We start from the raw sequence: 56946 nt of genomic DNA on the forward strand, positions 1-56946 counted from the left end.
CGACTCGCGGGAGCCCGGGGCGCGACTCGCGGGAGCCCGGGGCGCGACTCGCGGAGATCTGCCGCGCCTACAGGGTCAGCAGCATGCGGACGTTGCCGAGGGTGTTGGGCTTGACGTGGGCGAGGTCGAGGAACTCCGCGACCCCGGCGTCGTAGGAGCGCAGCATCGCGTTGAACACCTCCTGCGACACCGGCGTGCCGTCGATCTCGGCGAAGCCGTGCCGGCCGAAGAAGTGCCGCTCGAAGGTGAGCACGAACAGCCGCTTGAGCCCGAGCTCACGGGCCCCGTCGATCAGCGCCGAGACGAGCGCGTGCCCCGCCCCGCGCCCCAGCACCTTGGGGTGCACCGCGACCGTGCGGATCTCGCCGAGGTCCTCCCACAGCACGTGCAACGCCCCGCACCCGACGACCTCGCCGTCGATCTCCGCGACCAGGAACTCCTGCACCGACTCGTAGAGCGTCACGATCTCCTTGGCGAGCAGCACCTTGCCCGCGTAGTTGTCCACGAGGGACTTGATCGTCGTCACGTCGGCGGTGCGCGCCCGCCGGACGGCCACCGCTGCCATGGCGGTGGAGCGTAGATCATGCGAGCTGCCGTCTACCCTGTGACTCGTGAGTTCCCGTGACGCCGCGCCCCGCCGGGCCGCCCTGCTGACCCTGGGCTGCGCCCGCAACGAGGTCGACTCCGAGGAGCTCGCCGGCCGGCTGGCCGGTAGCGGCTGGGAGCTGGCCGAGGCCGACGAGGCGGATGTGATCGTCGTGAACACGTGCGGCTTCGTCGAGCAGGCCAAGAAGGACTCGATCGACACGCTGCTCTCGGCGTCGGACGTGGCGAAGGGCCGCGGCGCCAAGGTGGTCGCGGTCGGCTGCATGGCCGAGCGGTACGGCAAGGAGCTGGCCGACAGCCTCCCCGAGGCCGACGCCGTGCTCGGCTTCGACGCCTACCCGGACCTCGCGGAGCGCCTGGGCGACGTGGTCGCCGGGCACGCCCCGGCGCCGCACATCCCGGTCGACCGCCGCACCCTGCTCCCGATCTCGCCGGTGCAGCGCCCGGAGGCGAGCACCGACATCGCGATCCCCGGCCACGCGTGGGTCCCCGACCTCGCGCGCCGCCGGCTCAGCACCGGCCCGGTCGCGAACCTCAAGCTGGCGTCGGGCTGCGACCGGCGCTGCGCGTTCTGTGCGATCCCGTCCTTTCGCGGCTCGTTCGTCTCGCGTCATCCGGACGAGGTGCTCGCGGAGGCCGCATGGCTCGCCCGGGACGGGGTACGGGAGCTCGTGCTGGTGAGCGAGAACTCGACGTCGTACGGGAAGGACCTGCCAGGCGGCACGCGGGCCCTGGTGGACCTGCTGCCGCGGCTCGCGGCGATCCCCGGGATCGAGCGGGTGCGGGTCAGCTACCTGCAGCCCGCCGAGACCCGCCCCGACCTGCTGCAGGTCGTCGGGACCACGGACGGCGTCGCGCCCTACTTCGACCTGTCCTTCCAGCACGCGTCGAACCCGGTCCTGCGCCGGATGCGCCGCTTCGGCTCCCGGACGGACTTCCTCGACCTCTGCGAGCGCATCCGCGCCCTCGCGCCCGAGGCGGGCATCCGCAGCAACGTGATCGTCGGGTTCCCGGGGGAGACCGAGGAGGACCTCGCCGAGCTGGAGGCGTTCCTGACGGGCGCCCGGCTCGACGCCGTGGGCGTCTTCGGGTACTCGGACGAGGAGGGCACCGAGGCCGCCGGCTACGAGGGCAAGCTCGACCCGGCGGAGGTCGCCGCGCGCGTCGAGCGGATCTCCGCGCTGGTCGACGAGCTGATGACCCAGCGGGCCGAGGAGCGGATCGGCACCGAGGTCGTCGTGCTGGTGGAGACGGCCGAGTCGGAGACCGAGGACGCCACCGGGCGCGCCGCGCACCAGGCCCCCGAGGTCGACGGCGAGTGCGTGTTCGTCTCCGGCGAGCTCGACGGCGAGCCCCTCGAACCCGGCGCGTTCGTGCGGGCCGAGGTGATCGACTCCGAGGGCGCGGACCTGGTCGTCGAGGCCCGCGAGGTCGTGGTCCCGGCCGCCGCCGGCCTCGTGGCCGTGGGAACGGCGGGATGAGCGCCGGGGGAGCGCGATGAGCGCGGTCCCGGCCGAGGAGCCCGTCGCCTCGCCGGAGAACGCGGTCCCGCTGCTGAACATCGCGAACGTCCTGACCGGCGTCCGGCTCCTGCTCGTCCCCTTCTTCCTGCTCGCCCTGCTGCACCTCGACGGCACGGACCTGGGCTGGCGACTCGTCGCGGCCCTGCTGTTCGCCGTCGCCGCGATCACCGACCGGTTCGACGGCGAGATCGCGCGCAAGCGGGGGCTGGTCACGTCGTTCGGCAAGATCGCCGACCCCATCGCCGACAAGGCGCTGATGGGCGCGGCCCTGGTCGGGCTGTCGGTGCTGGGCCTGCTGCCCTGCTGGGTCACGATCGTGATCATGGGTCGTGAGATCGGCGTGACGCTGCTGCGGTTCTGGGTGATCCGGCACGGGGTGATCCCGGCGAGCAAGGGCGGGAAGCTCAAGACGCTGGTCCAGACGTTCGCGATCGGGCTCTACGTGTTGCCGCTGACGCTGCTCCTGCCCGCGGCGACGGGGGCCATCGAGGTCGTGCGCTGGACGCTGATGGCCGTGGCGATCGTGCTCACCGTGGTGACCGGTCTGGACTACGTGGTGCGGGCGGTCCGGCTGCGCGCCGCGGCCCGTGCCGCGCTGCGCCGTGCCTGACCGCTGCGCCGTGCCTGGCCGCTGCGCCGTGCCTGGCCGCTGCGCCGTGCCCGATCACGCCTGAGCGTGGCTGTTCGCCCACGGCGGACGTGTCCGGCGCCGCGCTGCGGCGACGCGGGCGCTCCCGACTCGGTACGGTGGGAGCACCCCGTCCCCCGGACGGGGTGGCTCGGGTCGACGAGGAGGGTGGGCGCATGGCTCTGCTGCTGCGTGAGGCGATCGGTGGCAGCCTTCGGCGTGCCCGCACCCTGCGGAAGCGCACCCTGCGTGACGTCTCCCGCGCCGCTCGCGTCAGCCTCGGCTACCTCTCGGAGGTCGAGCGCGGCCGCAAGGAGCCCTCGAGCGAGCTGCTCGCCTCGATCTGCGAGGCGCTCGACGTCGCCCTGCCGGACCTGCTCGCCGAGGTCATCAGCGAGATGACGCGGGACGAGCAGCTGGAGTTCGTCGGGCGCAACGACACCCTGGTCCCGATCGGGCAGCGGCACACCGACCTGCGCCTGGCGCCGGTGCGCACCGGCGCCCCGCTCGGCGGTCGTCCGGGCACCCCGGTCGCGTCGGCGGCCTGAGTCCCGCCGGGTTCCCGGCTCACTGAGATCCGGCTGTGGGCGGACCCGTCCGCGCCCGTCCGGTTCGTCCGTTCCTCCCGCACCGGCGCCCCGGCGCCCGGTAGCCTGGGCCCCGGGTCGCCCCGAGGGCGGCCTCGGGACGATCCCCGATATCGTCCGCACGCGGTGGCACCCGAGGCCGTGGCGATGCCACGATGGGCGCAAGAGCACCGCTCGGCGGTCGCGGGGGGACACACACGGGCCGCTCGGTGAAGGCGGTACCCGGTTCGCACTCGGAGGTAGGCGGAGCAGATGGCCAACGGTTTCACGAAGGCCTGGAAGTACCTGATGGCCCTGTTCTCGTCGAAGGTCGACGAGTACGCGGACCCGAAGGTGCAGATCCAGCAGGCCATCGAGGACGCACAGCGCCAGCACCAGGCGCTCTCGCAGCAGGCGGCGGCCGTCATCGGCAACCAGCGCCAGCTGGAGATGAAGCTCAACCGGCAGCTGGGGGAGATCGAGAAGCTGCAGGCGTCAGCGCGCCAGGCGCTGGTCCTCGCGGACCAGGCGCGGGCCCAGGGCGACGAGCAGAAGGCGCAGCAGTACGAGCAGGCCGCGCAGGCCACGGCCACCCAGCTGGTCACGGCCGAGCAGTCCGTCGAGGACCTCAAGACGCTGCACGACCAGTCGATCGGCGCCGCCGCCCAGGCCAAGCAGGCCGTGGAGCGCAACTCGATGATGCTGCAGCAGAAGATCGCCGAGCGCACGAAGCTGCTCAGCCAGCTCGAGCAGGCGAAGATGCAGGAGCAGGCCGCGGCCTCCCTGCGGCAGATGACCGAGCTCTCGGCGCCGGGCAACACGCCGTCGCTCGAGGAGGTCCGGGACAAGATCGAGCGCCGCTACGCCAACGCGATCGGCTCGGCCGAGCTGGCGCAGAACTCGGTCCAGGGCCGGATGCTCGAGGTCCAGCAGGCGACCGTCGACATGGCGGGCGCCAACCGGCTCGAGCAGATCCGCGCCTCGATGCACGGCACCCCGATCTCCGGGTCGGAGGAGAAGCCGACCCAGCAGATCCCGGCCGCGCCGCAGAGCACCCCGCAGGGGCAGCAGCAGCCCGGCACCGCCTGAGCCACCCGCTCCGGACGCCGCCCGCCTCCCCGAGGCCGGCGGCGTCCGCCGTTCTCAGCGCCGTTCTCAGCGCCGCTCTCAGCGGCGCGGCGGGCGACGGGTGCGGACCGGGCGCGGGGCCGGACCGGGCTGGCAGCGCGGGCACCAGTAGGCGACGCGGGCGTAGACGCCGTCGCCCTGCTCGGCGACCCGGATCCGGGTGCCGCAGCGGCGGCAGGGCCGGCCCCCGCGCTCGAAGACCCAGTGGGCCTCGGCGGGCAGCAACGACCCCGTGGTGGTCTGCTCGGGCCGGTCGGCGTTGGCCAGCAGGAGCTTGCGGGCGAGCGCGACGACGGCGGGCAGGTCCGGGGTGTCCCGCACGAGCGTCCACGGCGAGAGGCCGAGCAGGAAGCAGATCTCGGTCTTGTAGAGGTTGCCGACCCCGGCCATCACCCGCTGCTCCAGCAGCGCCAGGCCCAGCTCGTGGTGGGCGCGCGCGGTGAGCCGGCGGAGCGCCTCGGCCTCGTGCTCCGGGCCCCACGCCGGGTCGAGCAGGTCGGGCCCGAGGTGCCCGACGAGCCGCGACTCCTCCTCGGTACGCAGCAGCTCCAGGTCGTGCAGGGCGAACCCGACGGCCACGCGCTCCGGCACCTCGAGCACCGCGCGGGCCTCGTACCCGGGGCGCCGCCACCGCATCCCGGGACGGTACAGGTGCCACGCGCCGTCCATGCGGAAGTGGCTGTGCAGGCTCCGCCCGTCGTCGAACCGCGTGAAGAGGTGCTTGCCCACCGACGCGACGCCGACGACCCCGATCCCGGCCAGGTCGACGCCCGCGAGCCGCGGGTGCCGGATCTCCCCGCGCAGCAGCGTCTGCCCGGTGAGCGCCGCGTTCAGGCGTCTGCCGGCCAGGTGGACGGTGTCGCCCTCGGGCACCCCTCGACGCTACCGCCGCCCGGCGGCGGCCGCGCCCCGGTCGTCCGCCGTGCCACCACGGTGCCGTGACCGGGAGAGCGATCGAGCGCAGCGGGGTGCTGCTGCTCGCGCTGCTCCTCACCGGCTGGGCCCTCGTGGCGGCGGAGCCGAGCGTGCTGCTCGGTGTCGTCGGCGCCGCGCTCTGGGCGATCGGGCTGGCGCGGCATGCGTCGGCCGTCCTGCGGGCGACCTCGGCCCGCGGGCCCGCGGCGGTCCGCCGGCACGGGCACTGCCGGGCCTCCCGCGCGCGGGTCCTCCGCCAGCTCGACCCGGACGCCCCGGGTCGCACACGCGCACGCGCACTGTCGGGTCTCCTCCCGGCGGTGTAGTCACCCCACTCCGCCGCCGGGCTCCCCGGCGTCCCGAGAACCCGACTCCCTCCCGGCCCCGGGAGGTGGAGGTGTGCACGTGCTCGACTTCCTGTACTACCCCGTGTCCGCCGTCATGTGGTTCTGGCACCAGGCGTTCGGCCTGGTGCTGGGCCCGAGCAGCGGCGTGGCGTGGGCCCTGTCCGTGGTGTTCCTGGCGCTGACCCTGCGCGCGCTGATGATCAAGCCGGTGCTGAGCCAGATGCGCTCGGCCCAGCGGATGCGCCGGATCGCCCCGCAGCTCGCCGAGCTCAAGAAGCGGCACGGCACGGCACGCCGGTCGCTGCGGCAGCAGCAGCCGGCGAGCGACCCGCAGACCGCGCAGGTCGCCGAGTTCATGAAGCTCACGCCGTGGCTGTTCCCGCTGGGGGCGATCGTGGGCGGCCTGTTCTTCCCGTTCCCGATCGCGATCCTCGTCTACTGGCTGACCAGCAACGCGTGGACGCTCGGGCAGCAGCACGTGATCGGCCGGGTCGTGGCGCGGGAACAGCCGCCGGCAGCCGTACCCACACCTGCACCGACGCCCGCCCGTGCACCACGCCCGGGTCAGAAGCCGATCCGCAAACCCGGGGCGACGGCGGCCCGGGTCCGGCCGGGCGCCTAGGGTCGACGGGGTGAGCACGTTCCGAAAGGCCCGCCTGGCGGCCGCGGTCGCCGTGGCGCTCGCGGCGCTGGCCGGGTGCGGCGAGTCGACGACCCACGCCGCGAGCTCCGGCGGCAACGGCGCGCCCAGCGCGACCCTCCCCGCGCTGCGGACCAAGCTCGCGTCGATCTCCCTCGACGAGTGCGCCACGCAGCCGGCCGCGCAGATCTACCCCGACTGCGCGCGGTTCGTCCGCGAGGTGCAGAACGTGGTGCCCGCCGCGCGGGCCGAGGCGGGCCAGGTCGCCGCGCCCCAGGCCCTGACGAAGGCGGCCGACGACGTCGACGGGGCGGTCAACCGGTTCACTCAGGACCAGTGCATCCCCGTCGGCGCCCCGCCCGGCCCGGCCGCGGCCTGCGGGCCGGACCTGGCGTCGATGCAGGAGGGCCTGCGGGCGCTCGTCGCCGCGGTCGGGCAGTGATCCGTCCGGTTCGTCCGGGACGAAATCGCCCGATCGGGACGTTCGCGTACCGCTGCCGGGTGGTCGTGCTCACGTCGTCACAATGTTGCGCGGTCTACGGCGGAGGACGGTGGGGATGAAGGTGACGCGACGGTGGGGTGCCACCGCGCTGGGGGTCGCGACCGTGGTCCTGCTCGGTCTCGGGGTCTTCGTGGGCAGCCACCCCAGTGCCGCGGCGGGCGCCTTCGGCGCGACCGGGCTCGCCCCGGTGGCCGGGCTCCCGACGATCGATGCCGCGCCCGCACCCGTCGTCCACATCACGCCCGAGCAGGGCACCGCGCTGAACCCGACGCAGCCGATCACCGTGACCGTCGCCGACGGCACCGCGCAGGCCGTGCACGTCACGAACGCCTCGACGGGCAAGGCCGTCGACGGCACCCTCGCGCCCGACGGGCACACCTGGACCTCCACCGGCGACCTCGCGTACTCGGCGACGTACTCCGTCGGCGTCGACACGCTGGACCGCGACCAGGCACCCGGGCACACCGACGGCACGGTCGCGACCATCGACCCGAAGGCCCAGGCCTACCCGTCGTTCATCCCGGCCCCGAACTCGGTGCCGACGGTCGGCGTCGGGCAGCCCATCGTCGTGCGCTTCGACCACGCGATCACCGACCGCGCCGCCGCCGAGAAGCAGCTCTCCGTGACCTCCAGCCCGGCGCAGGCCGGCAGCTGGTACTGGATCTCGAACACCGAGGTGCACTACCGCCCGCAGCAGTACTGGAAGCCGGGCACCACCCTGACGGTCAAGGCCGACCTCTACGGCGTGGACCTCGGCGCCGGTACCTACGGCTCGACCGACCGCACCATGACGGTCAAGGTGCACGACGCCTGGGTCGCCAAGGCCGACGGCGCCACCGAGCAGATGCAGATCTTCGACAACGGCCAGCTGGTCAAGACCATGAACATCAGCCTGGGCTCGCCGGGCTTCCCGTCGCACACCGGCCCGCACGTCATCTCGGACAAGCAGCCGTCGATCGTCATGGACTCCTGCACCTACGGCGTGTGCCAGGGCCAGCCCGGCTACTACAAGGAGAAGGTCGACCTCGACGAGCGGATCTCCAACGACGGCGAGTTCGTGCACTCCGCGCCGTGGTCCGTCGGGCAGCAGGGCAACTCGAACGTGTCGCACGGCTGCGTGAACCTCGCGCCCGCCGACGCCCAGTGGTTCTTCGACCACTTCGGCATCGGGGACGTCGTGGAGATCACCAACTCGGGCGGCCCGGCCCTGCCGGTCTACGACACCTACGGCGACTGGGAGCTGAGCTGGGCGGACTGGAAGGCCGGCTCCGCCCTGTAGCCCGCGCCGGTCCGCTCCTCGATCCGGAAGTCCCGCAGGTCGGGCTCGCGGGTCATCCGCCAGTAGTCGACGATCCGCCACGGCAGCGCGGAGACCACGCGCCCGGCGGCGTTGCGGTACCAGTTCCGCATGCCGGGGTGGGTCCAGATCATGGCCTCGTGCGCCTCGTCGTGGCGGCGCACGTAGTCCGCCTCCACCTCGGGGTGCACCTCGACCGCGCCGACGCCCCGCTCGGCCATCGCGACCAGCAGGTCCACGATGTAGCGCACCTGGCACTCGGCGATGGTGATGTAGCTGCCGCCGTGGCCGAGCACGGTGCCCGGTCCGCAGGTCAGGAACAGGTTCGGGAAGTCCGGCACGGTGATGCCGAGGTGGGCGTGGGCGTCCTCCGGGCCCCAGACCTCGTCGATCCGCCGGCCGGAACGCCCCCGGACCTCGATCGGCCACAGCACCCGGTGCGTGTGGAAGCCGGTCGCGAGGACGACCACGTCGGCCTCGACCTCGGCCCCGTCGGACCCGCGCACCCCGGTCTCGGTCACCTCGGTCACGGCTTCGGTGAGCAGGGTGACGTTCTCCCGGCGCAGGGCCGCGAACCAGCCGTTGTCCAGCAGCATCCGCTTGCCGAAGGGCGGGTAGTCCGGCAGCGCCTTGGCGACCAGGTCGGGCCGGCCCGCGAGCTGGGCCTCCAGGTAGCGGGTGAAGACGCGCCGGTGGCCGTCGTTGAGGGCGTTGACCGCACGCTCCGGGTGCTCCCACGCCGGGTCCTTCTGCAGGCCGGGGTGCACGCGGTCGTTGGTGTTCCAGGCCAGCCGGGTGCGGTACCAGAGCCGGTAGAAGGGCACGTGCTCCACCAGGTACCGGGCGCCCTCGGGGACGGGGGAGAAGTAGACCTCGTTGGGGGCGACCCACTGCGGCGAGCGCTGGAAGACCGTCAGGTGCGCCACCTGCCCGGCGACGGCGGGGACGACCTGCATCGCGCTCGCGCCCGTGCCGATCACCACGACCCGCTTGCCGGTCAGGTCGAGGTCGGCGGGCCATTCGGCGGTGTGGAAGAGCGGGCCGCGGAAGCGGTCGAGACCGGGGATCGGCGGGACCTTGGGCCGGTTGAGCTGCCCCGTCGCGGTGATCACGACCTCCGCCGTGAGCTCCTCGCCGGCGGCCGTCCGGACCGTCCAGTACCCGTCCGCCCAGGTCGCGGCCACGACCTCGGTGCCGAAGCGGATCCGCTCGCGCAGGCCGTGCCGGTCCGCGACGGCACCCAGGTACTCCCACACCTCGTCCCGCTTGCCGAAGTGGGTGGTCCAGTCCCGCGGCGCGAAGGAGTACGAGTACAGGTGGCTCGGGGTGTCGACGCCGGCGCCCGGGTAGGCGTTCTCCAGCCAGGTGCCGCCGACGTCGGCGTTCTTCTCCAGCACGACGTGCTCGATCCCGGCCTCGGCCAGCCGGATCGACGCGAGCATCCCGGACACGCCCGCGCCGATCACGATCGCCCGCGGGGCGCCGGGCGGGGCGCGCCGCACCTCGACCGGGGCGAAGCCCATGTCCTCGGCGGTCATCTCGGCGTACTCGAGCGGCACGACCTCGCCGACGGCCGCGCTCATGATCTCCGCCAACACCTCGCCGGTCGGGGCCGGGACGGCGACCGGTGCGCCGTCGGCCCAGGCGCACACGGCGTCGGCCGCGGCGGCCCGGATCTCGGCCCGGATCTCCGGCGGGAAGCCGCCCGGGTCGTTGTCCTCCATCCCGCGGCTGCGGGTGGGGCGGTACGGGTCGGCGAGCCAGCGCCGGTCGCCGGTCAGCTGGTACAGCACCGCGACCAGCGACGGAAGGTTCGCCTGCTCCAGCGCCGCGACCAGCGCGGCACGGTCGATCGGCGCGCGCTCCGGCGCGAACGGCACGAACCCCATCAGCGACCTCCCCGTCGTCATGAGCCGAACGCGAGCCTAACCGCGGTTAGGCAAACAGGGAAGGCGCCCCAGCATCTGAGCACTTGACGAGTGTCGTGTGTCGCCGCATGCTCCTCCCCAACACCTAACCATGGACAGGGAGGCAGCGATGGAGCTGACCGAGGCGATGCGGACCACCGGCACCTGCCGGTACTTCACCCCGGACCCGGTGCCGGACGAGGTGCTGCACCGCGCGTTCGACGCCGCCCGCTTCGGCCCGCAGGGTGGCAACCGGCAGCCGCTGCGATGGGTCGTGGTCCGCGACGCGGACCGCAAGCGCGCCCTCGCCGACCTCTACCTGCCGCCGTGGAAGGCCTACCTGGCCGGCGTCGGGATCGGCGACGTCCGCGTGGGGGCCGTGCCGAAGGCGGTCGCCGACGCCGACCACTTCGCCGAGCACCTCGCCGAGGCGCCCGCGATCGTCGTCGTCTGCGCCGAGCTCGACGGGCTGCACCCCACCGACCACGAGCTCGGCCGGTTGTCCGTGGTCGGCGGGGCGTCGATCTACCCGACCATGCAGAACTTCTGCCTCGCGCTGCGCGACCAGGGCGTCGGGTCCGCCGTGACCACGCTGCTCTGCCACGCCGAGCCCGAGGTGCGCAAGCTGCTCGAGATCCCGGACGGGATCATCACGGCCGCGCACGTCGCGATCGGCTACCCGGCCAAGGGCTTCCCGCACCGGCTCAGCCGCCAGCCGGTCGAGGACACCGTCTTCGCCGACACCTTCGGCTCCCCGCTCTTCGCATGACCCTCGCCGACCAGTACACCCGCCCGCTGGCCCGCGCCACGATCGGTGACCAGCTGCGGCGGCACGCACGCACCCGGCCCGCGGCGGTCGCCGTCGTCGGGTACACGGCGGACGGGACCCGCTCGGAGACCACCTACGCCGAGCTGGACCGGCGGGCGAACCGGTATGCCCATCTGCTGCGCGGGCTCGGGGTCGGCCGCGGCGACGTCGTCGCGTCGATGGCGCCCAACTCGGTCGACGTCGTGGCCGCCTACTACGGCGCGCTCAAGCTCGGCGCGGCGTTCACCGGCATCAACCCGCTGCACCGCTCCGCGGAGGTCGCACACCAGCTCGGGCACGCCGAGCCCCGGGTCGTGCTGGCCGCGCCGGCGTTCGCCGCGCTGGTCGGGGACGTGCTGCCGGCCGGGACGGCTCTGGTCGAGTACGGCGCGGAGCTGCCGGCGGCGGACACCGAGCCGGAGGCCGAGGTCGACGAGCACGACGTCGCGATGCTCGTCTACACCTCCGGCACCGAGGCCACGCCGAAGGGCGTGCTGGTCCCGCACCGCAACTACCTGATCTCCACGGCGCCCGCGTGGAGCTGGGGCCTGCGCACCGGGCCGGACGACACCTGGCTGTTCGTGATGCCGTTCCACACGATCGCCGGGCTCGGCTCGATGACCACGCTGACGCTCATGGGCGCCACGCTGGTGCTGCCCGCGACCACCGACCCCGCCCGCTCGCTGGAGATCATCGCCCGCGAACGGGTCACGGTGATCGCGCAGACCCCCACGTTCTACCTGGCCCTGGCCGGGCAGGCGGGCTTCGGTGCCGACGCCGTCGGGTCAGTCCGGCGGTGCATGACCTACGGCGGCCAGGTCGCCCCGCACGGGATCTCGGCGTGGGCGGCGGCCGCGCCCGGCGTCGTCTGGGGCACCTACTGGGGGCAGTCCGAGCTGTCCCAGCTCGGCACCGTCGGCTGGTTCCGCACGCTCGACGACGTCCCGGACCAGGACCCCACCTGGATCGGCACCCCGGTCTCGCACCTGGAGGTCCGGGTCGTCGACGCCGAGGGCCGCGACGCCGAGATCGGCGAGCTGCTGTGCCGCACGCCGTCGGTCATGCTCGGCTATCACCGCGACCCGACGCGGACCGCCGAGGTCATGGTCGACGGCTGGGTGCACACCGGCGACATGGTCCGCATCGACGCCGCCGGCAACCTCTTCTTCCGCGACCGGCTCAAGGACGTGATCAAGTCGGGCGGCATGAACGTCTCGTCGCAGGAGGTCGAGCGGGTGCTGCACGAGCACCCCGGGGTGCTGCGGGCGGCGGTCGTCGGGAGGCCGGACGAGTACTGGTCCGAGGCGGTCACGGCGTTCCTGGTCCCGCAGGAGGGCACGAGCGTCGATCCCGCCGAGGTGATCGCCTTCTGCAAGGAGCGGATGGCCGGCTACAAGGTGCCCAAGGCGGTGCACGTGGTGGCCGAGCTGCCCGTCGACCCGCAGGGCAAGATCCTCAAGCGCGAGCTGCGGAAGGTCGCCGTGTGACCGGGGTGAGGGGGTGACGGCGTGACGCAGGAACCCCTGGCGCTGTCCCGGACGGCGCGGACCCGGCTGCGCCGCGAGGAGATCGTGACCACGGCGGCCCGGACCTTCGCCGACCGCGGGTACGCGCACGTCGGGATGCGGGACATCGCCGACGCCGTCGGCATCCGCGGGGCCAGCCTCTACCACCATTTCGCGGCCAAGGAGGAGATCCTCTACGCGGTCTGCCTGACGGTGACGCGCGAGCCGTGCGAGGAGAACCTGCCCCTGCTCGACGCCGCGGGCACGCCGGCGCAGCGGATGGCCATGCTGGTCCGGGCGCATCTGCGGCACCTGTACCGCCGGCGGGTCGAGCACCTCGTGGGCCTGCACGAGATGGCGTCGCTGACCCCGGAGCACCGTGCGGAGATCGACGGGCACCGCCGCTACTACCAGCGGCGGGTCCGGGACGTGATCACGGCCGGCGCACGGTCCGGCGAGTTCACGGTGCCCGACGCGCAGCTCGCCGCGTTCGCGGTGCTCGACATGCTCAACGGCTTCAGCGGCTGGTTCCGCGACGACCGCGGCCTCTCGCTCGACGCGGCCGTCGAGGGCTACGTCGAGCTCGTCGTCGCCCGGACGCTCGGGGCGGGCGGGGCCCTCGCCTGAGGGGCCGCCCGCCGTGTCAGTCGCGGCGGGCCGGTCGGGTCGTGTCAGTCGCGGCGGGGCAGGTCGAGGGCCTGCCGGAGGACGGCGACCCGCTCGGCGGCCTCCCGCTTCGAGATCGTGGCGTCCTCGATCAGCGACGAGCCGTGGAAGGTCCCGGGGAACAGGTGCAGCTCCACCGGGACGCCGGCGGTCTGCAGGGCCAGCGCGTAGGCGATGCCCTCGTCGCGCAGGGGGTCGAAGGCCATCACCGAGACGTAGGCGGGCGGCAGGCCGGACAGGTCGGTGGCCCGGGCGGGGGCGGCGTACGGCGAGACCCCGTCCGTGCCGCGGACGCCCTCGCCCAGATAGGAGTCCCAGCTGACGACGGCGTTGGGCCGGTTCCAGATCGGCGTGTCGGTGAAGGCGCGCATGCTCGGCGTCTCCAGCCGGTCGTCGACCTCGGGGACCCCCAGGTACTGGAAGGCGATCGCCGGACCGCCCCGGTCCCGCGCCAGCATCGCGAGCGCGGCGCACAGGCCGCCGCCGGCGCTGATGCCGTGGATCGCGATCCGGTCGGGATCCACGCCGTACTCCGCGGCGTGCTCGGCGAACCAGGCCAGCCCGGCGTAGCAGTCCTCCAGCCCCGCCGGGAACGGGTTCTCGGGCGCGAGCCGGTAGTCCACCGTGACCAGCACGGCGCCGACGCCCCGCGCGATCGCGATGTTGGCGGCGTGGCCGCCGTCGAGATCGCCCATGATGAAGCCGCCGCCGTGCACGTCGAAGATGCCGGCGGGGCCGGACGGCTGGTCGGGCCGGTAGATCCGCAGCGGCACCTCGGGAGCGCCCTCGGGTCCCGGGACGAGGACCTCGGTCACCGTCACGCCCGTCTCGTCCGGTGCGGGCAGCTGGGCGCGCAGCTGGGTCAGTACGCCGCGCGCGGCCGGCAGGTCGGTGACGTCGAGGACGGGTAGCACCGGAATGGCGGCGGCGAGCTCGGGGTCGAAGTCGTACTCGACGGTCGTCACGGTCGGGCCTCCCACGGCATCGGAGTCGGTGACCCGATCATCGTCGCTGATGCGGTCGCCTGCATCCGCCGGAAGCCTGAACGATCGCTCGTCCGGATCGGGCCGGTGGTCGGTCGGCGGCTTCCGCCGATGATCGATCCCTGCACCCGCTCCGGCCGATGATCCCTGCACCGGCTCCGGCCGATGATCCCTGCACCCGGCTCCGGCCGATGATCCCTGCGCCGGAGGGCCGATCCTCACGCCCGGAGGCGCAGGCCCTTCGGCGTGACGCGGAAGCCCGCCTCGGTGAGCACCTCGGCCAGCTCCGAGCCCAGCGCCCCGCCGCCGTCGGCGCGCTCGACCGCGAGCGTGCCGAGCCAGCCCTCGTGCACCGCGCCGGCGAGCGCGTGCGCGGCCGCCGAGAGCTCCTCGTACTCGGTGGTGAACGACAGCAGGGACTTGCCGCCGCGCTCGACGTAGAGCGCCGGGGCCCCCTCCACCAGCACCACCAGCGCCCCCGCCTTCCGCCCGGGCCGGTGCTTCGAGTCGCCGACCGTGGCCGGCCACGGCAGGGCCGCGCCGTAGGGCTGGGCCGGGTCGGCCGCCGCCAGCACGACCCTCGACAGCCCGGAGCCGCCGCCCGCGTCGTGCGGTGCGCGCCCGGCCCCCCCGAAGTGCCGCCCGTCGAGGTGGTCCGCGGGGTCTGCGGGGTCGTGGCCGCCGGCGACGGTCTCGGAGGGATCAGCGGCGAAGTCCCCGAACCCGCCGTGGTGCGGGCCCGCACCGGGGGCCGGAGTACCCGCCGCCGGGGTGGACGCCGATCCGCTCGTCGCGGGGCTCCCGTCCGGGCTGGAGAGCGCGCGGACCCGGTCGATCGCCCCGGGCACGGCGAACTGCGCCGCCCCGAGCCCCTCGACGACGTACCCGCGCCGTACCCGACCGGAGTCCTCCATGGCCCGCAGCACCTTGTAGACCGCGGCGAACCCGCCGGTCACACGCTCGGTGCCCAGCGCGCCCCGGGTCAGCACCCCGTGCCGCTCCAGGAACGCCTCGGCGCGCGCGTGCGCCCGGCGGGTGGGATCGGGCTCGCGATCCACGGCCAGCGCCCATCGGCCGCCCACCGAGGGCGGTCCGGTCCGGCTCGGCATCTGCGGCCGCCCCGCCCGTAGCTGGGCGTACCGCCCCCGGGAGGCGCTTCGCCGGGTCCGGTGGGCCGGGGCGCCGCGGCTGCCGGAACCGCGGCCGCCGCCGAGGCGAGCCCGGAGCGGCCCGAGCGTGTCGTTGGTGAGCAGCCCGGCCCACACGAGATCCCAGATCGCGGTGACCGTCAGGTCGTCGGTCGGGGCTTCCTCGCCCTGCGCCACGAGCGTGCGCCCGGCCTGGTCGGCGAGCTGGCGGAAGAACAGGGCGCCGCCGCCGACCGCGGGCTCGCCGAGCTCGGGCAGGCCGAGCGCGCGGAGGAGCGCGCGGTGCAGCGGCGTGGCGGCGATCTCGGGCTCGGGCTCGGGCAGCAGCAGGTCCGCGACGTCGGCGGGGGCCACGGCCAGCCAGCCGTCGCTGCCGGCCAGCGGCCCGCAGCCGGTCCAGGTGACCTCGCCGGCCGCGGTGAGCTCGTCGAGCAGGGCCGGCGTGTAGCCCGGCAGGCGGGCCGGCAGGATCAGCGACTCCAGGGCGCTCGCCGGCAGCGGCGCCCCGGCCAGCTGCTCGACCACCCCGAGCACGTCTTCCGCGCCGGGGGCGCGCCGCATGCGCCCGCGCCGCTCGCCGCCCGCGTGGGTGCGGACGCCCTGCCACGCGGGCAGGAACCGGCCCAGCGCCCGCTGCTCCACCGGCTCGACCTCGGCCCGCAGCCGCGCGAGCGACGCACGCCGTAGCCGGCGCAGGACCTCGGCGTCGCAGTACTCGACCGAGCCCTCACCGCCGCCGGCGGCCTGCGGGCGCAGCTCGCCCCGGACCAGCCGTCCGACCCCGGTCAACCGGTCGAGCACCCCGGCCACCACGGCGACGCCGAGCCCGAACCGGGCCGCGCACTCCGCAGCCGTGAACGGGCCGTGCGTGCGGGCGTACCGCAGCACGAGATCACCGAGCGGGTCCGGCACGGGCTCGGTGAACGTCTCGGGGACGCCGACCGGCAGGGGCGCGCCCAGCGCGTCCCGGATACGTCCCGCGTCCTCGATCGCGACGACGCGCTCCTCGCCGGCGATCCGCACTCGGATCGCCCGGCGTTGCGCCTCCAGCTCCGCGAACCAGGCGGGATCGACGCCGCGGGCCCGGCCGTCGGCCTCGGACAGGTCGCCCACGAACCGCAGCAGGTCGGCCGCGCCCTCGACGTCGCGCGCGTGCCGTTCCTCCGCGGTGCGCTGCAACGAGGCCTCGACCTCGGCCAGCACCTCGGGATCGAGGAGCTCGCGGATCGCCTCCGAGCCCAGCAGCTCGGCGAGCAGCGTGGAGTCCAGCGAGAGGGCGGCCGCCCGCCGCTCGGCCAGCGGCGCGTCCATCTCGTACAGGAACATTCCGATGTAGCCGAACAGCAGGCTGCGCGCGAAGGGCGAGGGCTGCGGGGTGGCCACCTCGACCACCTTGACCTTGCGCGACTCCACGTCGGACATCAGCTCGCGCAGGCCCGGCAGGTCGTAGACGTCCTGCACGCACTCGCGCATCGCCTCGAGGGTGATCGGGAACTGCTCGAACTTCCCGGCGACGGCCAGCAGCTGCGCCGAGCGCTGCCGCTGCTGCCACAGCGGGCTGCGCCGCTTCGGGTCGCGCCGGGGGAGCAGCAGCGCCCGGGCCGCGCACTCGCGGAACCGCGAGGCGAACAGCGACGAATTGCCCAGCTCGGCCACCACGATCTGCTCGACCTCACCGGGGTCGAGCAGCACGTCCTCCGCGGTGGGCACGACCTCGCCGCCGCTGTCGTCGAGTGCGTCGGGCAGGCGCAGCACGATCCCGTCGTCCGCCCCGGCGGCGTGCACCTCCACCCCGCGCTTCTCCCGCATCCGGGCCGCGATCGCGAGCGCCCACGGCCCGTTGACCTGCGAACCGAACGGCGAGTGCACGACGAGCCGCCAGTCGCCCAGCTCGTCGCGGAACCGCTCGACGAGGATCGTGCGGTCGCTCGGGACGTGGCGGGTGGCCTCGCGCTGTTCGTGCAGGTAGGAGAGCAAGTTGTCGGTCGCCCACTCGTCGAGCCCGGCCGCGGCCGACCGGGCACGGGCCTCCTCGTCGTCGAGCCCGGCCATCTCGCGGACGAACCTGCCGACCGCGCGGCCCAGCTCCAGCGGCCGCCCGATCGACTCGCCCTTCCAGAACGGCATCCGCGCCGGCTCCCCGGGCGCGGGCGTGACGATCACGCGGTCGTGGGTGATGTCCTCTACGCGCCAGCTCGAGGTGCCGAGCAGGAACGTGTCGCCCACCCGGGACTCGTAGACCATTTCCTCGTCGAGCTCGCCGACGCGCGAGCCCGCCCCGTCGGCCCCGCCCGGGGTCATCACCGTGAACAGGCCGCGGTCGGGGATCGTGCCGCCGGAGGTGACCGCGAGACGCTGAGCGCCGGGGCGGCCGCGCAGCTCGTCGGTCACGCGGTCCCAGGTGATCCGCGCCCGCAGCTCGCCGAACTCCTCCGACGGGTAGCGGCCGGCCAGCATGTCCAGCACCGAGTGCAGCGCCGAGTCCGGCAGCGCGGCGAAGGGCGCGGCCCGGCGGACGAGCGCCGCCAGCTCGTCGAGCTTCCAGGGGTCCATCGCGACCATGGCCACGACCTGCTGGGCCAGCACGTCGAGCGGGTTGCGCGGGTAGCGCATCGACTCGATCGCCCCACCGGACATCCGCTCGGCCACCACCGCGCACGAGACGAGGTCGCCGCGGAACTTCGGGAACACCACGCCCTGCGACACCGCGCCGACCTGGTGCCCGGCGCGGCCGACGCGCTGCAGCCCGGACGCCACGCTCGGCGGCGCCTCCACCTGCACCACCAGGTCGACCGCGCCCATGTCGATGCCCAGCTCGAGGCTCGAGGTGGCCACCACGCACGGCAGCCGGCCGCTCTTGAGCTCCTCCTCCACGAGGGTGCGCTGCTCGCGGGACATCGACCCGTGGTGCGCCTTGGCCACCACCGGCGGCGCCCCGCCGCCCACGCCGGACTCGCCGATCGCCTCCGCCGGGAACCGGTCGAGCTCCACCGCCTCGCCGGCTTCCTCCGCGGCCAGCTCGTTGAGCTTCGCGGTGAGGCGCTCGGCCAGCCGCCGGGAGTTGGCGAACACGATGGTCGAGCGGTGCTCGCGCACCAGGTCGAGCAGCCGCTTCTCGACGGCGGGCCAGATCGAGGGCCGCTGGGCGCCGCCGGCCGCGGACCCGATGACCTCCTCGTCCGCGCTGCCCGGGGCCGGCCGCTCGTCGAGCGCGGCGAGGTCCGGCACGGGGACCTCCACCCGGACCTCGATGGTCTTGGGCGTGCGCGGCTGCACGACCTCGACCGGCCGCGCGCCGGACAGGAAGGTCGAGACCTCGTCGAGCGGGCGGACGGTGGCGGACAGGCCGATCCGCTGGGTCGGCTTCTCGAGCAGCTCGTCCAGCCGTTCGAGGGAGAGGGCGAGGTGGGCGCCGCGCTTGGTCGCCGCGACGGCGTGCACCTCGTCGAGGATCACGGTCTCCACCCCGCGCAGCGACTCGCGCGCGGCCGAGGTGAGCAGCAGGAACAGCGACTCGGGGGTGGTGACCAGCACGTCCGGCGGGGTGCGGGCGAACTGGCGCCGCTCGTCCGCCGGGGTGTCGCCGGTGCGCATGCCGACCGTGATGTCCGGGACCGGGTCGCCGCGCCGCTGCGCCTCCTGCCGGATCCCGGTGAGCGGGGCGCGCAGGTTTCGCTGCACGTCGACCGCCAGCGCCTTCAGCGGGGACACGTACAGCACGCGGCACCGGCGGGTGCGCTCCTCGGGCACCGGCTCCGACGCCAGCCGGTCCAGCGCCCAGAGGAACGCCGCGAGCGTCTTACCCGACCCCGTGGGCGCCACGACCAGCGCGTTCCGCCCCGCCTGGGCGGCGCTCCACGCGCCCTCCTGGGCGGCCGTGGGCGCGGCGAAGGCGCCCCGGAACCAGTCCCGGGTGGCGGGGGAGAAACCGTCCAGCGAGGTCACGGTCCCCATGATGCGCCCGGGCACCGACAGTTTCCCGCCGAGCAGGTTCGGGCCGACCGAGGACCAGCCACACCCCGACGGCGCACACCGCGATGCCCGGCACGGCGAGCAGCGCCGGGACCTCGCCGAACATCAGGAAGGTCCAGAGCATGGTCGTGGGCGGCGTCAGGTAGAGCAGCGCGGACACCCGGGTGGCGCCGCTGCGGCGCAGGACGACCAGGTAGGTGCCGTACCCGCCGAAGGACGACAGGACGACCACCCAGGCCACCGCACCCCAGAACCCCGGCTCGGTGGGCGGGCGCAGGTCCCCGGCGAGGGCGGCGACCGCGGTGAACAGGACCGCGCCCGTGGTCGACTGCAGGGCCATCGCGGTGAGCGGCGACTCGGGCGGTCGCATCCGGCGCTCCAGCACGGTCCCGGCCGACAGCGCCAGCATCCCGCCGAGCGGCAGGAGGAACGCCCAGGCCGGGGCGGTGCCCGGGCCGAGGCCGCCCGCCACCACGAGGGAGACCCCGGCCAGCCCGGCGGTGAGCCCGACCCGGTGACGAGTGGTCGTGTGCTCGCCGAGGAACCGGCCCGCGGCCGTCGCGACGACCAGCGGCTGCAGCGCGGCCACCAGCGCCGCGGTGCCCGCCGGCACCCCGAGCCCGACGCCCGTCACCACACCGCCGAGGTAGAGCACCTGGGAGAGGGTCCCGAGCAGGACCTGGCGCGCGGAGGCGCCGCGCGGGACGGGTTGCCGGCGCAGCGCCACGATCAGCCACAACACCGCGGCGGCGATCAGGTACCGCCATGCGAGCAACGTGTCCGCGCCTGTGTAGCCGGTCCCCAGCTCGGCCCCGACGAACCCCGAGCTCCAGAACAGCACGAACGCCGCTCCCGCGACCGCGTCTCGTCTCATGGTTCCGAAGTAACCATACCGGTCGGTATACTCGCAGTGTATGAGCACCCCTGCGGGCGAGAAGCTGATCGCGGCGGCCAGCACGCTGTTCTACCGGCACGGGATCCGGGCGGTGGGCGTGGACCTGATCGCCGAGACCGCCGGCACCACGAAGAAGACGCTCTACGACCGCTTCGGGTCGAAGGACGCCCTGGTCGCCCTGTACCTCGAACGGCGCACCGGGATCTGGCGGGAGTTCCTCCACGAGCACCTGCACGGCCGGCCGGTCGAGGACCTGTTCGACGTCCTGGCCCTGTGGCTGCGCGAGCAGGACCGCGGCTGTGCCTTCGTCAACGCCTACGCCGAGATCGGCGGGACCGGGCACCCGGCCGAGCCGGTGATCCGGGCGGAGAAGGAGTGGATGCGGGCGTTCCTGGTGGACCGGGCGCGCGAGCAAGGCCACCCGGAGAGCACCGGGGTCGCGTTGCACCTCCTCTACGAGGGGGCGACGGTGCTTGCAACGGCCGGCGGCGACCCGGACGCGCCCGCCCGGGCCAAGGCGTCAGCGCTTGCGGTTCTGTACCCACCAGCGGATGAGCAGGGTGAGCGAGGCCAGCAGCATCAGCACGACCACAGCCTGGCCGAGCGGTGACGACAGGCCGGTGGGATCGGACATACCGGTCAGGGTAGCCACGCGGGCCGCGCGCCGCCGTAGTCCGCGGGGGAGGGCCAGTGCAGGGGCGCACCGTCGACCGTGCCCGGGGGCGAGGCGAGCGTGAACGGGCCCAGTGCCTCCAGGTATGGAGTCGCGTCGACCTCCTCCACGTTCGCCGCGCCCGGTTCGCTGCGGGGCAGCGCTTGCAGGAAGGAGGCCGTGCCGGCCAGCGCGAGCCGGACGTGGTGGGTGCCGCCGTCGCGGCGCTGGGCGTCGAGCGCGAGCAGGGCCCCGGCCGCGCCGAGGTAGCCCGTCGCGTGGTCCAGGATCTGGGCGGGCAACGCTCCTGGGATGCCGGGACCGCCCTCGGTGACGCCGATGCCGCACGCGGACTGGACGAGGCTGTCGAACCCTCGCCGTCCCGCCCACGGGCCGGTGTGCCCCCACGCCGACAACGTGACGACCACGAGCCCGGGATGCCGTGCCGCCAGCTCCTCGGGGGCCAGCCCGAAGCGGTCGAGGGCCCCCGGCCGGTACCCCGTCACGACGACGTCGGCCCCCGCCAGCAGGTCCTCCGCCGGCAGTTCGGCGATCGCCGACCGCTTGCCCGGCAGCGTGTCCCAGGCCTGCGCGGCGATCTCCGGGCGGTGCGGCGGATCCAGGCGCAGCACGTCCGCGCCGTGCGCGGCGAGGAAGCGGGTGGCGACCGGGCCCGCGATCACGCGTGTCAGGTCGAGCACCCGGGCCCGGCGGACCGGCCGCGGCGGTGCCTCGCCCAGCACCCGCCGCTCCACGAGGGGCAGTGCCCGCGCGGCGCGCCCGGCCTCGGTGGCGGCCCATTCGTCCTCGGTGCGCGTGGCCGCCGCGACCCCGCCGGCCTCGTGCAGTGCGGACTCCAGCGCGACCTTGCCCCAGACGGCGATCGCGGCCTGCACCTCCTCGAGGCCCGCGTCCGGACCCAGGTCCAGGACGTTCCGGGCCGCGGCGGCGTGCCAGGGGTAGTTCGCGTGCAGCCGCAGCCAGCCGTCGGCCGTCGGGTGGAAGGCCGACAGGGGGTCGAACGGGTTGCCCGGGCTCGCGCCGTCCCGCCGCAGGTACCGCTCGCTGCGCAGGACGACGGCGGCCTGCCGGGTGTCGATCGCGACGGGCCGGCCCCCGCCCGACCTAGCTGCCGCCGTGTCGTCCGCCGTGGCCGCGAGCAGCGCCGCCCCGATCGTCGCGGTGCCGAACTCCGTGACCGGGAACCGGCTGCTCAGGGTGCGCTCGGGGCCGGTCGTCGTCAGCCGGGCGAGCTCGCCCGGGGCGCCGCCGAGCTCGGCCCAGATCCGTCCGATCACGACGTCCCTCCTGCCCGGGCCTCGACCAGCCGCACGACGCCGTCGAGGTTTCGGTGGAAGGTCGGGTCGCCGAAGGCGTGGGCGTTGAGCAGCATGACGTAGAGCTTCTCCGACTCGCGAGCGGCATGGGGCGCAGCGCGCGCAGACCGTACTCCAGCCAGGTCAGCCGGTGCGGTGTGCCGGGCGGGCCCAGCATCGGCGGGGTCCGCAGGATCCACGGGTGGGGGCGCAGGGGACCCACGGTCGCCCGGGCCCAGTGCTCCACGCCCTTCCGACGGCCGACGCCGGGCGCGTGGTGCGCCGCAGGCCCGGGGGCCTGGCTACCCTCGGCCGGGTGCGACTGAGCCAGTTCCGGACCCTGATGCACGACGAGTTCGGCGAGATGCGGGCGGGCTCGCTGGCGCGCGACCACGTGTTCGCCGAGCTCGGCGGGCGCAGCGCGGAGCAGGCCATCGAGGCGGGGATCGACCCGAAGCGGGTCTGGCGGGTGATCTGCGAGGCCTACGACGTGCCGGAGGACCGCAGGCTGGGCCGGGACGACTGAGATCTCCCCCGGCCTGCGGGGCGGAGGTCACAGCGAAGCTGCGGCGGTGCGGTGCGCGGCGGGCGCACCGCTCGGCGCGGCAGGGTAGCCGATCGGCGTGTCGGACTCGGCCTCGAACACGTGTTCGTATACCGTGGCTTCCACACCCGGCCCCGGTTGTCCACAGCAGGGGCGCGAGTACCGGAACTGTCGGGGGGACCCAATACGGTTCTCCCCGTGGCTCCCCGGAAGTCGTCGAACACAGCGAACACAGCGAACACAGGCCCGTCCCGCACCGAGCGAGGTAGTCAGATGAGCACTCCCGACCGCGAGAAGGCGCTCCAGCTCGCCCTCGCCCAGATCGAGAAGAACCACGGCAAGGGTTCGGTGATGCGCCTGGGGGACGACACGCGTCCGCCGATCGGCGTGATCCCCACCGGGTCGATCGCGCTCGACGTCGCGCTCGGCGTCGGTGGTCTCCCGCGCGGCCGCGTCGTGGAGATCTACGGCCCGGAGTCCAGCGGTAAGACCACCGTCGCACTGCACGCGGTGGCCAACGCACAGGCCGCGGGAGGTACCGCCGCGTTCATCGACGCGGAGCACGCGCTCGACCCGGAGTACGCCAAGGCGCTCGGCGTGAACACGGACGATCTGCTGGTCTCGCAGCCCGACACCGGCGAACAGGCGCTGGAGATCGCGGACATGCTGATCCGCTCCGGGGCGCTGGACGTCATCGTGATCGACTCGGTGGCCGCGCTCGTGCCGCGCGCCGAGATCGAGGGCGAGATGGGCGACAGCCACGTCGGTCTGCAGGCCCGCCTCATGAGCCAGGCGCTGCGCAAGATCACCGGTGCGCTGAGCACGTCCGGTACCACCGCGATCTTCATCAACCAGCTGCGCGAGAAGATCGGCGTGATGTTCGGGTCCCCCGAGACCACGACCGGTGGCAAGGCGCTCAAGTTCTACGCCTCCGTCCGGCTGGACATCCGGCGTATCGAGACCCTGAAGGACGGCACCGACATGGTCGGCAGCCGGACCCGGGTCAAGGTCGTGAAGAACAAGGTGGCCCCGCCGTTCAAGCAGGCGGAGTTCGACGTGCTGTACGGCGTCGGCATCAGCCGCGAGGGCTCGCTGATCGACGTGGGCGTCGAGCAGGGGATCATCCGCAAGTCCGGCGCCTGGTACACGTACGAGGGCGACCAGATGGGGCAGGGCAAGGAGAACGCCCGCAAGTTCCTCAAGGAGAACCCCGACATCGCCGCGGAGATCGAGAAGCGGATCAAGGAGAAGCTCGGGATCGGCGCGGTGCTCGATGCCGACACCGAGCAGGTCGAGCCGCTGCCCGCGCCCGTCGACTTCTGACCGTGGCGACCTCCGGCGAGGACGGGGGCGGCCCGCCCCTGCGTCCCGCGCGGCCGGCCCGCCACCGGATGTCGTCCGACGAGCTCGAACCGGCCCCGCGGGAGACCCTCCCGGTCGTCTCCTTCGACGACCTCGATCCGGCGGAGAACCGGAGCCCGGCCTCCGGGAACCGGCTCGCGGACTTCGCGACCGACGGGAACCGGCTCGCGGACGTCGCCACCGAGGCGCTCGCGAAGGAGGAGCCCGACGAGGCGGACGCCGGCGAGCCGCGTGATCCGTCCCGGAGGCGCGCACACGATGTGCGGCCCGCCGCGGAGCGGGCCGCCGCCGGAGCCGACCCCGATCGGGAGCGGCGGGTCGGGCTCGTCGACCTCGACGCCCTCGAGCCCGGCGTGTCCGCTGCCCGCGAGGCCGCGGATCTGGGACAGCTCGACGCCCCGGCGGAACAGTCCACGGTCCTCTCCCTCGAGGACCTCCGGATCCGCCGGGCACGGCGCTCGGGCGGCGGTGCCGGCCGTGGAGGAACCCGCACCTCCGAGCGGTCGGCCGACCCCGAGCCGCGGCGGCGCACCGGCCGCTTCCCGGGCGGTGAGGGCGAGTCCACGGGGGGAGCCCGGAGAGGCCGCCGCGGCGGTTCTCGCGGGGCCGGCGGCGACGGCACCGGAGTCGCCGAGGTACCCGAGGGTTCCGACACGCGGTCCCCGGAGGAACAGGAGGCGGAGGCCAAGGAGATCTGCCTGCGCCTGCTGACCGACCGCGCCCGCTCGAAGCACGAGCTCGCCACGAAGCTCCGGCAGAGGGGCATTGCCGACGAGATCGCCGACAAGGTTCTCGAGCGCTTCGACGAGGTCGGTCTCATCGACGACCAGGCCTTCGCCGACGCCTGGGTCCGCTCGCGGCACCGCGCGCGGGGCCTGGGCCGGCGGGCGATCGCGCAGGAGCTGCGCCGCAAGGGCGTCGCCAAGGAGATCGCCGACACCGCGCTCACCGAGGTCGACGACGCCGCCGAGGAACAACGCGCCCGCGACCTCGTCGATCGCCGCCTCCGCACGATGACCGTCTCCGGCCCTGAGGACCGCCAGAGGGCCGGCCGCCGGCTGCTCGGCATGCTCGCCCGCAAGGGCTACCCGCCACCGATCGCCTACCGGGTCGTCCGCACCGCCCTCGCCGAGCACGGCGCGGAGGAGGACGAGCTCGGCCCCGCCGACCTCGACTGATTCCCGGACGCTCGGCCGGGCCCACGCCTCGTCAGGGCCCAGCACCTCGACAGGGACCACCTCGGCAGGGCCCACCTCGTCAGGACCCACCTCCGACGCGTCGCGACGATCACGTCGACGTCACACGGTCCAGCCACTCGGTCAGGTGCGCCCGCTCGCCCGCGCTGAACATGGGCAGCTCCGGAGCGGCGGCGCGCAGGGCGACGGCGGTCGTGCCCGACTCCTCGAGCGGGTCCCGGCCGACCGGATCGGTGTCAGCGTCCGCGATCCCGACCGGGCGCGGAGCCTGGCCGCGCGCCGTGTGCGGGTGCGCCGGGGCGACTTCGCCGAAGCCGTCACGCTCGAGGCCGCGTTCGAGGGGGCCTCCCAGGTGCTCGTCGTGTCGGTCGACGAGCTGGGTGAGGGGGCCGTGGCCCAGCACAAGGCCGCCATCGACGCCGCATACCGTGCCGGCGCCGGTCGGGTCCTCTACACCAGCCACCAGGCCGCACACCCGGACTCGTTCTTCCCGCCGCACGCGACCACGCTGCTGTCGAGGCCCACCTCGAGGAGTGCGGGCGACCGTTCACCTCGCTGCGAACCCGGAGCACAGCCGGCCCGAGCACAGCCGGCCCGAGCACAGCCGGCCCGAGCACAGCCCGCCCGAGCACAGCCACCCGAGCACAGCCACCCGAGCACAGCAGCACGTCCCGCCCGGGCGCCGTCGGTCCCGGCCGCCCTCAGCCGAGGAGCCGGGTCAGGTCGTCGAGCACGAGGTTCGCCCCGGTGGGGCCGAGCCCGAGGAACCAGACGCTGTCGTCGACCTCCTGGGCACGGCCGGTCTGCACCGCGGGGATGCGGGACCACAGGTCGCCGTTGACCACGGCGTGCTCGCCGGTCGTCTCGGGGTCGCCGTAGCTGGAGTAGAAGATCCGGTCGCCCGCGGCCTGGTCGATCCGCTCCTCCGAGATCTCGGTGGCGAGCTCTTCGATGTCCTGCACCGACGGCCGCGGGAGGCCGACGTCGTGCAGGATCACCCCGATGAACGACAGGTTCCCGTAGAGCCGGAGCCGGCCGGGCATGAAGCGGACCAGCGAGATCGTCGGCGGGTCGCCGGCCAGCGCGGCCCGCACCTCGTCGGCGCGGCCCTGATAGGCGTTCAGCAGGTCGACCGCCCTCTGCTCCTCGCCGAGCGCGGCCGCCGCGAGGCGCAGGTTCTCCTTCCACGGGAAGCCGGGCCGGATGCTGAGCACGGTGGGCGCGATGGTGGTGAGCCGGTCGTAGAGCTGGTCCACGCGCAGTTGGCTGCCGAGGATCAGGTCCGGCTTCAGCGCCGCGACCGCCTCCAGGTTCAGCGGGTCGAGCGTGCCGAGCCGGGCGGCGCCGCCGACCTTCGGCTCGAGGTACGACGGGACCTTCCCGTCGGGGCCGGCCAGTCCGACCGGGGTCACGCCGAGGGCGAGGACGTCGTCGAGCTCGCCGGTGTCCAGGACGACGACCCGGGTCGGCCGGGCGTCGATCCGGGTGGTCCCGCGGGCGTGGGTGACCGTGCGGGGGAACACGCCGGGGCCGACGTCGGCACCGAGGGCCGCGGTGGCGGCGTCGGCGGTGGAGAACCGGGCGCCGCCGGTGGCGACGTCGGTGTTGCCGGAGCTCGTCGGCGCGGGCGCGGCGCACGCGGCGACGAGCCCGAGAAGGAGCGCCGGCAGCAGCGCGCGGCGCAGGGCGTAGCGGGACATGGGACCTCTCCGTGGTGCGGGGGAGGTGGTGGGTGGTGGTGTCAGCCGGGAGGGCGTGGGAGATCGGGAAGCCGGGGGCCGTCAGCCGGCCCCCCGCCGGGTGGCGCCACCGGCCTCCAGCCGGGTGGCGCCACCGGTGTCGACCCCCGGCTCGGCGATCTCGGTAGTGGCGAGGTCACGGTCGCCGACGACCGTCTGCACCGGCACCGTCCGCAGCGTCGCCAGGTCGACCGAGCGGCCGAACCGCTGTTCGACGTTCGCGATGCCGAGCCACCACGGCGAGCCCGGGTCGAACGACCACGACAAGGGGCAGCGGCCCGCGCGTGGCCGGTGCAGAGAGGCGGTAGGAGAAGCGCCGGTCGACCTGCGCGGCGAAGAACGGGCCGGGCCCGCGCGCGTCGGTCCCCGCCGTCGTCATGTCGTGAACACTACAGTGAGCGTGCCCTACGCTGTAGTGAGTACGACAGAAGGCGGTGCGATGCCGGACTCGCTCGAGGCCCGGGCGCGGGCGGTGCGGCTGACCGGGGCGGAGCAGCGCGTCGTCGACTACGTGCTGGCCCATCCGGGCCAGGCGATCCTGGCGAGCGCCGGGCAGATCGCGGAGGGCGCCGGCACGAGCGACGCGACTGTCGTGCGGACCGCCCGGGCGCTCGGCTTCGCAGGCCTCCCGGAACTGCGGCAGAGCCTCACCGACCGGGTCGTCGACGCGTCGGGCCCGGCGGCCCAGGTCCGGCGGGTGGCGGCGGACTCCCCGACGGGGCTCCTCGGGCGCGTCTTCGCCGAGGCCGCGGACCGCCTGGCGCGTACGGCCGCGGCGGTCGACGGGGCGGCGTTCGAGGCGGCGGTGGCGCTGCTCGCCGGAGCGGGCGAGGTGGTGGGCTACGGGATCGGGCCGTCCGAGCTGGTCGCGCGGGCGCTCGCGCTGCGGCTGACCCGGATCGGGCGGCGGGCGCGGGCCACGGGGGCGATCGGCTTCCGGCTTGCCGACGACCTGGTGGGCCTCGGTCCGGACGGGGTGGTGGTGCTCTACCTCCCGGCCCGCCGCACGCACGACGCGGGGGTGGTGCTCGACCACGTCCGGGCCGTCGGGGCCCGGTCCGTGCTGGTCACGGACGCGCTGGGCGCGGCGTTCGGGAACCGGGCGGACGTCGTGCTCGCCGCCGTGCACGGCCTCGGCGACGTGACGGGCGAGGGACTGACCGCCGGCGTCCTCACCGACGCGTTGTGTCTCGCGGTCGCCGCCCGCCACGAGCGCGCGGTGCTCGCCGCCGACGAGACCCTGACCCGGCTGCGCACCGACCTGGGCCGGGACGCACCGCGCCGGGGCCGGTGACGGGCCGCCGGCCCGCTCACTCCTCCGGCCGGTGCAGCACCTGGACGTCCGCGGAGAGTCCGCCCGTCGCGGCGACCGAGCCGATGTAGGTCAGCAGGGTGTCGATGAAGGCCTGGGCGGCGTGGGTCGGGGCGATGTCGGTGCGCCGGGCGAGGGCGACCGTGCGGTACAGCGGCGGGGTGAGCACCGTGCGACGCAGCCGGGGGCGGCCGGCGAACACCAGGTCCGGCACCACGGCGACGCCGGTGCCGGCCTCGACGAGCCGGAGCACGGCGTCCATCTCCCCGCCCTCGACGGCGAACCGCGGCGTGACGCCGGCGGCGCGGTAGGCGTCCAGCGTGACCTCGCGCAGGTCGTAGCCCTGCCGCACCATGACCAGCGAGCGTCGGGACAGCTCGGCCACCGTCATCGACCCGCGGGAGGACGGCGGCTGCCCGGACCGGGGCGAGGCGACGGACAGCCGTTCGCGCAGGAGGGGCAGGGTGTGCAGCGCGGGATCGACACCGGAGGGCGGCACGATCACGAGCGCCACGTCCAGCGCGCCCCGCGCCAGGTCGCGCACCAGCGACTGCGAGCCGTTCTCGGCGAGCTCCAGGTGGATCTCCGGGTGCCGCTCGTGGAACAGCCGCAGGACGTCGGCGAGCAGGCCGATGCACATCGACGGCGTGGCCCCGACCCGCACCCGGCCCGTCCGCAACCCGACGAGCTCGGCGACCGAGGTGCGTGCCAGGTCCATGTCCGCGAGCATCCGGCGGGCCAGCGGCAGCACCGCCTCACCCGCGGGCGTGAGCGTGACGACCTTCCCCCGGTTGACCAGCGGCGCCCCGAGATCGTCCTCGAGGGCTTTGAGCTGCCGGGAAAGTGTGGGCTGTGCTACACCCACGACATCGGCCGCCCGAGTGAAGCTGCGCACGTCGGCGACCGCCACGAAGTACGCAAGCTGCTGAAGTGTCACGGGTATAGCGTACGTGCATAGATCATGCCGATCTCATGCATTGGACGGCCCGACCCCTGAGTAGTGCACTTGCCGCGTGGCGACACAGGTGTCTGACAGGGGCTCGGCAGCCAAGAAGGCCAGCGGCGGAGCCCCGGCAAGTTCGGCGGCGGCGCCCGCACGGCCCAGGAGGCCGCGCATCCCCGCCGTCCTGCTCAAGTTCGTGATCGCGGTCAGCTCCGTGTTCCTGGTGCTGTACCTGATCGCGCACATGATCGGCAACCTCCAGATCTTCTGGGGGCAGACGGCGATCAACGACTACGCGGTCTGGCTCCGCACCCTCCTGCAGCCCGTGCTCGGCTGGGAGGGCTTCGTGTGGGTGATCCGCATCGTCCTGATGCTGGCGGTGATCGGCCACATCTGGGCGGCCACCCTGCTGGCGCTGCGGGCCCGCAAGGCGCGGCCGGTGAAGTACGCGGCCGGCAACAAGGTGAAGGGCAACTACACGACCCGCACCATGCGCTGGGGCGGCGTGATCGTGCTGCTGTTCATCGTCTACCACATCCTGGACCTGACGGTCGGCACGCTGAACCCGAACGGCGAGCACCTCGCCGTCTGGCAGAACGTGCACGCGGACTTCGCCCCGAGCCGCTGGTACGTGACGATCTGGTACATCGCGGCGCTGATCGCGATCTTCCTGCACCTCCGCCACGGGCTGTGGAGCGCCGTCCAGACCTTCGGCTGGAACAGCAACCGTCGTGAGCCGGTCCTGAAGGCGATCGCCACGGTCTTCTCGGGCCTGCTGATCCTGGGCTTCCTGATCGTCCCGGTCTCCGTCACCTTCGGATGGATCTGATATGAGCTACTCCGACTACAGCGAGGGCACTCCCGTCTTCGACAAGGCCGCCCCCGACGGTCCGATCGAGACCCGCTGGGAGCGGCGCAAGTTCAGCGTCAAGCTGGTCAACCCCGCGAACAAGCGCAAGGTCAAGATCATCGTCGTGGGCACCGGCCTGGCCGGCGGCGCCGCGGCGGCGACCCTCGGCGAGGCCGGCTACCACGTCACCTCGTTCTGCTACCAGGACAGCCCGCGGCGGGCGCACTCGATCGCCGCGCAGGGCGGCATCAACGCGGCGAAGAACTACCGCAACGACGGCGACAGCGTCTACCGGCTCTTCTACGACACCGTGAAGGGCGGCGACTACCGCTCGCGGGAGTCGAACGTCCACCGGCTCGCCGAGATCAGCCGTCAGATCATCGACCAGTGCGTGGCGCAGGGCGTGCCCTTCGCCCGCGAGTACGGCGGCCTGCTCGACACCCGCTCGTTCGGCGGCGTCCAGGTCTCCCGCACCTTCTACGCCCGCGGCCAGACGGGCCAGCAGCTCCTGCTAGGCGCCTACCAGGCGCTCGAGCGCCAGGTGAACGCCGGCACGGTCACCATGTACCCGCGCCACGAGATGCTCGAGCTGATCGTGGTCGAGGGCCGGGCGCGCGGCGTCGTGGTCCGGGACATGATCACCGGCGAGATCGAGTCGCACCTGGCCGACGCCGTCGTGCTGGCGACCGGCGGCTACGGCAACGTCTTCTACCTGTCGACGAACGCCAAGGGCTGCAACGTCACCGCCTCCTGGCGCGCGCACCGCAAGGGCGCGCTGTTCGCCAACCCGTGCTTCACCCAGATCCACCCGACCTGCATCCCGGTCTCCGGCGACCACCAGTCGAAGCTGACCCTGATGTCGGAGTCGCTGCGCAACGACGGCCGGGTGTGGGTGCCGAAGCAGATCGGCGACTCGCGTGACCCGCGGGAGATCCCGCACGAGGAGCGCGACTACTTCCTCGAGCGCAAGTACCCGAGCTTCGGCAACCTGGTCCCGCGCGACGTCGCATCGCGTGCGGCCAAGGAGGTCTGCGACGAGAAGCGCGGCGTCGGTCCGTCGGGTCTCGGGGTCTACCTGGACTTCGACGACGCCATCCAGCGGCTCGGCCGCAAGGCCGTCGAGGCCAAGTACGGCAACCTCTTCGAGATGTACGAGCGGATCACGGGGGAGAACCCCTACGAGGTCCCGATGCGCATCTTCCCGGCCGTGCACTACACGATGGGCGGGCTGTGGGTCGACTACGACCTGCAGAGCACCATCCCGGGCCTGTACGTGGCGGGCGAGGCGAACTTCTCCGACCACGGCGCCAACCGGCTCGGCGCGTCCGCGCTGATGCAGGGCCTGTCCGACGGCTACTTCGTCCTCCCGGTCACGATCGGCGACTACCTGGCGTCGAACAAGCTGCCGGAGGTCGCGCCCGACGCCCCCGAGGTCGTCGAGGCCGAGAAGGCGGTCACGGACCGGATCGAGTCGCTGCTGTCGATCAACGGCTCGCGCACCGTCGACTCGTTCCACCGCGAGCTGGGCCACATCATGTGGGACTACTGCGGCATGGAGCGCACCGAGGACGGCCTGCGCAAGGCGCTCGAGCTGATCCCGGAGCTGCGCCGCGAGTTCTGGAACAACGTGAAGATCCCCGGTACCGGGGCGGAGCTCAACCAGAGCCTGGAGAAGGCCGGCCGCGTGGCCGACTTCCTCGAGCTCGGCGAGCTGATGTGCCTGGACGCCCTGCACCGCAAGGAGTCCTGCGGCGGTCACTTCCGCGGCGAGAGCCAGACCGAGGACGGCGAGGCCCAGCGCGACGACGAGAACTTCTCGTACGCCGCCGCGTGGGAGTACACGGGGCGCGGCTCGGCCCCGGTGCTGCACAAGGAAGAGCTCCTGTTCGAGTACGTCCACCCGACCCAGCGGAGCTACAAGTGAAGGTCAACCTGCGTGTCTGGCGGCAGCACGACGCCGTCGACAAGGGCCGCATGGTCGAGTACGTCGTCGAGGACGCGAGCGAGGACATGTCGTTCCTCGAGCTCCTCGACGTGCTGAACGAGAAGCTGATCCTCTCGGGCGAGGAGCCCGTCGCGTTCGACCACGACTGCCGCGAGGGCATCTGCGGCACGTGCAGCATGGTCGTCGACGGCCACCCGCACGGGCCGGAGAAGGCGACCACGGTCTGCCAGCTGCACATGCGGAAGTTCAACGACGGCGCCACGATCACCGTCGAGCCCTTCCGCGCCGGTGCGTTCCCGGTGATCAAGGACCTGGTCGTCGACCGGGGTGCGTTCGACAAGATCATCCAGGCCGGCGGCTACATCTCCGCCAACACCGGCTCGGCCCCCGAGGCGCACTCCACCCCGGTGCCGAAGGCCAACGCCGACCGCTCGTTCGCCGCGGCGAACTGCATCGGCTGCGGCGCGTGCGTGGCGGCCTGCCCGAACGGCTCGGCCTCGCTGTTCCTCGGCGCCAAGCTGACCCACCTCGGCGAGATGCCGCAGGGCCAGCCGGAGCGCTGGGAGCGCGTGGTCAACATGGTCGAGACGCACGACGACGCCGGGTTCGGCGGCTGCACGAACACCGGTGCGTGCGCCACCGCCTGCCCGAAGGAGATCCCGCTCGACGTGATCTCCCAGCTCAACCACGACTACCTGAAGGCGACGGTCGGCGGGCGGCGCAAGAAGGCCTGACCCCCGCCCCGACGCGGTCGGACAACTCCACACGACGAGCCCGGTTCCCCTGGTGGGGTCGGGCTCGTCGTGCTGCGTGACGAGTCGGACACGCACTGTGACGTCCGTCTCGCCTACCCATTTGTTCCCCACCTGACACACCCCTCGTGTGATCCACGTCGTAGGCTCCCTGTGATCCGCACTACAGGCAAAGACGCCGGAGAAGACGGGGACGAGAACGACGTGTCATCCACCACCGACATCGCCGATCAGCGGGCCGCGGGCCGGGCCCGGATCGCGGCACGGACGCTCCGCACGGACCGCTGGTGGCTCCCACCGTTGCTCAATCTGGTGGGGCTCGGGGCGTGGGTCGTCTACGCCACCGTCCGGGCCTTCATGCAGGCCTGGTACTTCGTGCCGGAGTACAACTACCTGACGCCGTTCTACTCACCCTGCGTGTCCTACGGGTGCGTGGAGCAGGCCGCCCACTTCGGCCGGTTCGTGCCGGACGTGCCCTGGCTGCCGTTCGCGCTGATCTCGCTGCCGTTCCTGCTGCTGTTCCGGCTGACCTGCTACTACTACCGCAAGGCCTACTACCGGGCCTTCTGGGGCAGCCCGCCGGCCTGTGCCGTGGCCGAGCCGCACGGCAAGTACACCGGCGAGACCCGCTTCCCGCTGATCCTGCAGAACCTGCACCGGTACTTCTTCTACATCGCGGCGATCATCTCGATCATCAACACGTACGACGCGATCCGGGCGTTCGTCAAGGCCGACGGCAGCTTCGGGCTGGGCCTGGGCAACATCATCCTGGTCGCGAACGTGGTGCTGCTCTGGGCCTACACGGTGTCGTGCCACTCGTGCCGCAGCATCGTCGGCGGCCGGCTCAACCACTTCTCGCGGCACCCGATGCGGTACAAGGCCTGGACCTTCGTGACCAGGCTCAACGGTAAGCACATGCAACTGGCGTGGACCACGCTGGCCAGCCTCGCGATCACGGACGCCTACATCATGTGCGTCTCCGCGGGCTGGATTCCCGACCTGCGGATCGTGGGGTGACGTGATGGCGGACAGGGACGACCGGAGCATCGAGCACCACTCCTACGACGTCGTCGTGATCGGCGCCGGGGGTGCGGGCCTGCGGGCGGCGATCGAGGCGAGACTCCAGGGCAAGCGGGTCGCGATCATCTCGAAGTCGCTGTTCGGCAAGGCGCACACCGTGATGGCCGAGGGCGGGTGCGCGGCCGCGATGGGCAACGCGAACCCGAACGACAACTGGCAGGTCCACTACCGCGACACCATGCGCGGCGGGAAGTTCCTCAACAACTGGCGGATGGCCGAGCTGCACGCCAAGGAGGCGCCGGACCGCGTCTGGGAGCTGGAGACCTACGGCGCGCTGTTCGACCGCACCAAGGACGGCAAGATCAGCCAGCGCAACTTCGGCGGGCACACCTACCCGCGGCTGGCGCACGTCGGCGACCGCACCGGCCTGGAGCTGATCCGCACGCTGCAGCAGAAGATCGTGTCCCTGCAGCAGGACGACCACGAGGTCACCGGCGACTACCAGGCGAACCTGCGCGTCTTCCACGAGTGCACGATCACCGAGCTGTTCACCACGAGCCCGGGTCCGGGTGCCCCGGCGGAGGAGCGTCGGATCGCGGGCTGCTTCGGCTACTTCCGCAACGACGGGCGCTTCGTGCGGTTCGACGCGCCCGCGATCGTCATGGCGACCGGCGGGGTCGGCAAGAGCTACCAGGTCACGTCGAACTCCTGGGAGTACACCGGCGACGGCCACGCGCTGGCCCTGCGCGCCGGCGCGACGCTGATCAACATGGAGTTCCTGCAGTTCCACCCGACGGGCATGGTCTGGCCGCCGTCGGTGAAGGGCATCCTCGTCACCGAGTCGGTCCGCGGCGACGGCGGCGTGCTCCGGAACTCCGAGGGCGAGCGGTTCATGTTCGAGTACGTCCCGGACGTGTTCAAGGAGCAGTACGCCACCAGCGAGGAGGAGGCGGACCGCTGGTACACCGACCCGGACAACAACCGCCGCCCGCCGGAGCTGCTCCCGCGCGACGAGGTCGCCCGCGCGATCAACTCCGAGGTCAAGGCCGGGCGGGGCAGCCCGCACGGCGGGGTGTTCCTGGACATCGCCTCCCGGCTCAAGCCCGAGGAGATCCTCAAGCGGCTGCCGTCGATGCACCACCAGTTCAAGGAGCTGGCCGACGTCGACATCACCAAGGAGCCGATGGAGGTCGGCCCGACCTGCCACTACGTGATGGGCGGGATCGAGGTCGACCCGGACACCGGGATGAGCTCGGTGCCGGGCCTGTTCGCGGCCGGGGAGTGCTCGGGCGGCATGCACGGGTCGAACCGGCTGGGCGGCAACTCGCTGTCCGACCTGCTCGTCTTCGGGCGGCGGTGCGGGCTGTTCGCGGCCGAGTACGTCGACGCCCTCGGCGGGCTTCCGCAGGTCGCGTCCGGCGACGTCGAGGCGGCGATCGAGCGGGCCCTGCTGCCCTTCTCCAGCGCCACCGACGGCGGCGAGAACCCGTTCGTCGTGCAGCTGGAGCTGCAGAGGACCATGCACGAGCTCGTCGGGATCATCCGCAAGGCCGACGAGATGGAGATGGCGCTCAAGAAGCTCGAGGACATCGCGACCCGCACCCGCACCGTCAGCGTGGAGGGCCACCGGGAGTTCAACCCGGGCTGGCACCTCGCCCTGGACCTGCGGAACATGCTGCTGGTCTCGCTGTGCGTGGGGAAGGCGGCGCTCGAGCGGCAGGAGAGCCGCGGTGGCCACACCCGGGACGACTTCCCGGTGATGGACTCCGACTGGCGGCACGTCCTGCTGGTCTGCCGCGGCCTCGGCGAGGACGACGTGGAGCTGACCCGCAAGGAGCAGATACCCATGCGGCCGGAGCTCTTCGACCTCTTCGAGCTCGACGAACTGAAGAAGTACTACACCGGCGAGGAGCTCGGCGGTCACCGGACGGAGCCTGCGAAGTGAGCATCGAGCAGAGTGCGGGGGAGAGGGCCTGATGGCGAAGCACGACCATCACTTCCGCGTGTGGCGCGGCGACGCCGAGGGCGGCCAGCTCGTCGACTACCCGGTGGAGGTCAACGACGGCGAGGTCGTCCTCGACATCATCCACCGGCTGCAGCAGACCGAGGCCGGCGATCTCGCCGTGCGGTGGAACTGCAAGGCGGGCAAGTGCGGCTCGTGCTCGGCGGAGATCAACGGCCGGCCGCGGCTGATGTGCATGACCCGCATGTCGACCTTCGCCGACGACGAGGTCGTCACGGTGACCCCGCTGCGCACGTTCCCGGTGATCCGCGACCTGGTCACGGACGTCGAGTACAACTACGTCAAGGCCCGCGAGGTGCCCGCGTTCGCCCCGCCGGCGGGCGTGGCGCCCGGCGAGTACCGGATGCAGCAGGTCGACGTGGAGCGGAGCCAGGAGTTCCGCAAGTGCATCGAGTGCTACCTGTGCCAGAACACCTGCCACGCGGTGCGCGACCACGAGGAGAACAAGGCCGCCTTCTCCGGCCCGCGCTTCCTCATGCGGATCGCCGAGCTGGACATGCACCCGCTCGACGCCGCGGACCGCCGGGACCTCGCGCAGGAGGACCACGGCCTCGGCTACTGCAACATCACCAAGTGCTGCACCGAGGTCTGCCCGGAGCACATCAAGATCACCGACAACGCGATCATCCCGCTGAAGGAGCGGGTGGTGGACCGGAAGTACGACCCGGTGGTCTGGCTGGGCAACAAGCTGTTCCGCCGTTGACCGCCTCGTGGGCCGGCGGTTCTCCGCCGGCTCACGGCAGGTCGTCACGCGGCTCCGGGTCGGTCGGCATCGTGAACTCGTCGCCGTAGACCGACCAGGAGAACGGGGTGGTCAGCTCCGGGTTCCCGGAGTCGAGGAGCCGGCCGAACAGGGCGACCCGGCCGTCGGGCGGGTTGTCGCCCCACTCGGTCAGCACCGCCGACCGGCGGGCGAGGAAGCCGGCCAGCCAGGCCGTCTCCGCGCCCCCGCCGGACGGCGGGGTGCCGGGCGTGCGGGACCGGATGTCGGTGAACGAGCCGTCGCCGGATCCCGCCTCGCCCGGTCCGTGGTTCACGGCCGTGTCGTAGTAGAGCGCCCGGCCGAGCGGGCCGAGCCCGTCGGCGACCGCGGCCTCGTGGGCGGGACGCCAGTAGACCTCGTCGCGGAGCTCCCGTTGGCACCGGCGGAACACCGGGTCGGTGCGCGCTGCCTGCGCCCATGCGGTCCGGAAGGCCGGCCCGAGGTGCCGGTCGGCGGCGGCCGACGCGCCGGCGCCGTCGCGGCCGTAGTCGGCCCGGTCGACGGTCTCCCCGAACTCCGCGCAGGCGCGCAGGCCGGGCAGGTACGGCGCGAGCGGGTTGCCGCTGGGCCGCGCACGGGCGTAGCGCTCGACGAGCTCGAGCATGTCCGACGTCGCGCTGGTGAAGCCGACGAGGCCGCCGGTGTAGCCGCGGCCGTCCCGGATGTCCTCGACGTAGTCGTACTGTTCCCACCAGGCGACGGTCGAGTTCTCCGCGGTGGACGTCAGCCGGAAGGCCTTCTCGCGGACGATCGCGTCCGCGGCGGCCGGGTGGTCGTCGCCGCGCCCGAAGAGCCGTGACAGCCGCACGATCGCGTCCCCCGTTCTACGGACCCATCGAGCGACGGATCTCCTCGAGCCTGTCCCTGGCCTTCCGGTCCCGCTCGGCGAGCTGCTCGTCAGCCGTCCGGCCGGCCTCGGTGTCGCCGGTGAGCTCCTGCCACCCGGCGGCGGTCGCGGCGCGGCCTTCGATCTTGTCCCGGACGTAGTCGAGCGTGGGTACGCCCTCGTCGGTGTAGCCCGAGGCGGGCGGGCTGCCGGGCGCGGGCGGGGCGACCGGGACGACGGGCGCGGTCCCCGCCGCAGAGCCCGCCACGGTCTCCGGCTCCACGATCTCGGCGTCGATCGGCTCGTCGGCCGCCTGCGCGGCAGCGTCGGCGGGGTCGGCGGGGAGTGGGTCGTCGGGCCGGCTCATGTCGGTGCCTCCTGTCCGCGCGGTGGTGACCACGCTACGCGGCCCGCCCACCCGTCGGATCCGGGTCGACCCCGATCCCGCGCCGGGGGGCGGGGGAGGAGATCCTTCGGGGGTGACGCGTGTTGTGCGGGAGCTCGTGGTGGTCTACGACGTGGCCTGCCCGCACTGCTCCCGCATCGCGCGCGAGCTGCCGGAGTGCGTGACCGTGAAGGTCAGGGTGCGGCCCTGCACCGAGCCGCGGCTGGCGGAGATCTACCCGAACCTGCCCGCGGCGGTCGCGGGCTGCCGCACCCCGGCCGTCGGGGTGCTGCGCATCGACGGGCAGGTGCGCTGGTGGACGGGCCTGTCCGGGGCCGTCGGGATCCTGCCGGTGCTGCGGCCGGGGGAGCTGGGGCGGGCCGTCGGGCTGTTGCGCACGGCGCTGGGGACGCCGCGCCGTGCCCCGGGACCGTGACCGGGCGCGGCGACACCGCACCGCGGCGACACCGCGACACTCCGACACCGCACCACCGCAACGCCCGGCACCGCGACACCGGGACGCGGTTCGCCGCGGGTGATCGCGAACGGTCGGTGCCGGGCACTAGCGTGGCCGGCGTGACCTCCGCGCACGCCGCCCCGCCCGCCCCGGGCCACGACGGCCCGCCCGCCGTCCTGCCCTTCGGCTCGTGGCCGACCCCGATCACGTCCGAGCGCGTCGTCGAGGCCTCGGTGCGGTTGTCCGGCGCGCGGACGGACGGCGACGCGGTGATCTGGGCCGAGGCCCGGCCCACCGAGGGCGGCCGCACCCAGCTGGTCCGCCGCGCCCCCGACGGGAGCACCGTCGACCTGCTGCCCGAGGGTTTCGACGCGCGCACCGGCGTCCACGAGTACGGCGGCGGCTCCTGGTGGGTGCGCGACGGGGTGGTCTGGTTCGCCAACTGGGTCGACCAGCGGCTCTACCGGCTCGCGCCCGGAGGCGCGCCGGAGCCGCTCACGCCGGAACCGGCCTTCCCACGGGCCGACCGCTACGCGGACGGGTTCCTCACGTGGGACGGCTCCGCGATCCTGGCGATCCGCGAGCGGCACGCGCCGGAGGGCGGCGCCGCGGCGGTCCGCAACGAGATCGTCCGGCTGGCCGCGGACCGGCCGTCGGAGCCCGAGGTGCTGGTCAGCGGGCCGGACTTCGTGACCAGCCCGCGTCTGTCGCCCGACGGCGTGCGCCTGGTGTGGGTCCAGTGGGACCACCCGTCCATGCCGTGGGACGACACGGTCCTGATGGGGCGCAACGTCGAGACCGGCGACGAGGCGGTCATCGCCGGTGGGCCGGGGGAGTCGGTCTCCGAACCGCGCTGGCAGGCCGACGGGTCGCTGTGGTTCCTCTCCGACCGCACCGGCTGGTGGAACCTCTACCGCTGGCTGCCCGGGCACGACATCGAGCCGGTCGTGGTGCTCGACGCCGAGATCGGCGTCCCCGGCTGGCAGCTCGGCTCCGCGCGCTACGCCGTGCTGCCGGGCGGCCGGGTGGTGTTCGCGCGCTGGAGCACGGGCTACGACGGGCTGGGCGTCCGGGAGCCCGACGGCGAGTTCACCGAGCTCGACCTGCCCTTCTCGGCCGTCTCCTCCGTGGTGCCGTACGGGGTCGGCAGCGTGCTCGTCGTCGCCGGGACGCCCACCGAGGAACCCGGCGTGCACGTCGTGAGCGTCGACGGCGACCTGGAGACCCTGCGCGCGCCGCGCGAGCTCGGCGTCGACGACGGGTACGTCTCCGTCCCGGAGTCGATCTCCTTCCCGTCGGTCGACGTCGAGGGCGCCGAGCGGACCGCGCACGCGCTCTACTACCCGCCGGCCAATCCCGCCGCCGTCGGACCGGAGGGCGCCCTGCCGCCGCTGCTCGTCGTGATCCACGGTGGGCCGACCGCCGCGGCGATGCCGGTGCTCTCGGTCGGCGTGCAGTACTGGACCAGCCGCGGGTTCGGGGTGGTCGACGTCAACTACGGCGGTTCCACCGGCTTCGGCCGCGCCTACCGGGAGCAGCTCAAGGGCGCTTGGGGGATCGTCGACGTCGCGGACTGCCTGGCCGCCGCGCGGTACCTCGCGACGACGGGGCGGGTCGACGGTGACCGGCTGGCGATCCGCGGCGGCTCGGCCGGCGGGTACACCACCCTCGCCGCGCTGGCCCGCGCGGACACCCCGTTCTCCGCGGGGGCGGACCACTTCGGCGTCGCCGACCTGGAGGCGCTGGCGGCGGACACGCACAAGTTCGAGAGCCGCTACCTCGACGGGCTGGTGGGGCCGTACCCCGCGGCCCGGGCGGTGTACGTCGAGCGCTCGCCGATCCGGCACGTCGAGCTGTTCCGCACCCCGTTGATCGTGCTGCAGGGCGCGGAGGACGCGATCGTCCCGCCGAACCAGTCCGAGGCGATCGTCGACGCCCTCCGCGCCCGTCACGTGCCCGTGGCCTACCTGCTGTTCCCGGGGGAGCAGCACGGCTTCCGGCGCTCGGAGAACATCCGCCGCGCCCTCGACGCCGAGCTGAGCTTCTACGCCCAGGTGTTCGGCTTCGCGCTGCCCGAGGCCGAGGGGATCGAGCCGGTGCGGGTGGAGAACCTGCGCCGCGGCGACCAGGCGGGCGGCCGCTAGAGGGTCGCCGCGAACTCCTCCTCGCGCTCGGCCTCGCGGGCCGCGTCCGCTCCGGCCCGCGGGCTCTTCCGCAGCCGCTTCTCCAGCAGCTTGGACAGTCCCGAGAGGATCAGGCACATCGCGATGTAGATGACCGCGACCACCATCGCGACCTGCAGGATCGGGGCCCCGAGCTGGCCCTGGCTGCCGAGGAAGCGCGCCTGGTAGAGCAGCTCCTGGTACAGGATGATGAACCCGAGCGCGGTGTCCTTGAGCACCACGACGAGCTGGCTGAGGATCGTCGGCAGCATCGCGCGCAGCGCCTGGGGCAGCAGCACGTTCGTCATGACCTGCGTCTTGCGCAGGCCCAGCGCGTAGGCGGCCTCCGACTGCCCGCGCGGCAGCGCGCGCACGCCCGCCCGGAACACCTCGGCGAGCACCGAGCCGTTGTAGAGCATCAGGCCGAGCACCACGGCCCAGTAGGCCGAGATGTTCACGCCGAGGCCGCGGGAGACGCCGAAGAACAGGATGAAGATCAGCACCAGCAGCGGGACGGCGCGGAAGAACTCGACGATCGTCGTCGAGACCCGGCTGACCCAGCGGTGGTCGGACATCCGGCCGGCGGCGAAGACCGCCCCGAACACCAGCGACAGCACCGCGGCCGCCGCGAACGCCTTCAGCGTGTTCCCCAGCGCGCCGAGCAGCAGGTACTGGATGTTGACGTAGGTGATCCAGCTCCACAGCCGCGCGTCGAACTGCCCGGTCACCGCGAAGCGGTAGACCACGAACCCGATGATCCCCAGCACGACGAGGGTGCCGACGACGCCGATCAGGACGTTGCGCGCCCGGGCCCGGGGGCCGGGGATGTCGTAGAGGACGGCGGCGGTCACGAGGCGCTCCCGGTGTGCGACGCGGACGGGGCGGGGAGGGGGCGGCGGCTCGTCGCGCTGGGTCGATGCGCGCTCATCGCGCTGGGCCGATGCGCGCTCATCGCACTCTGTCGATGCGCGCTCATCGCGCGGTGCTCCAGCGCCGGTCCAGGTTGCGCTGCAGCAGCGTCAGCGGCACGACCAGGATGAGGAAGCCGACGGCGACCCACAGCAGGCCGACGAAGACGTTGGCGCCGCGCTCCGACAGCGCCTGGTAGATCCCGCCGGCCTCGGTGACCGAGAAGCCGGCGGCGATCGTGGTGTTCTTGAGCAGCGCGATCTGGATGTTGGCCAGCGGCGGCACGACGTTGCGCACGGCCTGCGGGAGCACGATCTGCGACAGCGTCTGGGTGAAGGTGAAGCCCAGAGCACGGGAGGCCTCGGCCTGCCCCACCGGGACCGTGTTGACGCCGGACCGGATGACCTCGCAGACGAAGGCGGCCGTGTAGAGGATCAGGCCGATGCAGGCGCGGGTGAAGTAGGAGAGGTCGTAGATCTCCAGTCGCGGGTACGCGAACGCGAAGAAGAAGATCACCAGCGTGAGCGGCGTGTTGCGCAGGATGTTGATGTAGACGGTGCCGAAGGCCCGCAGGATCGGCACCGGGCTGACGCGCATCGCCGCCAGGATCGCCCCGAGGATCAGCGAGCCGATCGCGGACACGACGAACAGCTCGATGGTGCCGAGGAAGCCCCGGGCGTAGAGGTCGATGTTGTCCAGCAGGACGTTCACGGCGGGGCCCACCCCTTTCCGGTGGAGCTCTCGGACGAAAGACGCCGGCCGGGGCGGGTCCTGGTGGTCAGGAGCCGCCCCGGCCGGATCGGATCAGTACCGCTGCAGCGCGGGCGGCGAGGCCGGCGAGCCGGACTTGCCGAGGGTGTTGTCGTAGATCTTCTGCCAGGTGCCGTCGTCGTAGGCGGCCTGCAGGATGTCGTTGATCTTGTTGCGCAGGGCGGTGTCGTCGTGGTTCAGGCCGATGCCGTAGGGCTCGGTCGAGAAGGTGTCGCCCACGAGCTTGAGCTTGTCGGGCTGCTGCGCGGCGTAGCCCTTGAGGATCGCGTCGTCGGTGGTGACGGCGTCGACCTGCTTGGACAGCAGCTGGTCCACGCACTGCGTGTAGGTCTGGAACTCGACGATGTTGTTCGGCTCCGTCAGGCCCTGCTCCCGGACCCGCTGGATCGGCGTCGAGCCGGTCACCGAGCAGACCTTCTTGCCCTTGAGGGTGTCCTTGCCGGTGATCGCGGTCTCGTCGGAGCGGACGAGCAGGCCCTGGCCGGCGACGAAGTACGGGCCGGCGAACGACACGCGCTGCTTGCGGGCGTCGTTGATCGTGTAGGTACCGACGTAGTAGTCGACCTCGCCGCGGGAGATCGCGTCCTCGCGGGCGGCGGACGGGACCGTCTTGTAGTCGATCTTGTCCGTGCCGAAGCCGAGCTTCGCGGCGACGAGCCGGGCGATCTCGATGTCGAAGCCGGAGTACTCACCGGTGGTGGCGTCCTTGAAGCCCAGGCCGGGCTGGTCGTCCTTGACCCCGATGACGACGCGGCCACGCTGCTGCATGGCGGCGAAGGTCGCCGAGCCGGGGACCTGGACGTTGGCCGCCGGGGCCTCGGACACCACGGGACCGCCGGAGGAGCCGCCGGGGCTCCCCGACTGTCCGCAGGCGGTCAGGGTGAGAGCGGCCGCGGCCAGCCCAACCACGAGGGCACGCAACTTCATCGGAACTCCTGTCGTTCGAGAGGGGGAGCGGCGTCAGTGGGTGAGGATCTTCCCGAGGAAGTCCTTGGCACGGTCGCTCGACGGGTTGGTGAAGAAGTCGTCGGGAGTGGAGTCCTCGACGATCTCGCCGTCGGCCATGAAGACCACGCGGTGCGCGGCGCGCCGCGCGAAGCCCATCTCGTGGGTGACCACGAGCATCGTCATGCCCTCCTTGGCGAGGGTGGTCATGACGTCGAGCACCTCCTGGACCATCTCCGGGTCCAGCGCGGAGGTCGGCTCGTCGAACAGCATCACCTTCGGGTCCATCGCGAGCGCTCGGGCGATCGCCACGCGCTGCTGCTGGCCGCCGGAGAGCTGCGCCGGGTACTTGTCCTTCTGGTTCGCGATGCCGACGCGCTCGAGCAGTCGCACCGCGTTCTTCTCGGCGGCCGCCTTGTCCTGCTTGCGCACCTTGAGCGGCGCGAGCATGACGTTCTCGAGCACCGTCTTGTGCGCGAACAGGTTGAAGCTCTGGAACACCATCCCGACGTCGGCCCGCAGGCCGGCCAGCGCCTTGCCCTCGGCGGGCAGCGCGCGACCGTCGACCTCGATGGTGCCGGAGTCGATCGGCTCCAGCCGGTTGATCGTGCGGCACAGGGTGGACTTGCCGGAGCCCGAGGGACCCAGCACCACCACCACCTGCCCGCGGTCGACCTCCAGGTTGACGTCCTTGAGCACGTGCAGCTCGCCGAAGTGCTTGTCCACCGCGGCCATGCGGATCATGGGGGTGTCGGTCACGGTCGGCCTCCAGGCATGGCGGGACGCTAGGACGATTCGGACAGGCGAGTCCACCACCTTGGGCAACCTTTAGGGTCTCTATCGAATAACGACCTCGGAGGGGAACCCGCGTGCACATTCTGCTCGTGGAGGACGATGATCGCGTGGCGGCGGCGCTGCGCCCCGCCCTGCACCGGCACGGGATGACCACCACGCGGCTCGAACGCGGCCGCGGCGCGGTCGACCATCTCGCGGGGGTCGACGTCGTCCTCCTCGACCTCGGCCTGCCCGACGCCGACGGGGTCGACGTCTGCCGGGCGATCCGGCAGGCCAGCGACGTCCCCGTCATCGTGGTGACCGCCCGCGGCGACGTCGAGGACCGGATCGTCGGCCTGCACTCCGGCGCCGACGACTACGTGGTCAAGCCCTACGACGTCGGCGAGCTGGTGGCGCGGATCCACGCCGTGCAGCGCCGCCGCGGCCCGAGCGAGGCCGAGCCCGCCGACCGGGTCGTCACCACGGACGACGGCGTGGCGATCGACCTCGGCCGGCACACCGTGACCGTCGACGGCACCGAGATCACGTTGACCCGCAAGGAGTTCCAGGTCCTGGCCCTGCTCGCGGCCGCGCGCGGCACCGTGTGCACCCGCACCCGGATCGTCGCCGAGGTGTGGGGGCGGAGCTGGCCGGGCGCGAACCGGACGCTCGACGTGCACGTGGCCACGCTGCGCACCAAGCTGGGCCGGCCCGAGCTGGTCCAGACGGTGCGCGGCGTCGGGTACCGGCTCGGCGGCTGAGCGGGCCGGGGAACGGGGGCCGAGGCGTGCGCACCCGGCTGCTCGTCATCGTCTGCGTGCTGGTCGGACTGCTGGCGCTCGGGCTCGGCGTACCGCTGGCGGTGTCGAACTCGCGGGCGGCGCAGCAGGAGCTGTTCATCGACCGGCTCACCGACACCATCTACTTCGCCTCGCGCGCCCAGCGGCCGATCACCGAGACCGCTGCGGCCGGACTGCAGGAGGAGATCGCCCGCTACGACGAGGTCTACGGCGTCGCGGTCACCGTCGTCGACCGGGCCGGGCGGGTCGTCGCGGGCTCCCGGGCGGCACCGCCCGTCCTCGACGCCGAGGGTCAGCAGCGCGTCCAGGTCGCCCTGGCCGGCCGCCGCTCCGCCGTCCCGCCGCTGATCATGCCGTGGGACACCCGCCCGCTGGTGCTCGCCGAACCGGTCCTGGTCGACGGCGAGGTGCGCGGCGCGACGGTCACCGTGTCCCCGACGGACGCCCTGCGCGCCGCCGAGATCCGGGTCTGGTCGCTGGTCGCGGCGCTGGTGCTGGCCGCGCTCGCGCTCGGGGTGCTCGTCGCGGTGCCGGTGACCCGCTGGATCCTGCGGCCGGTGCGCCGCCTCGACGAGGGCACCGGCCGCGTGACGCGCGCGGTGCTGGCCGGGCGCCCGGCCGAACCGGTGTCCGACGGCTCCGGGCCGCCCGAGCTGCGCCGCCTCACCCTGTCCTTCGACCGCATGGCCGAGTCGGTCGGCCAGGCGCTGTCCACCCAGCGCGCCTTCGTCGCCGACGCGAGCCACCAGCTGCGCAACCCGCTGACCGCGCTGCGTCTGCGGCTGTCCAACCTCGACGGACACGTCGAGGGCGAGGCCGCGGAGCAGCACGTCGCCGCGCTGGAGGAGGCCGAGCGGCTCTCCGGGGTGCTCGACGGGCTGCTGGCCCTGGCCCGCGCCGAGCGCGACGCCGGTGTCGACCGGGAGGCGGACAGCCCCGTCGACCCGGCCGTCGAGGACCGGCTCGACGCCTGGCGCCCGCTCGCCGAGCACACCGGCCTGCGACTGCTGCGCGGCGGCGTGCGCGGGATGCGGGTCCGGATGGCGCCCGGCGGGATCGAGACCGTGCTCGACGCCCTGCTGGACAACGCCGTGAAGTTCACCCCGCCCGGCGGCACGGTGACCGTCACGGTCCGGCCGGTGCGCGGCTCCGCCCCGCCCCTGGTCGACGTCGCGGTGCTGGACACCGGGCCCGGGATCCCGCCCGACGAGCTCGAGCGGGCGACCGACCGGTTCTGGCGCTCGCCCGGGCAGAACAACGTGGACGGCTCCGGCCTCGGGCTCGCGATCGCCGCGCGGACCGTCGAGCTGGCGGGCGGGACGCTGGTGCTGGAGCTGCCGCCGACCGGCGGGCTGAAGGTCGCGGCACGGCTGCGGCGGGTGGTCCCGCCGGCAGCCGAGTAGCCCGTCAGGCGGTCTTGGCCTCGCGGTAGAAGCGCTCGGCGCCCGGGTGGAGCGGCACGGGCTGCGTGCCGATCGCCGCGCGGGCGTCGATGGTGAGGGCGGCGGGGCTCGTCGCGGCGAGCCGGGGCTGCTCGGCGAAGATCGTCCCGACGAGGGCGGCGGCGAGGTCGTCGTCGAGCGAGGCCGGGACCAGCAGCAGGTTCCGCACGAAGAGGGTGGCCACCGGCTCGCCGATGTCGTACGCGGAGGCCGGCACGGTGCCCGAGGAGTAGACGGGGTAGCGCGCCCGGACCGCCTCGAGGACGTCGGTCAGGTCCAGCAGCCGGATCGGCGTGTCCGCGGCCAGCGTCGCGACCCCTCCCGTCGGGAGGCCGCCGAACCAGAAGAAGACCTCGATCGTCCCGTTCCGCAGCGCGTCGACGGAGGCGGACAGGTCGAGCTGCCGGGCGTCGACGTCCCGGTCCGGATCGAGGCCGACGGTCTCCAGCAGCCGCCGCGCCACCGCGTGATAGCCCGAGGTCGGCGGCCCGATCGACACCACCCGCCCGCGCAGGTCGGCGATCCGGTGGACCGTCGAGTCCCGCCGGACCACGACGTGCAGCGCGTCGTCGTAGATCCGCGCCAGGGCCCGGGGCACGCGGGGATCGCCCGGCGCGAGGCCGGTCAGCCGCTCGGCGGCGCTGTCGACCTGACTGATCGCGATGTCGGCGGCGCCCGCTGCGAGGCGGTCGAGGTTGTCGACGGAGCCGGCCGTCGTCAGCACGGTGGGCGCGGCGGCGAGGCCGAGGTGCTCGCGCCAGACCTCGGCGAGCGTGCCGGCGAGCCGGAAGTAGACGCCCGCGTCGACGCCCGCGGCGATCGACAGCCGGCGCCCGGAGAAGTCGGCGCCGCAGGCGCCCAGGCCGGGCAGTACGGCGAGGGCGGCGAGCACGCGCAGGACCGACCGTCGGTCGAACCGGCGTCCGGGCTCCATCGCCGCATCGTGCCGGACCGGCGCCCGCCCTGTCGTCCCGGGCCCGTGCCGTCGTCCCCGGGCCGGCGGTCGTCCCCGGGGCCGGTGCACCGGCCGGACAGGCATACCCTCGTGGCGTGACCCGCAGCTACACCATCCGCACCTACGGGTGCCAGATGAACGTGCACGACTCCGAGCGGATGGCCGGTCTGCTGGAGTCCGCGGGCTATGCGCGCGCCGAGGACCCGGGGCAGGCCGACGTCGTCGTGTTCAACACCTGCGCCGTCCGCGAGAACGCGGACAACAAGCTCTACGGGAACCTCGGCCACCTGCGCCCGGCCAAGACGGCCAACCCGGACATGCAGATCGCCGTCGGCGGCTGCCTCGCGCAGAAGGACCGCGACACGATCACGAAGAAGGCCCCGTGGGTCGACGTCGTGTTCGGCACGCACAACGTCGGGTCGCTGCCCGCGCTGCTCGAGCGCGCCCGGCACAACCGCGCGGCCGCGGTGGAGATCCTCGAGTCGCTCGAGGTCTTCCCGTCGACGCTGCCCGCGCGCCGCGAGTCCGCCTACGCCGGCTGGGTCTCGATCTCGGTGGGCTGCAACAACACCTGCACCTTCTGCATCGTGCCGTCGCTGCGCGGCAAGGAGCGCGACCGCCGGCCCGGGGACATCCTCGCCGAGGTGCAGGCGCTCGCCGCCGACGGTGTGCTCGAGGTGACCCTGCTGGGTCAGAACGTCAACGCGTACGGCTCGGAGTTCGGCGACCGCGGCGCGTTCGCGAAGCTGCTGCGCTCCTGCGGCACCGTCGAGGGGCTCGAGCGCGTGCGGTTCACCTCGCCGCACCCGCGGGACTTCACGCCGGACGTCATCGCCGCCATGGCCGAGACGCCGAACGTCTGCCCGCAGCTGCACATGCCGCTGCAGTCCGGCTCGGACCGGGTGCTGCGCGCGATGCGGCGGTCCTACCGCTCCGAGCGGTTCCTCGGGATCCTCGACGAGGTCCGCGCCTCGATCCCCGACGCCGCGGTGTCCACCGACATCATCGTCGGGTTCCCGGGCGAGACCGAGGAGGACTTCGCGCAGACCCTCGAGGTGGTGCGCCGGGCCCGGTTCGCGCAGGCCTTCACGTTCCAGTACTCGCCGCGCCCCGGCACCCCGGCCGCCGAGCTTCCCGACCAGCTGCCCAAGGCCGTCGTCCAGGAGCGGTACGAGCGGCTGGTGGCGCTGCAGGAGCAGATCTCCTGGGAGGAGAACCGCGCGCTCGAGGGCCGCGAGGTCGAGGTGCTGGTCAGCACGGGCGAGGGCCGAAAGGACGGCGCCACCCGGCGGATGAGCGGACGGGCCCGGGACGGGCGGCTCGTGCACTTCGCGCCCGGGCGGGACGGGATCCGGCCGGGTGACCTCGTCACCGTGCGGATCGGGTACGGGGCGCCGCACCACCTCGTCGCCGACGACGGGGTGCTGGAGCACCGCCGCACCCGTGCGGGCGACGCGCACGAGGCCGGGCAGCGGCCGGGTTCCGCTCCCGCCCCCCCGGCGCCCACCGGGCTGGGCCTGCCGGGCTTCGGGAAGCCCGCGGCCGAGCCGGTCGCGGCCGGGTGCGGGGCGCAGCAGGCGTGAGCGAGGAAGTGCGGGCGCGGGCGACCGCGCCCGAGGGACGGACGGAGCGGACGATGAGCGACGAGCGGACCTCCGGTGGGGACCGGCAGGGACCGGACGGCGACCGGGCGCCGTGGGACCGCGAGGTCGATCCCCGGCTGTCGGCCCTGGAGACCGAGCTCGCCGGGGTGGCCCGGCGGGTGGAGCGGAAGATCGACCCGGGGGCGGCCGCGCTGGTCGCTGCGATCGGCACCCTCGCCGTCGTCGGGGCGCTGCTGCTGCCCTGGGTGGCCGGCGCCACCGGCTGGCAGCTGCTGGTCGGTGCGGCGTCGGCCGGTCCGCTCCCGCGGCTGTTCACGTTCACGGCCACCGCGTTCGGCCTGGTCGCCTCGGCGCTCGCGCTGACCACCCGCTACTGGGCGCTCGCCTGGATCAGCGCGGTCGGCTGCGGGATCTCGCTGGTCAACGGCGTGTGGGCGGTGTGGAGCCGGCAGACCGTGGCGCCCGAGGGGCTGCAGGGCCCCGGCCCCGGCCTGATCCTCGCGGTGGTCGGAGTGGCGCTGCTGACCTTCACCTGGGCCCGCATCTCCCTCCAGCGCCGCTGACCCGGCGAAGATCACGATCCGGGTGGACGGAGCCTCGGGGAGCGAGGCCGAGTCCGCCGAGATCGTGATCATGGTCGTCGGAGCGCCCGGCGGACCTCGCTGATCACGGCCTGGGGACGGCGGGCGAGGTCGTGCCAGGTGAAGCGGAGCGGGAGCCATCCGGCCTGCACCAGGGCGTTCTGCCTCATACGGTCGGCACGGAATCGGTCGACATCGACGTGCCACGCCCAGCCGTCCACCTCGACGGCGACCTTGGCCCCGGGAAACGCGATGTCGATGTGGCTGTGGGACCCGAACGGAAGATGAAGGACCCAGCCGTCGATGCCGGCGTCGCGCAGCAGCGCGATGAAGGTCCGCTCGGCGAACGAGTCGGCGCGATCGGCGGCCGCGATCAGGAGGGCACGCATCCGCGGGGCTCCGCGGCAGTTCACGGCTCGCGCGAAGGCCCGCTGGACGTCGGCGAAGTCCACGTACTTCTGCAACGCCCGGTCGAGGAACTCCGAGCCGTGCGGCAACGCTGCCGCCGTCTCGAGGGCGGTGAGTGCCCGCCCGGTCAGCGAGACTCCTCGCACCGACACCAGGTCGCAGGTCTCGAGATCGCGGCGCCGGATCCGCACACCGGGCTCGGTGGCCGGTCCGCGGCGACGAGGAACGGTCAGCTCGATCGTGCGCGGCGCCCGCTCGAGCATCCCGTGCCACCAGGCCGCCGCCTCGCCCGACAGGACACCCCGACCGTCGAGCCACAGGGCCGCCGCCCGGACCCGGACCGTGTCGGTGACCGGATGACCCGCGACCAGGTAGACCTGCGGGCGCACGCGCCGCCACTGCCCGGCCGCCACCCTCCTGTCGACCGCGGCCGGCGACAGGTGGATGAGTGCTTGGGCGCGGGTGAGCAGCCCGTCCTGGCGGGCGATCAGCCGGAGAAGCGGTTCGGGTGTGCGCACGAACGGACGATCACGCCCACACCCGCGGCCGTGCAGGAAGATCCGGCGGCCCGTTGCGATCGCGAACGCATAATCACGATCTCGGCAGGCTGAGCCTCGGTACGCGAGGCTGCACCCGCCCAGATCGTGATCAGCGGTCCTGGACCGACTGCTCCGCGGTCTCCAGCCACTCCCGCCACTGCGCCGCCTGCGACTCCGCCTGCTCCGCCCGGCGCTCGTCGCCGGAGGAACGGGCCTTCTCGGCCTGGGCCTCGAACTGGGCGACGCGGTCGCGGAACTGCGCGACGCGGGCCTCGGCCTCGGGGTCGGTGCGCCGCCACTGCCGGTCCGCGGCCTCGCGCACGGACTCCTCGACGGCCCGCAGCCGCTGCTCCAGCGGTCGCATGTCATCGCGCTGGACCTTGCCGATCTCCTCCCAGCGCTCCTGGACGTGGCGCAGGGCGATCCGGGCGGCGTCGGGATCCGAGGTGTCGATCTTCTCGGCCTCGTCGAGCAGCGAGCGCTTGGCGTCGGCGTTGGCCGCGAACTCGGAGTCGCGCTCGGCGAAGACGGCCGAGCGGCGCGAGAAGAAGGTGTCCTGGGCGCTGCGGAACCGGTGCCAGAGGGCGTCGTCGGCGTCCTTCTGGGCGCGCCCGGCCGCCTTCCACTCCGTCATCAGGTCGCGGTAGCGGGCGGCGGTGGGGCCCCAGTCCGCGGACTCCGAGAGCGCCTCGGCCTCGGCGACCAGCTCCTCCTTGCGCGCCTTGGCCCCGGCGCGCTGCCGGTCGAGGTCGGCGAAGTGCGAGCCGCGGCGCCGGTTGAAGGCCTCGCGGGCGCGCGAGAAGCGCTTCCACAGCGCCTCGTCCGTCTTGCGGTCGATGCCCTTGATCGTGCGCCACTCGTCGAGGATCGCCTTGTAGCGGTCGCCGGCCTGCTTCCACTGGGTGGAGTCGGCGGCCATGGCCTCGGCCTCGGCGACCAGGTCCTCCTTGCGGGCGATCGCGGCGTGCCGCTGCTCGTCACGCGCGGTGCGGGCACTGGCGACGGCGTCCTCGGCCATTCCGACGAGCTCGTCGAGTCGCTTGTGCAGCCCGTCGAGGTCACCGACCACCGCGGCCTCGTCGAGCCCGTCCCGCAACGCCTTCGCGCTGGTGAGCGCGTGCTTCGGGTCGCCGCCGCCGGTGGCGAGCCGGGCGACGAGCAGCTCGGCCTCGGCGAGCAGGTCGTCGAAGCGGCGGGCGAAGTGGGCGAGGCCCTCGTCGGGAGCGCCGGCCTGCCACGAGCCGACCCGGCGCTCGCCCTCGGCGGTGCGGACGAAGACCGCACCCTCGGCGTCCACCCGGCCCCAGCGCGACGGGTTGTCCGAGGCCGTCGCGACGGGCGAGGGCTCGACGGGCGCGGCGACCGGCCGGGCCACGGGCGCGGGCTGCGCCGGGCGGGCACCGGGGGGCGGGCCCGGCCGCGGGCCGGGCTTGGGGCCGGGCGGCGGCCCGGGCTTGGGCGGACCCGGCTTCGGGGGAGCGGGCTTCGGGGCGGGGGGCGGTGCCGCCGCGGGCGGGGCGGGCGGTGCCGGCTGCGCCGGGGCGGGCGAGGTCGGCTGCGCCGGGGGCTCCGGTGTCGCGTCCGACGCCGGGGAGGCGGACCCGGGCGTCGCCGGTGCGGCCGGCTCCGAGACCTCCGACCGCTCCGCCTGCTCAGCGTGCTCCGGCTGCTCCGACCGCTCCGCCTGCTCAGCGTGCTCCGCCTGCTCCGGCTGCTCCGGCTGCTCGGCGTGCTCCGCCTGCTCGGCGTGCTCCGCCTGCTCGGCGTGCTCCGGCTGGTCCGCCAGGGCCGGCTGGTCCGACTGCTCGGCCGCCGCTTCCGTCTCCGGCCGGGACGCGTCCGGGGTGTCCTGAGCGGGCGTGCTCGCGGCGGTACCGGGCAGGCCTTCCCGCTGCGTCTCGTCCGTGTGCTCGTCCGACACCGTCGTCCTCCCTCGTTCGGGCCCGCCGCCGGGGACGGGCGCCCCGCCGTCGAACGCCGGGGCCGTGCACGAACCGGCCGGTCGCGACGCGCGACCACCGGTCGGCGGAATTCAAACAGGTCGGGAGGGCGCACGGAACCGCCGCGACCCGGACGAGACCACGGACGGCCGCCTCGGCGCGCCGAGTCGCCGCCCTGCGCCACTCTCCGGCTCCGACCGGACGCGCAGGGTGATCGGAGGGCGGCGGCGCGACCGCCGGGGCCGCACTACTGTCGGTCGCGTGCTGTCGCTGGTCGTCGTGCTCCCGCACCCCCCTCTCCTCGTCCCGGAACTGGCCGCGGGGTCGGCGGGGGAGACCGCGGAGCTGCGCGCCGCGGTTCGCGCGGCCGCGGGCCGGCTCGCCGACGCGGCGCCGGACTGGATCGCCGTCGGCGCCGACCCGGGCGGCCGCCGGACCGTTCCGCCCGCGACCGCCGGGACGTTCGTGGGCTTCGGGCGGGACGTCCGGGTCGCGCTCGGCCCCGGCGCCGGCGCGCCGGACCCGGAGCTCCCGTTGCCCCTCCTCGTCGCCGGCTGGGCCGCCGGCGAGACCGGGCGCTCGCCGCGCATCCGCGGCGAGCTCGTCGCCGCCGACGCCCCCACGCCCGACTGCGTCCGGCTCGGCCGGGAGCTGGCCGCCGAGGCCGGCGCCGCCGACGGCCCCGTCGGCCTGCTGATCGTGGGCGACGGCGCGGCCACCCACACGGAGAAGGCCCCGGGCCACCTCGACGAGCGGGCCGGCCCGTTCGACGCGGGCGTCGCCAAGGCGCTCGAGCACGGCGACCCCGCCCCCCTGGCCGCCCTCGATCCCGGGCTCGCCGCCGAGCTGTGGACCGCCGGCCGCGCCCCGTGGCAGGTCCTGGCGGGGGCCGCGGAGGACCGGGACTGGCGCGGCGAGCTGCTGTACTCCGCCGCGCCCTACGGCGTGGCGTACCACGTGGCGGTCTGGACGCCGGCATGACGAGGCTGGTGGCCGTCGTCGGGCCGACCGCGACGGGCAAGTCCGACCTCGCGCTGGACCTGGCCGAGGCGCTGGGCGGCGAGGTCGTCAACGCCGACGCCATGCAGCTCTACCGGGGCCTCGACATCGGCACCGCGAAGCTGCCCCTCGCCGAGCGCCGCGGGATCCCGCACCACCAGCTCGACGTCCTCGACGTCACCGAGGCCGCCTCGGTCGCCGTCTACCAGCGGGAGGCGTGCGCCGCGATCGAGGCGCTGCTCGCCGCCGGCCGCACGCCGGTCCTGGTCGGCGGGTCGGGTCTGTACGTCCAGGCCGTGGTCGACGAGCTGGAGTTCCCCGGCACCGACCCCGCGATCCGCGGCCGGTGGGAGGCCGAGCTCGCCGCCGTCGGGGCGCCGGCCCTGCACCGCAGGCTGGCCGAGGTCGACCCCGCGGCGGCGCAGAACGTGCTGCCCGGCAACGGCAGGCGGATCGTCCGGGCGCTGGAGGTCATCGAGCTGACCGGGCGTCCGTTCCGGGCGACCCTGCCGGGGCGGCGGACACCCCGGTACGACGCGGTGCTGCTCGGCGTGGACCGGGACACCGGCGAGCTCGACGACCGCGTCGCCCGCCGCGTGTACCTGATGATGGGACAGGGGTTGGTCGAGGAGACCCGCGGGCTGCTGGAGAAGGGCCTGCGGGAGGGCCGGACGGCGTCGCGGGCCCTGGGTTACCAGCAGGTCGTCGCGGCCCTGGACGGCGCGTACGACCTCGCGACGGCCACGGAGGAGACCGTCCGGGCCACCCGCCGGTTCGTGCGCCGGCAGCGCTCGTGGTTCCGCCGCGACCCCCGCATCCACTGGCTCGACGGCGCCGATCCCGAACTGTCGGCGGCGGCTCGTAGGCTGGTCACGTGAGTGAGCGCCGGCGAGCGAACCATCGACACAGCAGCGACGTGCGCCGCCGGCCGCGCGTCGGCGAGGACCAGCGGTGAGTGACGGCATCCCCTTCTCCAAGGGCCACGGCACGCAGAACGACTTCGTCGTGCTGCCCGATCCCGAGGGCGCCCTCGACCTCACGCCGGCGCGGGTCGCCGCGCTGTGCGACCGGCGGCGCGGGCTCGGGGCGGACGGGGTGCTGCGCGTCGTCCGGTCGGCAGCGCTGGGCGTCGACGGGCCCGAGTGGTTCATGGACTACCGCAACGCCGACGGGTCGGTCGCCGAGATGTGCGGCAACGGCGTGCGTGTCTTCGCCCGGTACCTGCAGCACGCGGGCTGGTTCCGCAGTGGGGAGCTGCCGCTGGGCACCCGTGCCGGCGTCAGGCGCGTCACGCTCGAGGGCGACTGGGTCGCGGTCGAGATGGGCCGCGCGCTGGTCGGGGCGGAGAGCGTCGCGACGGTCGGGGGCCGGGAGTTCCCGGGCGTGGCGGTCGACGTCGGGAACCCGCACCTCGCGTGCGTCACCGACACCGACCTCGCCGGGCTGGACCTGACCGTGCCGCCGGGGCGGGACGAGGCGCTGTTCCCGAACGGGGCGAACGTCGAGTTCGTCGCGCCCGCGCGGGGCGACGAGCCGGTCGCGATGCGCGTGCACGAGCGCGGCGTGGGGGAGACCCGGTCCTGTGGCACCGGCACCGTGGCGGCCGTCGTGGCTGCCCTTCGGGCGGCGGGGCGCGCCGAGGGACGCCTGCCCGTCGACACCCCCGGCGGTCGGTTGGAGGTCACCGTCCGCGAGGGCGGGGCGTCGACGGTCCTGCACGGCCCGGCGGTCCTGGTCGCGCACGGTGAACTGGATCGGTCGTGGTGGGAGTCCGCAGGGTGACGCACGGGAAACGTGCCGACACGGCGACCCGAAACGTGGGACAATAGACCGCACGATGACTGAATCCTCCCTGCGCTACACGCCTGCCGACGATGCTCTCGACCCGTCCCGGGGCGAGATGGAGCTTGAGGAACGGTCCTCGCTCCGGCGGGTCGCAGGTCTGTCGACCGAGCTCACCGACATCACCGAGGTCGAGTACCGGCAGCTGCGGCTCGAGCGCGTGGTGCTCGTCGGGGTCTGGACCGAGGGCACCTCCGAGCAGGCCAACGCCTCGCTCGTCGAGCTGGCCCGGCTCGCCGAGACCGCCGGCTCCCAGGTCATGGACGGCCTGGTGCAGCGGCGGAGCAAGCCCGATCCCGCCACGTTCATCGGTTCCGGCAAGGTCGACGAGCTGTCCCACGCCGTCCAGACCGCCGGCGCCGACACCGTGATCTGCGACGGCGAGCTCTCGCCCGGCCAGCTGCGCCAGCTGGAGGAGAAGCTCAAGGTCAAGGTGATCGACCGGACCGCCCTGATCCTCGACATCTTCGCCCAGCACGCCCGCTCGCGGGACGGCAAGGCCCAGGTCGAGCTGGCCCAGCTGTCCTATCTCCTGCCGCGGCTGCGCGGCTGGGGTGAGGCGCTGTCCCGGCAGGTCGGTGGCCGTGCCGCCGGCGGTGTCGGCATCGGTGGCCGTGGTCCCGGTGAGACCAAGATCGAGCTGGACCGCCGGCGCATCCGGCACCGCATGTCCAAGCTGCGCCGCGAGATCGCCGCGATGAGCCGGGTGCGCGACACCCAGCGCGGCTCGCGCCGGCGCAACGACGTGCCCGGCGTCGCCATCGTCGGCTACACCAACGCCGGCAAGTCCTCGCTGCTCAACGCACTGACCGACGCCGGAGTCCTGGTCGAGGACGCGCTGTTCGCCACCCTCGACCCCACGACCCGCCGCGCGGAGACGCCGGACGGGCGCACCTACACGCTCACCGACACCGTCGGGTTCGTGCGGCACCTGCCGCACCAGCTCGTCGAGGCCTTCCGCTCCACGCTGGAGGAGGCCGGCCAGGCCGACCTGCTGGTCCACGTCGTCGACGCCTCGGACCCGCTGCCCGAGGACCAGATCGCCGCGGTGCGCAAGGTCCTGGTCGAGATCGGCGAGGAGCAGGGCGGCACCATGCCGCCGGAGTTGCTCGTCGTCAACAAGACCGACGCGGCCGGCGACCTCGCGCTCGCCCGGCTGCGGCACCTGCTGCCCGACGCCGTGTTCGTCTCGGCCCACCGGGGCGACGGCGTGGCTCGGCTGAAGGCCTGCGTCGCCGAGCGGCTCCCGCGGCCCGAGGTCGACCTCGAGCTGCTCGTGCCCTACACCGAGGGCGGGCTGATCGCCCGGCTGCACTCGGACGGCGAGGTGCTCGCCTCCGAGCACACCCCGGAGGGCACCCGCCTGCACGTCCGGGTCGGGCCCGAGCTCGCCGTCGCGGCCGTGCCGTTCGCGATCGGGGGGACCGGGTCGGCCCCCGCCGAGGGCGACGCGGCAGGCTCGCGAGGCACGAACGGGGCCGTGCCGGCCGGAGCGCGCGTCGCTGCGCGCGGCTGACCGCGCCGGGGTTCTCGGCGCCGTCCTCCTGTTGACGCTGCTGCTCGCCGCCCCGGCGAGCGCGGCGCCGGCCGTACCCGAGGACCGCTGCACGGTCACCGACCGCCGCCTCCTCGAACTCTCCGGGCTGGCCGTCGACGCCGGCGGCGAGATCTGGGCGATGAGCGACGGCGGCAGCCGGGTCGCGCTGTACCGGCTCGACCCGGACACGTGCGCGATCGTCGGGACCCGGACGGCGGCGCTGGACCCCTACGACGCCGAGGACCTCGCGATCGCGCCCGACGGCGCGTTCTGGGTCGCCGACACCGGGGACAACGATCGCGCGCGGGCCACCGTGGCCCTGCTCGTCCTGCCGCCCGACGGCGCGCCCCGGGTGCACCGGCTGACCTATCCCGACGGCCCGCACGACGCGGAGGCCGTGCTGATCGGCACCGACGACGTGCCCGTGATCGTCACCAAGGAGGTCACCGGCACGGCCGGGGTCTACCGGCCCGTGGGCCCGCTCGCCGAGCCCGGGCCCACGCCGTTGATGCGCGCGGGCTCGGTCGGCTTCCCGCGGTCCGAGACCCGCGGCGGCCCGATCGGGTCCCTGGGCGCCTTCACGGTGACCGGCGGGGCGACGAGTACCGGTCGCGAGG

51 protein-coding genes and 2 pseudogenes (1 of these 53 only partly in view) are annotated in these 56946 nt (G+C 73.8%); 34 read left to right on the forward strand and 19 right to left on the reverse strand.

All coding sequences use genetic code 11. The features are described from left to right. Nucleotides 1–67 precede the first annotated feature (67 nt). Complete coding sequence (locus LWC33_RS20175) at nucleotides 68–565, reverse strand: amino-acid N-acetyltransferase (protein ID WP_233305977.1); 498 nt, start codon at nucleotides 563–565, stop codon at nucleotides 68–70. A gap of 46 nt (nucleotides 566–611) precedes the next feature. Between LWC33_RS20175 and rimO the strand changes: the two genes are divergently transcribed. From rimO to LWC33_RS20195, 4 genes are all read left to right on the forward strand, one after another. Continuing rightward, a complete protein-coding gene (gene rimO, locus LWC33_RS20180; RefSeq protein WP_233305978.1) occupies nucleotides 612–2087 on the forward strand; it encodes a 30S ribosomal protein S12 methylthiotransferase RimO in 1476 nt (491 codons plus the stop codon). A 16-nt stretch (nucleotides 2088–2103) separates the two neighbouring features. Further along, nucleotides 2104–2739 carry a CDP-diacylglycerol--glycerol-3-phosphate 3-phosphatidyltransferase gene (gene pgsA, locus LWC33_RS20185; RefSeq protein ID WP_233305979.1) on the forward strand — a complete coding sequence of 212 codons (636 nt, stop codon included), beginning with the start codon at nucleotides 2104–2106 and terminating at the stop codon, nucleotides 2737–2739. Between the two features lie 194 nt (nucleotides 2740–2933). Next, a complete protein-coding gene (locus LWC33_RS20190) occupies nucleotides 2934–3305 on the forward strand; it encodes a helix-turn-helix domain-containing protein (protein ID WP_233305980.1) in 372 nt (123 codons plus the stop codon). A 291-nt stretch (nucleotides 3306–3596) separates the two neighbouring features. Continuing rightward, complete coding sequence (locus LWC33_RS20195) at nucleotides 3597–4412, forward strand: PspA/IM30 family protein (RefSeq protein ID WP_232873070.1); 816 nt, start codon at nucleotides 3597–3599, stop codon at nucleotides 4410–4412. A gap of 78 nt (nucleotides 4413–4490) precedes the next feature. Here the strand turns inward: LWC33_RS20195 and LWC33_RS20200 are convergent, their stop codons facing one another. After that, on the reverse strand, nucleotides 4491–5324 hold the full coding sequence (locus LWC33_RS20200; RefSeq protein ID WP_233305981.1) for a DNA-formamidopyrimidine glycosylase family protein: 834 nt from the start codon (nucleotides 5322–5324) through the stop codon (nucleotides 4491–4493). 65 nt (nucleotides 5325–5389) lie between these two features. Between LWC33_RS20200 and LWC33_RS36150 the strand changes: the two genes are divergently transcribed. The 4 genes from LWC33_RS36150 to LWC33_RS20220 all read left to right on the forward strand — a co-directional run bounded on the left by LWC33_RS36150 (nucleotide 5390) and on the right by LWC33_RS20220 (nucleotide 8134). After that, a complete protein-coding gene (locus tag LWC33_RS36150) occupies nucleotides 5390–5692 on the forward strand; it encodes a DUF6412 domain-containing protein (RefSeq protein ID WP_233305982.1) in 303 nt (100 codons plus the stop codon). Nucleotides 5693–5771: 79 nt separating this feature from the next. After that, nucleotides 5772–6335 (forward strand): YidC/Oxa1 family membrane protein insertase, encoded by a 564-nt coding sequence (locus LWC33_RS20210; protein ID WP_233305983.1) that lies wholly within the window; start codon nucleotides 5772–5774, stop codon nucleotides 6333–6335. Nucleotides 6336–6345: 10 nt separating this feature from the next. Then, nucleotides 6346–6795, forward strand: coding sequence for a hypothetical protein (locus tag LWC33_RS20215; RefSeq protein WP_233305984.1), 450 nt, complete (start codon nucleotides 6346–6348; stop codon nucleotides 6793–6795). Nucleotides 6796–6910: 115 nt separating this feature from the next. After that, a complete protein-coding gene (locus LWC33_RS20220) occupies nucleotides 6911–8134 on the forward strand; it encodes a L,D-transpeptidase (protein ID WP_233305985.1) in 1224 nt (407 codons plus the stop codon). Here LWC33_RS20220 and LWC33_RS20225 read toward each other — a convergent pair. Next, the gene (locus LWC33_RS20225) at nucleotides 8080–10062 is read right to left on the reverse strand and encodes a flavin-containing monooxygenase (protein ID WP_233305986.1); all 1983 of its coding nucleotides are present in this window, start codon (nucleotides 10060–10062) and stop codon (nucleotides 8080–8082) included. The genes LWC33_RS20220 and LWC33_RS20225 overlap by 55 nt on opposite strands. Before the next feature lie 127 nt (nucleotides 10063–10189). Between LWC33_RS20225 and LWC33_RS20230 the strand changes: the two genes are divergently transcribed. From LWC33_RS20230 to LWC33_RS20240, 3 genes are read left to right on the forward strand one after another with little or no spacing between them, the layout of a single operon-like run. Next, nucleotides 10190–10828 carry a nitroreductase family protein gene (locus LWC33_RS20230; RefSeq protein ID WP_233305987.1) on the forward strand — a complete coding sequence of 213 codons (639 nt, stop codon included), beginning with the start codon at nucleotides 10190–10192 and terminating at the stop codon, nucleotides 10826–10828. Then, the gene (locus LWC33_RS20235) at nucleotides 10825–12354 is read left to right on the forward strand and encodes a class I adenylate-forming enzyme family protein (RefSeq protein ID WP_233305988.1); all 1530 of its coding nucleotides are present in this window, start codon (nucleotides 10825–10827) and stop codon (nucleotides 12352–12354) included. Before LWC33_RS20230 ends, LWC33_RS20235 begins: the two co-directional genes overlap by 4 nt. A gap of 21 nt (nucleotides 12355–12375) precedes the next feature. Further along, entirely contained in the window at nucleotides 12376–12999 is a 624-nt protein-coding gene (locus LWC33_RS20240) for a TetR/AcrR family transcriptional regulator (RefSeq protein ID WP_233305989.1), read from the forward strand. Nucleotides 13000–13043: 44 nt separating this feature from the next. On the opposite strand, the gene LWC33_RS20245 is transcribed toward LWC33_RS20240, so the two are convergent. From LWC33_RS20245 to LWC33_RS20255, 3 genes and pseudogenes are all read right to left on the reverse strand, one after another. Further along, nucleotides 13044–14003: an alpha/beta hydrolase gene (locus tag LWC33_RS20245; RefSeq protein ID WP_233305990.1), complete on the reverse strand. Its 960-nt coding sequence runs from the start codon at nucleotides 14001–14003 to the stop codon at nucleotides 13044–13046. A 236-nt stretch (nucleotides 14004–14239) separates the two neighbouring features. Then, the gene (locus tag LWC33_RS20250; protein ID WP_233306048.1) at nucleotides 14240–19123 is read right to left on the reverse strand and encodes an ATP-dependent helicase; all 4884 of its coding nucleotides are present in this window, start codon (nucleotides 19121–19123) and stop codon (nucleotides 14240–14242) included. Nucleotides 19124–19232: 109 nt separating this feature from the next. Further along, nucleotides 19233–20015 (reverse strand): annotated as a pseudogene (locus LWC33_RS20255) (DMT family transporter); the annotation flags it as partial. Nucleotides 20016–20055: 40 nt separating this feature from the next. Between LWC33_RS20255 and LWC33_RS20260 the strand changes: the two are divergent. Continuing rightward, on the forward strand, nucleotides 20056–20646 hold the full coding sequence (locus LWC33_RS20260) for a TetR/AcrR family transcriptional regulator (RefSeq protein ID WP_233305991.1): 591 nt from the start codon (nucleotides 20056–20058) through the stop codon (nucleotides 20644–20646). A 29-nt stretch (nucleotides 20647–20675) separates the two neighbouring features. On the opposite strand, the gene LWC33_RS36155 is transcribed toward LWC33_RS20260, so the two are convergent. Next, nucleotides 20676–21986 carry a CoA transferase gene (locus LWC33_RS36155; RefSeq protein ID WP_233305992.1) on the reverse strand — a complete coding sequence of 437 codons (1311 nt, stop codon included), beginning with the start codon at nucleotides 21984–21986 and terminating at the stop codon, nucleotides 20676–20678. Nucleotides 21987–22320: 334 nt separating this feature from the next. On the opposite strand from LWC33_RS36155, the gene LWC33_RS20270 reads away from it, so the two are divergent. The 4 genes and pseudogenes from LWC33_RS20270 to LWC33_RS36165 form a co-directional block, all read left to right on the forward strand. After that, entirely contained in the window at nucleotides 22321–22530 is a 210-nt protein-coding gene (locus LWC33_RS20270) for a DUF3046 domain-containing protein (protein ID WP_233305993.1), read from the forward strand. A gap of 291 nt (nucleotides 22531–22821) precedes the next feature. Continuing rightward, nucleotides 22822–23871 carry a recombinase RecA gene (recA, locus tag LWC33_RS20275; protein ID WP_233305994.1) on the forward strand — a complete coding sequence of 350 codons (1050 nt, stop codon included), beginning with the start codon at nucleotides 22822–22824 and terminating at the stop codon, nucleotides 23869–23871. Between the two features lie 2 nt (nucleotides 23872–23873). After that, nucleotides 23874–25088: a regulatory protein RecX gene (locus LWC33_RS36160; protein WP_308190973.1), complete on the forward strand. Its 1215-nt coding sequence runs from the start codon at nucleotides 23874–23876 to the stop codon at nucleotides 25086–25088. A 145-nt stretch (nucleotides 25089–25233) separates the two neighbouring features. Further along, a pseudogene (locus LWC33_RS36165) lies at nucleotides 25234–25521 on the forward strand (hypothetical protein); the annotation flags it as partial. Between the two features lie 286 nt (nucleotides 25522–25807). Here the strand turns inward: LWC33_RS36165 and LWC33_RS20290 are convergent. Both LWC33_RS20290 and LWC33_RS20295 read right to left on the reverse strand, forming a co-directional pair. Beyond that, nucleotides 25808–26806 (reverse strand): ABC transporter substrate-binding protein, encoded by a 999-nt coding sequence (locus LWC33_RS20290; protein WP_233305995.1) that lies wholly within the window; start codon nucleotides 26804–26806, stop codon nucleotides 25808–25810. Between the two features lie 81 nt (nucleotides 26807–26887). Then, nucleotides 26888–27112, reverse strand: coding sequence for a hypothetical protein (locus LWC33_RS20295; RefSeq protein ID WP_233305996.1), 225 nt, complete (start codon nucleotides 27110–27112; stop codon nucleotides 26888–26890). Between the two features lie 172 nt (nucleotides 27113–27284). On the opposite strand from LWC33_RS20295, the gene LWC33_RS20300 reads away from it, so the two are divergent. Beyond that, entirely contained in the window at nucleotides 27285–28139 is an 855-nt protein-coding gene (locus LWC33_RS20300) for a MurR/RpiR family transcriptional regulator (protein ID WP_233305997.1), read from the forward strand. Nucleotides 28140–28155: 16 nt separating this feature from the next. Here LWC33_RS20300 and LWC33_RS20305 read toward each other — a convergent pair whose 3' ends face one another. Then, the gene (locus LWC33_RS20305; RefSeq protein ID WP_233305998.1) at nucleotides 28156–29094 is read right to left on the reverse strand and encodes a LysR family transcriptional regulator; all 939 of its coding nucleotides are present in this window, start codon (nucleotides 29092–29094) and stop codon (nucleotides 28156–28158) included. Nucleotides 29095–29182: 88 nt separating this feature from the next. Between LWC33_RS20305 and LWC33_RS20310 the strand changes: the two genes are divergently transcribed. The 6 genes from LWC33_RS20310 to LWC33_RS20335 all read left to right on the forward strand — a co-directional run bounded on the left by LWC33_RS20310 (nucleotide 29183) and on the right by LWC33_RS20335 (nucleotide 36393). Further along, entirely contained in the window at nucleotides 29183–29929 is a 747-nt protein-coding gene (locus LWC33_RS20310) for a succinate dehydrogenase cytochrome b subunit (protein WP_233305999.1), read from the forward strand. A 1-nt stretch (nucleotide 29930) separates the two neighbouring features. Next, entirely contained in the window at nucleotides 29931–31874 is a 1944-nt protein-coding gene (locus LWC33_RS20315; RefSeq protein ID WP_233306000.1) for a fumarate reductase/succinate dehydrogenase flavoprotein subunit, read from the forward strand. Further along, nucleotides 31871–32629, forward strand: coding sequence for a succinate dehydrogenase/fumarate reductase iron-sulfur subunit (locus LWC33_RS20320; RefSeq protein WP_233306001.1), 759 nt, complete (start codon nucleotides 31871–31873; stop codon nucleotides 32627–32629). The genes LWC33_RS20315 and LWC33_RS20320 overlap by 4 nt, the downstream gene beginning before the upstream one ends. A 222-nt stretch (nucleotides 32630–32851) precedes the next feature. After that, on the forward strand, nucleotides 32852–33664 hold the full coding sequence (gene sdhC, locus LWC33_RS20325; RefSeq protein WP_233306002.1) for a succinate dehydrogenase subunit SdhC: 813 nt from the start codon (nucleotides 32852–32854) through the stop codon (nucleotides 33662–33664). A gap of 4 nt (nucleotides 33665–33668) precedes the next feature. Beyond that, nucleotides 33669–35612, forward strand: coding sequence for a fumarate reductase/succinate dehydrogenase flavoprotein subunit (locus LWC33_RS20330; protein ID WP_233306003.1), 1944 nt, complete (start codon nucleotides 33669–33671; stop codon nucleotides 35610–35612). A gap of 31 nt (nucleotides 35613–35643) precedes the next feature. Continuing rightward, nucleotides 35644–36393: a succinate dehydrogenase/fumarate reductase iron-sulfur subunit gene (locus LWC33_RS20335; protein WP_233306004.1), complete on the forward strand. Its 750-nt coding sequence runs from the start codon at nucleotides 35644–35646 to the stop codon at nucleotides 36391–36393. Nucleotides 36394–36424: 31 nt separating this feature from the next. On the opposite strand, the gene LWC33_RS20340 is transcribed toward LWC33_RS20335, so the two are convergent. Together LWC33_RS20340 and LWC33_RS20345 are read right to left on the reverse strand one after the other, a co-directional pair. After that, nucleotides 36425–37261 (reverse strand): chitosanase, encoded by an 837-nt coding sequence (locus LWC33_RS20340; RefSeq protein ID WP_233306005.1) that lies wholly within the window; start codon nucleotides 37259–37261, stop codon nucleotides 36425–36427. Nucleotides 37262–37277: 16 nt separating this feature from the next. Beyond that, nucleotides 37278–37646: a hypothetical protein gene (locus LWC33_RS20345; RefSeq protein WP_233306006.1), complete on the reverse strand. Its 369-nt coding sequence runs from the start codon at nucleotides 37644–37646 to the stop codon at nucleotides 37278–37280. Between the two features lie 112 nt (nucleotides 37647–37758). Between LWC33_RS20345 and LWC33_RS20350 the strand changes: the two genes are divergently transcribed. Both LWC33_RS20350 and LWC33_RS20355 read left to right on the forward strand, forming a co-directional pair. Further along, a complete protein-coding gene (locus LWC33_RS20350; protein WP_233306007.1) occupies nucleotides 37759–38100 on the forward strand; it encodes a hypothetical protein in 342 nt (113 codons plus the stop codon). A gap of 140 nt (nucleotides 38101–38240) precedes the next feature. After that, complete coding sequence (locus LWC33_RS20355) at nucleotides 38241–40265, forward strand: dipeptidyl-peptidase 5 (protein WP_233306008.1); 2025 nt, start codon at nucleotides 38241–38243, stop codon at nucleotides 40263–40265. Here LWC33_RS20355 and LWC33_RS20360 read toward each other — a convergent pair. The 4 genes from LWC33_RS20360 to LWC33_RS20375 form a co-directional block, all read right to left on the reverse strand. Then, a complete protein-coding gene (locus LWC33_RS20360; RefSeq protein ID WP_233306009.1) occupies nucleotides 40262–41134 on the reverse strand; it encodes an amino acid ABC transporter permease in 873 nt (290 codons plus the stop codon). The two genes, LWC33_RS20355 and LWC33_RS20360, sit on opposite strands and share 4 nt — an antisense overlap. A gap of 121 nt (nucleotides 41135–41255) precedes the next feature. Next, nucleotides 41256–41903 (reverse strand): amino acid ABC transporter permease, encoded by a 648-nt coding sequence (locus tag LWC33_RS20365; protein WP_233306010.1) that lies wholly within the window; start codon nucleotides 41901–41903, stop codon nucleotides 41256–41258. 93 nt (nucleotides 41904–41996) lie between these two features. Continuing rightward, a complete protein-coding gene (locus LWC33_RS20370; RefSeq protein WP_233306011.1) occupies nucleotides 41997–42890 on the reverse strand; it encodes a glutamate ABC transporter substrate-binding protein in 894 nt (297 codons plus the stop codon). 33 nt (nucleotides 42891–42923) lie between these two features. Then, the gene (locus LWC33_RS20375; protein WP_233306050.1) at nucleotides 42924–43652 is read right to left on the reverse strand and encodes an amino acid ABC transporter ATP-binding protein; all 729 of its coding nucleotides are present in this window, start codon (nucleotides 43650–43652) and stop codon (nucleotides 42924–42926) included. Between the two features lie 125 nt (nucleotides 43653–43777). Between LWC33_RS20375 and LWC33_RS20380 the strand changes: the two genes are divergently transcribed. Both LWC33_RS20380 and LWC33_RS20385 read left to right on the forward strand, forming a co-directional pair. Then, complete coding sequence (locus LWC33_RS20380) at nucleotides 43778–44443, forward strand: response regulator transcription factor (protein ID WP_233306012.1); 666 nt, start codon at nucleotides 43778–43780, stop codon at nucleotides 44441–44443. A 26-nt stretch (nucleotides 44444–44469) separates the two neighbouring features. Beyond that, nucleotides 44470–45885 (forward strand): sensor histidine kinase, encoded by a 1416-nt coding sequence (locus LWC33_RS20385; RefSeq protein WP_233306013.1) that lies wholly within the window; start codon nucleotides 44470–44472, stop codon nucleotides 45883–45885. 4 nt (nucleotides 45886–45889) lie between these two features. Here LWC33_RS20385 and LWC33_RS20390 read toward each other — a convergent pair whose 3' ends face one another. After that, a complete protein-coding gene (locus LWC33_RS20390; RefSeq protein WP_233306014.1) occupies nucleotides 45890–46858 on the reverse strand; it encodes a TAXI family TRAP transporter solute-binding subunit in 969 nt (322 codons plus the stop codon). 116 nt (nucleotides 46859–46974) lie between these two features. On the opposite strand from LWC33_RS20390, the gene miaB reads away from it, so the two are divergent. Together miaB and LWC33_RS20400 are read left to right on the forward strand one after the other, a co-directional pair. Then, entirely contained in the window at nucleotides 46975–48462 is a 1488-nt protein-coding gene (gene miaB, locus LWC33_RS20395) for a tRNA (N6-isopentenyl adenosine(37)-C2)-methylthiotransferase MiaB (protein ID WP_233306015.1), read from the forward strand. Between the two features lie 53 nt (nucleotides 48463–48515). Continuing rightward, nucleotides 48516–49046 carry an Rv2732c family membrane protein gene (locus tag LWC33_RS20400; RefSeq protein ID WP_233306016.1) on the forward strand — a complete coding sequence of 177 codons (531 nt, stop codon included), beginning with the start codon at nucleotides 48516–48518 and terminating at the stop codon, nucleotides 49044–49046. A 68-nt stretch (nucleotides 49047–49114) separates the two neighbouring features. On the opposite strand, the gene LWC33_RS20405 is transcribed toward LWC33_RS20400, so the two are convergent. Together LWC33_RS20405 and LWC33_RS20410 are read right to left on the reverse strand one after the other, a co-directional pair. Beyond that, complete coding sequence (locus tag LWC33_RS20405; protein WP_233306017.1) at nucleotides 49115–49990, reverse strand: type IV toxin-antitoxin system AbiEi family antitoxin; 876 nt, start codon at nucleotides 49988–49990, stop codon at nucleotides 49115–49117. Between the two features lie 130 nt (nucleotides 49991–50120). After that, nucleotides 50121–51386, reverse strand: coding sequence for a DUF349 domain-containing protein (locus LWC33_RS20410; RefSeq protein ID WP_233306051.1), 1266 nt, complete (start codon nucleotides 51384–51386; stop codon nucleotides 50121–50123). 826 nt (nucleotides 51387–52212) lie between these two features. Here LWC33_RS20410 and LWC33_RS20415 point away from each other — a divergent pair. From LWC33_RS20415 to LWC33_RS20435, 5 genes are all read left to right on the forward strand, one after another. Beyond that, entirely contained in the window at nucleotides 52213–52932 is a 720-nt protein-coding gene (locus tag LWC33_RS20415; protein WP_233306018.1) for a class III extradiol ring-cleavage dioxygenase family protein, read from the forward strand. Continuing rightward, entirely contained in the window at nucleotides 52929–53828 is a 900-nt protein-coding gene (gene miaA / locus LWC33_RS20420) for a tRNA (adenosine(37)-N6)-dimethylallyltransferase MiaA (RefSeq protein ID WP_233306019.1), read from the forward strand. Before LWC33_RS20415 ends, miaA begins: the two co-directional genes overlap by 4 nt. 73 nt (nucleotides 53829–53901) lie before the next feature. Then, the gene (dapF, locus tag LWC33_RS20425) at nucleotides 53902–54732 is read left to right on the forward strand and encodes a diaminopimelate epimerase (RefSeq protein WP_233306020.1); all 831 of its coding nucleotides are present in this window, start codon (nucleotides 53902–53904) and stop codon (nucleotides 54730–54732) included. Between the two features lie 55 nt (nucleotides 54733–54787). After that, entirely contained in the window at nucleotides 54788–56308 is a 1521-nt protein-coding gene (gene hflX / locus LWC33_RS20430; RefSeq protein ID WP_233306021.1) for a GTPase HflX, read from the forward strand. A 31-nt stretch (nucleotides 56309–56339) separates the two neighbouring features. Continuing rightward, nucleotides 56340–56946, forward strand: the 5' portion of a protein-coding gene (locus LWC33_RS20435; RefSeq protein ID WP_233306022.1) for an esterase-like activity of phytase family protein. The gene runs 395 nt beyond the window's last position; only the first 607 of its 1002 coding nucleotides appear in the window; the start codon lies at nucleotides 56340–56342; its stop codon lies off the right edge, out of view.

Origin of the sequence: Pseudonocardia terrae, from assembly GCF_021343995.1 — a bacterium.
Classification (GTDB): Bacteria; Actinomycetota; Actinomycetes; order Mycobacteriales; family Pseudonocardiaceae; genus Pseudonocardia; species Pseudonocardia terrae.

Excerpts from the sequence above, each read along its gene's own strand:
- LWC33_RS20175 (WP_233305977.1), bottom strand. The coding sequence starts at position 565 with ATGGCAGCGGTGGCCGTCCGGCGGGCGCGCACCGCCGACGTGACGACG.
- pgsA (WP_233305979.1), top strand. The coding sequence starts at position 2,104 with ATGAGCGCGGTCCCGGCCGAGGAGCCCGTCGCCTCGCCGGAGAACGCG.
- LWC33_RS20190 (WP_233305980.1), top strand. The coding sequence starts at position 2,934 with ATGGCTCTGCTGCTGCGTGAGGCGATCGGTGGCAGCCTTCGGCGTGCC.
- LWC33_RS20195 (WP_232873070.1), top strand. The coding sequence starts at position 3,597 with ATGGCCAACGGTTTCACGAAGGCCTGGAAGTACCTGATGGCCCTGTTC.
- LWC33_RS20220 (WP_233305985.1), top strand. The coding sequence starts at position 6,911 with ATGAAGGTGACGCGACGGTGGGGTGCCACCGCGCTGGGGGTCGCGACC.
- LWC33_RS20225 (WP_233305986.1), bottom strand. The coding sequence starts at position 10,062 with ATGACGACGGGGAGGTCGCTGATGGGGTTCGTGCCGTTCGCGCCGGAG.
- LWC33_RS20230 (WP_233305987.1), top strand. The coding sequence starts at position 10,190 with ATGGAGCTGACCGAGGCGATGCGGACCACCGGCACCTGCCGGTACTTC.
- LWC33_RS20235 (WP_233305988.1), top strand. The coding sequence starts at position 10,825 with ATGACCCTCGCCGACCAGTACACCCGCCCGCTGGCCCGCGCCACGATC.
- LWC33_RS20250 (WP_233306048.1), bottom strand. The coding sequence starts at position 19,123 with ATGGGGACCGTGACCTCGCTGGACGGTTTCTCCCCCGCCACCCGGGAC.
- LWC33_RS20260 (WP_233305991.1), top strand. The coding sequence starts at position 20,056 with ATGAGCACCCCTGCGGGCGAGAAGCTGATCGCGGCGGCCAGCACGCTG.
- recA (WP_233305994.1), top strand. The coding sequence starts at position 22,822 with ATGAGCACTCCCGACCGCGAGAAGGCGCTCCAGCTCGCCCTCGCCCAG.
- LWC33_RS20290 (WP_233305995.1), bottom strand. The coding sequence starts at position 26,806 with ATGTCCCGCTACGCCCTGCGCCGCGCGCTGCTGCCGGCGCTCCTTCTC.
- LWC33_RS20300 (WP_233305997.1), top strand. The coding sequence starts at position 27,285 with ATGCCGGACTCGCTCGAGGCCCGGGCGCGGGCGGTGCGGCTGACCGGG.
- LWC33_RS20315 (WP_233306000.1), top strand. The coding sequence starts at position 29,931 with ATGAGCTACTCCGACTACAGCGAGGGCACTCCCGTCTTCGACAAGGCC.
- LWC33_RS20330 (WP_233306003.1), top strand. The coding sequence starts at position 33,669 with ATGGCGGACAGGGACGACCGGAGCATCGAGCACCACTCCTACGACGTC.
- LWC33_RS20335 (WP_233306004.1), top strand. The coding sequence starts at position 35,644 with ATGGCGAAGCACGACCATCACTTCCGCGTGTGGCGCGGCGACGCCGAG.
- LWC33_RS20345 (WP_233306006.1), bottom strand. The coding sequence starts at position 37,646 with ATGAGCCGGCCCGACGACCCACTCCCCGCCGACCCCGCCGACGCTGCC.
- LWC33_RS20370 (WP_233306011.1), bottom strand. The coding sequence starts at position 42,890 with ATGAAGTTGCGTGCCCTCGTGGTTGGGCTGGCCGCGGCCGCTCTCACC.
- LWC33_RS20375 (WP_233306050.1), bottom strand. The coding sequence starts at position 43,652 with ATGATCCGCATGGCCGCGGTGGACAAGCACTTCGGCGAGCTGCACGTG.
- LWC33_RS20390 (WP_233306014.1), bottom strand. The coding sequence starts at position 46,858 with ATGGAGCCCGGACGCCGGTTCGACCGACGGTCGGTCCTGCGCGTGCTC.
- LWC33_RS20400 (WP_233306016.1), top strand. The coding sequence starts at position 48,516 with ATGAGCGACGAGCGGACCTCCGGTGGGGACCGGCAGGGACCGGACGGC.
- miaA (WP_233306019.1), top strand. The coding sequence starts at position 52,929 with ATGACGAGGCTGGTGGCCGTCGTCGGGCCGACCGCGACGGGCAAGTCC.
- hflX (WP_233306021.1), top strand. The coding sequence starts at position 54,788 with ATGACTGAATCCTCCCTGCGCTACACGCCTGCCGACGATGCTCTCGAC.